The sequence below is a fragment of the Proteiniborus sp. genome (genome assembly GCF_040308045.1).
In the GTDB taxonomy this organism is placed as follows: domain Bacteria; phylum Bacillota; class Clostridia; order Tissierellales; family Proteiniboraceae; genus Proteiniborus.
Genome location: NZ_JAWRHZ010000030.1, coordinates 57,672 through 115,342, shown reverse-complemented (window position 1 = coordinate 115,342; position 57,671 = coordinate 57,672). Strand labels below are relative to the sequence as shown.

Sequence of the window (57,671 nt, the reverse complement as noted above, 5' to 3'; positions counted from 1 at the left end):
AGTCTAGATTTTCAGATATTTTATATTTTAGATAATTAACTGCAGGGACTATTGAATAATTAACATTCTCTGATAACTTAGAAATAACTTTATTAAAACAATTATCTTTTTTATCTATTTGAGAAGATAAGTAATAAATGTTCTCAAGGGCAGAAAGCTTAATATTTATATTATGGCTATCAGACATTTTTTGATTGAAGTTTAACACTTTATCAATCTGTAAATTATCGTACTCGATAAAAGGTATATGCTTTACAGTTTGCATTAAATAAAAAACAGCATCTTCATCAAAAGTATGTGCAATTTCATAATATCCAAAAAGAACATCTACATATTCTTTTCCTTGGCCCTTATTACAATGCTTGAATAATGAAGCTATCATATCTCCCAAACTAAATCCTATCCATTTCCTGTGAGCTTCAATTATTTTATGGCCTGGAAATAAAAACAAATCAATAAATTTATCAAGTATATCATAACTAGTTATATCTGGTAAATCTATAATTACATCATCAGGAACCTCCTTTCTGTAGACTTCATCAAATACAGATATAAAGTTACCTATTAACTGCGCACATTGTTTTCTAACATCCTCTTCTTTATGAGTTAAAAAATCATAAAGAAAATTTAAAGTTATAAGCTTTTGTTTTTGAGTCAAGAAGGTTGAATATTCTTCAAAAATATTTATATATCCCCGAAGGTTCTTCCAATCACTTTCGCTTGCAGTAATTTCAAGAATAGTATTTAAAGACGATTCATTTCTAAAGATATTCATGACATGAATGTTATGCTCAATGGCTTTGTACTTAATATTTTCTACTATTTCCTGTCCTTGCATTAGAGAAACATTTTTCTTCTCCTTAGTACTTACAGCAGCACTATCTAAGTTAACATTTATGCCAATATCCATCATATAGTCTTCGAAATCCTTAAGTTTAGAATATACTCGTTTATATCTTCTTTCCTTTTTTGAATCAACATTATCTAGCTTATTTAATATGATTTCAAAGGATTCCTTTAATGAAAAAATGTACATAGCTTTACTTCCATTGCTTAATTCTTTGTTTTTAATTCTAAAGTCACAATATATTAAGACTAGAGATTCTATAGGTAGATTTTCAAGTTCCAAATCCCATGTAGAATGATAGGTAGCAATATGACCAATATAAGGTATATCATGTTTCTTGAACCACTGATCAGTATAGTAATAATGTAAATAAGGGACTTTTTCATATTCACACCTGCTGCACCCATATTTACCTATGTCATGACCTGCTGCTGCACCAGAAACCTTTCCAAGGTCAATTGGAAGGCCATAGTTATGGAGTTGTCTTGCGATGAATAATGCTAAATAGTGAACTCCACAAATGTGATCAAGAGTATTGTGATTAGTCACCTCTTGATGCAGCTTCATCATTTCATAGACATAACTGTTATTAAATACTTTTTTGAATTTCCTATACTCAGCTATACTTGCAGAGCTTTTTTCGTCCTCTGAATTAAGGAAGCTTAAAGGATATTTGCTTTGGCATGAATTAGTATTTACCGTTTTTTCAAACTCAGATATTATCCTAAGTGTTTTTAGATAAAAGATTATGGCAGAATTATACTTTGGCTCAGTAATTATATCAACTGCATTGGGGAATGATTTGTCTAGAGTATATTGATAGGCATAGTATATCCAATTTTCCGGAAGATAAGAGCTACTAATTTGCTCCAATAATTGTTTACATAGAGAAAAAACCGCCTTGCAGCTAAAGTCTTTTTTTTCTACCATTTCATTTATTTTATTTGTAAAAGAGGTATCTAAAATATATTCACTTATTTGTTTTTTACTAAATGAAAATTCATCAATAAAGTCTTCACTCAACAAAGAATTGATTAATTTATTATGTATTTTTTGTGTTAATGAACTAGTCATAAAAACCTCCTATAGAGTTTAAAATTCATAGAATATTCCGTTTTTTTTAATTTTACCATTCATTAGTATTATAGTAAAGAAATCCTTGAACAAGACATTTCCATATTTTTTATACATATACATGTACAGATACAATTTTGTTCAGGGGAGGGAAATCATTTCTTATGTCACATCTTACCCTTAAAATCATTTTAGTAATACTTATCTTTAATTTTATTTTTAATTTTACTAATACAAATGAAAATAATAATGAGATAAAAGGAAAAGATAAGACTGTAAAAACAGCAGAAGAAATACAAAATAAGTACAAAGAAATTGAAAGTGAAATTACAGAAACAATTTCAAATGATGAGGAATATGAAACATACTATAATCCAGTTGCAGAAATAAAGGAAGAAGAAATAGATAGATCCTTATTGGAAAAGATTGAGTATCAAGCTTTTCTAAATGAGGATACCTCAGAAGAAATAAGCAACAGTGAATCCATTTCCATGAAGTTAGAAACCGATTATTCTGCATTAAAAGGTATAACTACCTTTAGAGGCAATACCTTCAGGGATTCTGCAAGCTATGGGTACGCAAGCGTCAATGAAAAGAAATTAGAGATAGTATGGGAACTATTAACTGGTAGCATAGATGGTTGGACTGGTGTTGGATGGAACGGTCAACCTTCTATAGTTGAATGGGATGAAGAAATTAGAAAGCTAATGAATATTAGTGAAGGAAAAAAAGAAAAAACAGGCTTGAGAGAAGTTATTTACGGAACACTAGATGGAAATATATACTTTATTGATTTAGATGATGGAGAATACACACGAGAGCCTATTAAAGTACCTGCTTCTATAAAAGGAAGTATTACAGTAGATCCAAGGGGATTTCCACTATTATATGCTGGACAGGGTTTAAATAAAGTAGGTGGGAGAACAGTAGAGACAGGCTATAGAATATTTAGTTTATTAAATCAAGAAAGATTATATTTCATAAATGGAGTAGATAAGTTTGCATATAGAGGATGGCCAGCCTTTGACTCTACTGCTCTAATTGACAAGGAAACAGATTATATGTTTATATGCGGAGAAAATGGCTTGTTCTATAAGGTAAAATTAAATACCGAATTCAACTTAAAAGAAAATAAAATCATCATAGCTCCTCAGATTCATAAGTATAGATATAAAATCGATGGGAACCAGTATCAAGGTATTGAAAATTCAGTAGCAATGTATAAAAACCTAGCTTATTTTGCTGATAACGGCGGTTGGCTACAATGTATTGATGTAAATGAGCTAAAGCCAGTTTGGATAAGAGATATAACAGATGATACTGACAGTACCATAGTATTAGAAGAAAATGAAGAAGGAGTTTTTCTCTATACCGGATGTGAAGTAGACAAACAAGGTGAAAAGGGCAAAAGCTATATAAGAAAAATAGATGCACTTTCTGGCAATCTAATATGGGAGCAATCCTATATCTGTGACTCTATATTAGGAAAACGGCCAAATAATGGGGGATTGTTAGCAACTCCAGTAGTGGGAAAGCATAATTTAAACAACATCGTGATTTTTAATATTGCAAGGTGTGAAGGATTTAGTAGTGGCTTAATTGTAGCTCTGGATAAAAAAACAGGGGAAGAATTCTGGAAACTAAACTTAACTAATTATAGCTGGAGTTCACCAGTAGCCATATATACAGAAGATGGCGTTGGATACATAGTATTATGTGATTCAGCAGGAAATATGTTTTTAATAGAAGGGGCTACAGGTAATGCTTTATACAAGATAAATCTTGGAGCAAATGTAGAAGGTTCTCCTGCTGTCTTTGAAAATATGATAGTAGTAGGTACTAGGGGACAGAAAATGTATGGAGTTAGGATAAAATAAGAACTAAAATTAAGAAAAATAATAGAAATACTAAACGAAACCGAGAACATGTATTTCTATTATTTTTCCATCAATTCTTGTTCTATTCAACTTTCAAATCGAAATTTCCTACTCCCATATCGACATCTATACTTGCCTTTGATGAAGAAGCTTCATAATTTGGAGATACGTACCAACCATTTACAAGGTTCCAGTTTAAACTTTTAAGATTACTATGCTTTAACCCACCATCTAGTTTAACTCTTACTCCCAAATCCTTTGGTACTACCACATTAATATCAGTAGCTCCAGCATCTATATCTACATTCAAAAAGTCAGCACTATTTCCTAGAAGAAGATTTATATCTCCAGCTCCAAAATCTAGATTAATATTATTTACTTTAAGACTTCTTAAATCCATATCACCACTTACAGCACCAATATCTCCATCAATGTCCCAAGTTATTTTATCCGAAAGGTAGAAGTTGCTAGTATAACCTTTATTGCCCGTAAGATTAATTCTTCTAGTTTTTTCTCTAAAAGCAATTTCTGCTCTTTCTCCACCATGCAGATAGTTTATTTTTTTATCGACATTGGGATTTCCTATATAGCCGTCTAATAAAGCGGTGTTTGATGATGTGTTAATTTTAAGATCAACACCAGTTAAGTCAAGTTCTAATAAAGCTGTTTTTACATTGTTTTCAAGTTCATAAGATACATCTGGATTAGTATTTGCTGGCAATTGATAATTGCTATATTGCAAATAAAATCCATAAGCAATAATTATTGCGAAGAAACCTATCCAAACTAAAGTTTTAACAGTTTTCTTATCATTAAAGACTATTGATGCACCTACTGCAATTAATATTAATGGCCATAAGTCAAATGCTACTTCAATTATAGACCATCTAATTAGGTCAAGGTTATTAAGCAATAAAAACAAACCGAAAAACACCAGAATTACTCCAAAAATAATATTATTTCTTTTCATTGCTTTTTCCCCTCCCATTGACTATTATATATGCACCGATAAGAACAAGTATAATTCCACCAAGGTTTACAAAGTCGAACCAATAAAATAGTTTTTTAGCAAAGATAAATATTCCTAAACCAATTAAAGCAACTCCGAGTATCATTTTATTTCTTTCGTCTTTGTTTTCTGGATAGCTATTTTTATAGGTGTATTGTTGATTAGATTCTTCATTAGAGCTTTCATTATAGCCCTCATTATTAATACTTGAATCATTAGTATTTTCATCATATGGGTTATTATACTTTTGCTTATGATCAAAAGGTGCTTCTGGTATGATAATCATGCATACAATATATGCAATGAACCCAACGCCATTTGTGAAAAATAATAACACACATATTAGTCTTACAATTACAGGATCAATATCAAAATATTCAGCAAAACCACCACATACCCCGCTTATTACTTTATTTTCCCTTGAGCGATATAATTGTTTACTCATATGGATTCTCCTTTCCTATTTTAATTGTTATTCATAAGCTAATAATATGATATTATTCCAATATTATTTTAATATTGTTATACATGTAAGACGTAGTTTTTTTATACTATACTTCATTATATTAAGAATAAATTTTTAGATGCTGATAATAGGCAGGTTATAAAGGGTATTTAAGGTAATAATCATAATTACATAACTTAAAGTCATATTTGTTATAAAATAATAGTATTATAACAAAATTAGGGAATTTAATCAGCATTTTCAATTAAGTATTTTAAATAATTAAAGTTTGTGATAGATTATTAACATAGGTTGAATATGATAATTTTGGTGGTGGTTTAGTGTTTAATGTACTTTCAATGATGTTTAGATATATCTTTATATTGCTAATTTATCTTTTTATGATAGGTATAATTAGAATGATATACTTAGATATTAAGAGTATGGGTGGTTCAATTAGTGACGGGACATCGTATTTGAAGCTGCTAAATAGAAAAGATACTTTACCTTTTAAAATAAAGGAAGTATATGTACTAGAAGATGAAGTCTCAATTGGAAGAGGAACTCAAAATGATATTGTCTTAAGGGATCCTTATATTTCCAAAAGTCATGCTAGAATTACTCTAGATGAAGAAGAATACTTTCTAGAGGACCTAGAAAGCGCTAATGGAACTCTTGTAAATGATACAAGAGTCTTAGATGTTGTAAAGCTTAAGGATGGTGACAGAATAAAATTTGGACAGGTAGAGTTCCTTTTTATACAAGGAGATTAAGGAGTGTATATAATGGCAAAAAAACTGCTTAGTGTTAAATCACCGCAGAATCTTTTAATGCTTATTAATATTTTAGCTTTGTTATTATTAATAACATTTAATACTGAGCTTGAAAAAAATATTATATATTCAGCAATCATATTGATTGTTACTATTTATTTATCTAGCTTCGTATTATATAAGATTTCAAGTGGAGATAACTACATTTTTTTAATTGTGACTATGCTTATAAGTATAGGTATTATAATGATTTATAGAATAAATCCAGCACTTGGTTTTAAACAAGTTATATGGTTTGGAATTGGAATAATAGTATTTTTTATGTCTTACTTTATCGTTAAAAATATAAAACATTGGGATAAATTGCTTTATTTTTATTTAGGACTATCTCTAATATTGTTCTTGGCAACTTTAATCTTTGGAACTAAGAATAAAGGAGCTACAAACTGGATTATAATCTTTGGTTCTAGCTTCCAACCAGCAGAAATGATTAAAATATTATTTATCTTTTCTCTTGCCTCTTATTATGTAAATAAAGAAAAATACAATAACAAACTGATATACTTAGCTGTAGTTTATGCTCATATTGGATTTTTGTTTATTCAAAAGGATTTAGGAACTGCAATGCTATTTTTTCTTCTCTTCATTTCAATCCTATATGTCTATGAGGAAGATAGAAAGTTGATACTATATAACATGGCTGGAGCAATGGTCTTAGGAATATTGAGCTATTTTATATTTAATCATGTTAGAGTAAGAGTAGAGACATGGATAAATCCTTGGGCTGATATTGATGGCAAAGGATATCAAATAACACAGTCATTGTTTGCTATTGCGTCAGGAGGCTTTTTTGGAACAGGAATTGGTCTTGGACATCCAGAATTCATTCCAGAGGTTCATAATGATTTCATATTTTCTGCAATATGTGAGGAAATGGGAGTATTCACTGGTATAGCAATAATATTTCTGTTCCTAATTATTGTATATAGAGGTGTTAAAATAGCTTTGCAGCAGCAAAATCTATTTTTTAGAATTATTGCCTTAGGTATTACTTTAATGTTTGGTTATCAAGCTTTTATTATTTTAGGAGGAGTTACTAAGATGATTCCTTTAACTGGTATTACTTTGCCTTTTGTAAGCTATGGTGGTAGTTCGTTAGTATCTAGCTTCGCTGCTCTTGGAATCTTACAAGTAGCTTCAGAAGAACTTGATTTAGAACAGGAGGAAGAAGATGAACACAGAATCCAAGAGGATAATTAAAATACTCATTTCTTTATGCGCTTTATTTATTATCCTTATTTTATATATAAGCTATTTTCAAATATTTACAGCAGATAAAATTGTGACTAGTAGCTATAACAAGAGACAATGGATAAATGAAGAAAATATTTTAAGAGGAGAAATTACCGATAGAAGAGGTACTATATTAGTCAATAGCGTAAAAACAGAGAAAGCTCAGACTAGAAATTACAAATACGGTAAAATATACAGCCACATAATTGGATACAGCTCTAGAGAATATGGAAAGTCAGGCATAGAAGCAATTTATAACAAAGAGTTATTAAATTTAAATGATTCAAATCCTATAGGAGAATTAAAAAATATACTAAATGATGGAGAATCGGTAGGAAATAATGTAGTTCTTGCAATTGACCATGAAATTCAAAATTATGCATACAAATTATTAGGCAATAGGAAGGGCTCCATTGTATTGATGAATCCTAAGACAGGAGAAATATACTCAATGATAAGCAGTCCTTCATTTAATCCATCTACTTTGAAAGAAAATTGGGATGAAATTGTAGCAAATGAAGACAGCCCACTATTAAACAGAGCAACTATGGGGCTGTATACTCCAGGTTCAATATTTAAAGTGGTAACTGCAACTGCAGCCCTAGAAAACAAAAATACTGATGAAACTTACAACTGTGAAGGTTCAATTAATATTGATGGATATGTGCTTAAAGATTACAAAGGAAAAGCTCATGGGGAAGTAGACTTAAAAGAAGCGTTAGTAGATTCGTGCAATATAGCTTTTAGTCAAATTGGGCTTGAAGTAGGTGACGATAAGCTTAGAAGAACAGCAGAAAATTATATGCTTAATGCCAATATTCCTTTTGATTTGCGAACAGCAAAATCAAGCTTTCCAGAAAAAATCGGGTCTAAACCAGAGCTAGGAGCTTCGGCTATAGGACAGGGGAAAATCCTTGTTACACCGTTAAACATGGCGATGGTAGCTTCTGCAGTAGCAAATCAAGGAGATATGGTGAAGCCTATTTTGGTAAAGGAAATAATAAACAACAAGGGTAGAGTCTTAAAGAAAAACAAAACTGAACTCTTATCAAAGACCACTAGCCCAGAGATAGCAGAGCAATTGAAATCTATGATGATTGATGTTGTGGATAAGGGCACTGGAAGAAATGCAAGGATTAAGAATATTAAAGTAGCAGGAAAAACTGGAACCGCAGAAAATGAAACTGGTAAAGAGCATGCTTGGTTTATTGGATTTGCACCAGCAGATAATCCTATAGTTGCAATAGCTGTTATAGTTGAGAACAGTGGAAAAACTGGAGGAACTGAGGCAGCACCAATAGCTAGAGATATAATGAAAAAAGCAATACAGATTATAAACAAGTAGGGGAAGAGAATTCCCCTTTTTTTTGAGCTTTTCCACTCTTTTATTTTCTTCGTTTTGTAGCAAATGTATATCAATTTAAATATATTAATAGTAGCAAAAGACAAGGGAGGGATGACATAATGGCTTATTCCAATCGAGAGTTATTTGCTAGAGTCATAAAGTGCGAAGCTGGTGGCGAAGGCGAAACTGGAATGAAGGCTGTAGCTACTGTAATAATGAATCGAGTAAATGTAGCAAATGGAGAGTATAGAAGAGTAGCTCAAGGTGATTTAAGAAAAGTAATAAATCAACAAGGTCAATTTGACTGCATGAGAAGCGTAATTGGAGGTAGAACTAATCCCCAGACTATTTGGGCTAATCCTCCAGAAGAAATACACTATCAAATAGCGGACTGGGCTTTATCTGGCAATAAATTATGGAATATTGGTAGGTGTTTATGGTATATGAATCCTTTTGTGCCTACTTGTCCTCCTGCATTCCCATATAATGGCTCAGGTGCTTTAAATTCAAGAATAGGTCAGCACTGTTTCTATGATCCGACACAGCTTTATAGTAGCACTTAAAAATAAGGAGGGATTTTATGAAAAAGCAGCAAAATGATGATAGTAGATATAGAGTTCCAGCTACGCCAATGATGCCCCCATGTATATATTCTCCTGGAACTGTCTATAATCCAATAGCTGTACCACCTTGGGCTGGTATGCAACCAGGTTTTCCACCAACAGGAGGGCAACCAGTTACACAACCACCTGCAATACTTCCCCCTACAACACGACAGCCTGTGGACTTTGCACCTGAACCAGGTCCACCAGTTATGAGGGGTAATGACTATATCCAAGGACAATTAAAAGACTTTATAGGAAGGCCTGTTAAGGTTGAATTTATACTTGGCACCAATATGCTAATAGATAAAGAAGGTACACTTTTAGACGTGGGAATAGACCATATTGTACTGAGAGAAACTAGAACAGACGACATACTTCTTGCAGATTTATATTCAATAAAATTTGTGACTATACTTTTATAATAATTTATCGAAAAAAACTATTTTTAAAGAAGATTAATAATAAAATTAATCTTCTTTTTTCGTTTTTTGGGCATTATAAAGGTAGAGTAAATTTATGCTATGAGGTAGATAATATGAAAACTATAGAACTATATTACGGCAAGGCTTTTAGAAGTATTCTAAAGGCTATTAATCCATTTAAAAAAACAATTATAAAAACAGAGGCAAAAGTTCATCAGTTTATTAATAACTATGCTCTTAATGTCCTTGGTGATAACGGATACCATATTGAGGTCAATCAATATGAAAAATACATTGACATTATTAACAAAGGTGTAGTTTGGGCAGACCAAGATTTTAAGAGTATCAATCATTTCTATAATCCCACAAAGAAAAAAGGTTTATATGGACATGGTAACGCTTTAAAGCTGACTAAAAAATACTATGAAATAGCTGTTGATAGCTTTAAAAAAAATGATATTGAAGAATCAATGCTTTATTTAGGAGCTAGCGTTCACATAATTCAAGACCTGACAATTCCTCAACATGTAAACATAAGACTTTTAGATAATCATAGGCAATATGAGAATTTTGTTAAGATTGCATACAACAAAGTCAAGGAGTTTAAAACATCAGACAAACCAATAATATTTGATGACATTGAAGATTTTGTAAGATTTAATACAAAAGTAGCACTAAGAATTCATAAACAGTTCAAAAAAATCAAAGATGACAGCCTCAGGTTTTATAAAGTAACCCGTTGCTCGCTTCCCCTTGCACAAAGAACAACAGCAGGTTGCTTAATCATGTTTTTAAAAAAAGTTAATAGTATTGATGTTAAAGTAGAACATTAAATTGAAAATATGAGATTCATCAGTTCTTTTAGATCTAATCTTAACTATTAACATTAAATTAAAAGCTAAACCTAATGTGGAAAAAAATTCTGAAAAAGTGTAGAATGTTATATATAACATGGGGAGGGATAATTGTGGAGAATAATTTTAAAAAACCAAAAGAAAGAAAAGATATTGATTCTAAGTACAAGTGGGATTTAGCCACATTGTATGCAAGCGATGAGTCGTGGGAGGAAGATTTTAAAAAGGCAAAAGAGCTATCAAAGGAAATAAAGAAATACAAAGAACAGATTGGCAATAGCAGCAAGACTTTATTAGAAGTATTAACTCTCAATGATAAGTTATCTAGAATCACTAGCAATATATATACATATGCTAAGATGAAACAAGATGAAGACACTAGAAATAGTACATATCAAGCCTTAACTGATAGAGCTACTGGATTAATGGTAGAAGTTGAAGAAAGTCAATCATTTATAGTACCGGAACTTCTTATGCTAGATGAAGAGAAAATTAAAAATTATTTAGAAGAAACTAAAGAATTAAAAGTTTATTATCATTTTTTAAATAATATTTTGAGGAAGAAAAAGCATACTCTAACTCCAAGAGAGGAAGCAATATTAGCACAAACAGGAGATATATCAACTACATCAGAACATACCTTTGGAATGTTAAATAATGCCGACTTAAGATTCCCTACAATTAAAGATGAATATGGTAATGATGTTGAAATAACACATGGAAGCTATATACCTTTAATGGAGAATAAAGACAGAAGAGTAAGACATGACACTTTTAAAGCTTTATATGATACTTATTACAATTACAAAAATACTTTTGCATCAACTTTAAGCGGAAATGTAAAGAAAAATATATTTTATTCAAAGCTTAGGAATTATAATAGTTCATTAGAAGCTTCATTAAATGAAAATAATATACCAACAGAGGTATATCATAATTTAATAAAAACCGTTGGAGATAATCTAAGCTCACTACATAAATATGTAAGTTTAAGAAAGAAAGCATTAGGCTTAGATGAACTACATATGTATGACTTATATACACCAATAGTAAAAGATGTAGATATGAAAGTGCCTTTTGAAGAGGGAAAAGACATAGTATTAAAAGGATTGCAAAAACTTGGCGAAGAGTATGTAAGCATAGTAGAAGAAGGCTTGGATGATAGATGGGTAGATGTTTATGAAAATAGAGGTAAAAGAAGTGGAGCATATTCGTGGGGAACTTACGATTCAAATCCATTTATTCTTTTAAATTATCAAGATACTTTAGATAATGTATTTACATTAGCTCATGAGTTAGGCCATTCACTTCATAGCTATTATTCTAAAAAGAACCAACCTTATATATATGGGGGGTACAGCATATTTTTAGCTGAAGTTGCCTCAACTACTAATGAAGCTTTGTTAATGGATTATATGCTTAAAAATGTTAAGACAAAAGAAGAGGAGTTATATCTTCTTAATCATTACTTAGAACAATTTAAAGGGACTATTTATCGTCAAACTATGTTTGCTGAGTTTGAACTTACAATACATGAACATGTAGAAAAGGGAGAATCTTTAACTGCAGATTGGTTATGTGAAACATATAAAGCTCTAAATGTAAAATATTATGGTTCAGATATTATAGTAGATGATGAGATAGCTATAGAATGGGCTAGAATTCCTCATTTTTATTATAATTACTATGTTTTCCAATATGCAACTGGTTTTTCTGCAGCTACAGCATTATCTCAGAAGATACTAGATGAAGGCGAAAGTGCTACCAAAAAATATATTGGATTTTTAAAGAGTGGAAGTTCTGACTATTCTATAAATGTACTTAAAGAAGCTGGTGTTGATATGACTACACCTGAACCTGTTGAAAAAGCACTCAAGCTTTTTGGAGAGCTTGTAGACAAAATGGAAAAACTTATTTAGTAATAAAGGCTTTCTCAATCATATGAGGAAGCCTTTACTATTGATTTAATATTGTTTTAATAATAAAATAGTGTACATAGGAGAGTAATATAGGGATGAAGTTAGACAGAATTATAGTTTATATAATATTTACTATATTAATATTAGGAGCTTTATTTCCAGTAGGTTCATATTTATTAATTGGGATACTAATAGCAATGATAATTGTTTTTGGACAAGAGAAAGCTATTTGGGATCATTTAATTCAAAATAAAGTTCTATTATTGATGGCTATTTCAACACTTCTATCATCCTTATTTTCAGAATTATGGTATGTAAGTATTTTCTTTTCAATTTTATATATAATTAAAATATTGTTTTGCTCGATAGTAAGCTGTTATCTAGACGAAAGTCATGTTGAAAAGATTATTTTACTGTTAATGTATTTAGGCGTCTTGGTCTCAATTATTGGCATTTTTCAATTTTTTTATTTTAATGGTGATATGCCTAATAGTTGGGTTGATACCAATGTGTATAACATTGACTTTAGAGCATATTCGACCTTTTATAATCCAAATATTCTAGCCGTGTTTTTAAATCTTAGCCTTTTGACTGGATTAGTACAGTTTGAAACAAATAAAACTCATAAAAATAAAACATTAGCTACTTCTTGTTTTATATTATCATTGATATGCTTATTGTTAACCTATTCACGAAATGGTTGGTTTTCTCTTTGCATATCATTTATAGTGCTATCTTTTATTAACACTAAATATATAAAATATGCAGTACTATTTCCAATAATATTTTTTTCGTTTGATTTTTTAGGTGATATAGGCAGACTACTTCCTAAAAACATGATAGCTGATTCAAGTATTGAGTATAGAATTAAAATCTGGATAGCAGCAATAAAAATCATAAAGGATAACTTAATATTGGGAATAGGACCAGGCACAATATGGGAGGAAATTCCTTTATACTCAAATGATTTAAAAGCCTATATATCTCATGTACATAATATATATCTACAGAAGCTAGCAGATACGGGTATAATCGGTTTATTTTTTTTCATCTTCTTTATAAAATATCTTTGGAATGAAATCAAGGAAGATGTTTTTAGCAATAAAGAGATTAGTGTTATTTCATTTGGCTTTTGTATTACATTATTAGTAAATGGTTTATTTGATGCAGTTTGCTTTCAGTCACAGATATCAATTTTTGTATGGTTGTTTATAGGAATAGGGCTTAAGAAAGCAAAATCTAGAGATGTAGTTATACATACTAATGAAAAAGTATATTAAAGAATAAGCAGGAAAGGTGAGAGCATGAGAAATACAATTAAAATAGTAAAAAGACTTGTAAGTGAAATGGAATCATATATTTATTGCAATAATTACGACAAAGTGAACCAGCTAGCAGATGAATTGCTTAATTTGACTAAGATGATTAAAGAACAAAGTACTAATATTGATAAATATGGAAATAATAGAATCAATAAGGCTTCTAATGATTATCCAGGATTTACACTAATAAGTACACTACCTTTCTTATATAAACCTATAGAAGTTAAAAATTATTACGATGGTGACTACTTAGAAAAATTTGGAGAAAGAAGGACGGATGACCTAAAAAGTGCAAAGGTGTTAGAATTACATAATAAATTTTGGATGTCAAATAACGTAGAGGGTGGCAATATTTTTGGTTCAATACCCTTAGAGCTAATAAAGAAAGACTCTGCAAATAAATTGCTTTCTTATGGTTGGAAGGAAACAGATGTATCAATTTATGAAATAGAAGAAATAAACTTGAAAGAACTAGATAGATTTTGTTCAAGAACTTTTAGGCATTATATTATTGCAACAGAAATGAGAAACAATACTAAGCTCGTACTAAAATTTGATATATAAAAATCCATTACACTGTCATACTGAACGAAGTGAAGAGTTTAGAAACCCTTCGACTGCGTTCAGATGACATGCTAATGTTAAGCTTAATGAATCCTTGAATATTATATGAATCTGTCTCTAACCTTAGACCAAAAGTCTTGACTATCTAGGGTGAGCCTTCTTAAGGTCATATCAGAAAGCTTAAAAATAACTTCTACTACATTATCATATTTAAATTGTTTACCATCTACAACTATAAGGACAGTATTTTCATCTCTATATTCAGGATTTACTTTTATAGTCATTCCATCAGGTATTATTGCACTATTTTGTAAAGATCTATAGGCCTTTGAGTTTATTGGACATAGAGGTGTTAGCTGTAAAGTTTTAAGGGCTGGATATACGATACTTCCACCAGCTGAAAGATTGTAGGCAGTGCTTCCACTAGGAGTAGATACAATTAGTCCATCACCACTAAAGCATTCTAAATGATTATCAGCTATTGAAACATTTAGATGTATGACTTTTGACTCTATGCCTTTTATAACAATTTCATTAACTCCTACAAGCTCCATGCAACTAGTCCTTGTACATACTATAGCTTCAACAAGATATATGTCTTCCAGTTTATATTTTCCTTTGGTGTAATTTTCAACAAATGTATTAATTTTTTCAGGGGTAATTTCATGGAAGAAGCCTAGATGTCCAGTATTAACTCCTATAAAAGGTATGTATGGAAAACCATGCTTATGCACAGCTCTTAAGAAAGCACCATCTCCACCTATACATATACTTAATTCTGCATTATAGTTGAATTCATCAGAAATAGTATAACCATATTTCTTTAGTTGGGCCTCCAAAAGCATGGAAGTTTCTTTAGAGCGAATATCATTATTATTTATTATATTAATTATTTTTTTTTCTTTTGATACATTAACCAAACTAGCTCCCTCCAAATCCTATTTGCAAAAATAGCAAGAATAAAATAATATATGTTTATTATACACTAATTGTGTTAAATATAAAACGGAGGAAGAATATGAAAGAAAGTGAAAGCCTAATTATTTTTGATATAAATACAACTGGACTTACAATAGAAGAAGTATTAAAACAAAACTATGGGATATCAGGTAGGTTGTTTAGAAGACTTCAAAAAAACAAACAATTATATCTAAATGGGAAAATAGCGAAAAGTAGCGTTCAAGTAAAAAAGGGTGACAAAATTGCAATGTTTATGGAAGATGAAATAGAGAACACTATACCAATAGATATTCCTATAGATATTATTTATGAAGACCACGATTTTTTGATTTTAAACAAACAATCTAATATAGTAGTTCACCCTACTAAAAGTCATCAAGATGATACAATTGCCAATGGTGTAGCCTATTATTTTAAAGAAAATAACATAAATAAAAAAGTTAGATTTATAAATAGATTAGACATGGGTACATCAGGAGTGCTAGTAATTGCGAAAAATTCTTTTACACATCAGCAAATGTCAAAACAAATGGAAGAAGGCACTATAGATAAAAAATATTTGGCTATAGTTAAGGGAGTTGTAGAAAAAGACCAAGATGTCATAGACTTACCTATTGGAAAAGAAGAAGATGAGCCTATGATAAGAACTGTAATGGATAGTGGGCAAAATGCCATAACAAAATATAAGGTAGTAGAAAGACTAGGTACAGCTACTTTGCTCGAGGTGAAAATTGAAACAGGTAGGACCCACCAAATAAGAGTACATATGAAGCATATTGGCCACCCTATAATAGGCGATGAGCTATATGACGAACCAAGTCCTATAATAAACAGGCAGGCTTTACATGCTTTTAGATTTAGATTTGTACAACCTAGAACAGGTGAAGAAAAGGATATAGAGGCTAGTTTACCTAATGACATGGAGAATTTACTTGTATATTTAAGAAATTAAATACAAATTGCGGTGAAATTATATAATTTTCACCGCAATCTGTATTTTTGTATTCATTTAATTTGTTAACGGCAGAATCCGCAGCCTCCACCCCAAAATCCGCAGAAGATTATTACTAGGAGAAGGAAGAAGAACAATAAGGAATCACCATTACCAATTCCTCCAAAGCAATTATTTCTATCAGCCATTAGAAAACCCCCTTGAATTAATTGTGACCAAATCATTGGTTAATATAATATATTAATCATTTGACTTTTTTGTTACACTAGAAAGAAAAATGGACCTTGCTTACGGGGGCAGTGGAGAAAAATAAGCAAAGTCCATATTTATTAATACTCATTATAATTTTTACCAAAAAAATAAAGTTTAAACATATTTTTTATGATTTTTATTAATATTTGTGTAAAAAGAGTTATCTTTAGGGAATAATAAACTCTGAGGTGATTCTATGTTAAATAGTATTAGAGAAACAAGAATAAGAGACGAAAAGGGAATATATACCCTATCTTTAGAAATACCAGAAAAAGAGTTTTTTCTAGTCTATAATGATGTAGATAAACAATCAGCAAATGACTTATTAAAGCAATATCTTATTTTTAGACAAGACGATGCAAGACTTGCAAGTGTAAACATTGAGCATGACAAAAATAATCATATAGTTAATGTAGTAAGTGAACTAAATTATTTAGGCAATGATCATACAGATTATCCCTAGAAATTTCTAAGAACACTGACTTGTACATCAGATTTAGCTAATTAAAATTAGGACGTTATCCTTATAACATTTAGGGAACGGTTTTCACCGTTCCTCTTGTGGTTTATTATCTCCTTTTGGACTTAAAACATTCAACAATTCAATCATTTTCAACATATCTCCTACTTTTTCAGAGGAGATATTTTCGTTATTACCTAGCATTGGTTTTATTGCATTTATCATATTTTCCATTTGATTTGTTTTATTGTCCTTTTTTTCTAGCATTGGCTTTATAGCATTTACCATGTTATTTAACTGATTTACCTTTTTATCATCATTGCCAAGCAAAGGCTTCATAACATTTACTATATCTTCTATTTGATTTACTTTATTTTCCCTAGGTTGTATAGGTATCTCGGCTTTAGGCGGAGTACTTGCTATTGTATCTATTTTATTATTCATATTTCCTAAACTTGACACCATATTAACTAATGCTTTATATTTATCAAAATTCAAAGCTACATCAATAATGGGTTTAATATTATTAAGCCTTTCGTCAGCTACTTCATCATTTATAGTTGATAATATCCCATTTACCCTATCTCTATTAGTTAAATTTTCTAGAGCTACAATTGGTGTATAAGACTTATTTGTTGATATAATCTCTACAAGTCCTATGACTTTAGTTGCCTTTTCAACCAAGAAAACAATTGAGTTTATAGGATCTACGACAGTCTCAGGTAGATAAGGTCCTATTTTTTTTATAATATCTACTTTTTCATTTAAGCTTTTAAAATCGATGGAGGCCATTAAGTCACTACTAAGACCTAATAAATTCTTGTCTTTTTTTGTAAATATTTGCGAAGAATTGCTAATCAAAAGCACTAAAGGTAATAGAAAAATCAATCTATTAATATGTAAATTTGATTTTTCAGTAATATTTTGATTTGAAGGGATTGGTACTAATTCATTCAATTCCATGCCTCCCTAGAATAAATTTATAAATAATATCTATAGTTATAATATGTAATGAAAATTTTTCTGTTACAAATTTTTTTATATATTTTCTTCTTGTAATATGACATGCTCTTATTTACATAGACTTATATATAATTTAAATAGGAGGAATGTAAATGGAAAATGAAAATAAAAACATTGAAGAAGTAATTGAGCAAATAAAAGAAAAAATAGAGCCTACAGAAGAACAACTTGAGACTGTAAAAAAATTTGCAGAGCAGTACTCAAATAAATCAGGAGATGAAATTTTCTTTGAGATTATTAAACTCAATAAAAAGTTAACTGATGATATGGGGAAAGAAGAATTTATGACTAAGCTTAATCAATTAGAAGCTCTTCGCCCCTTATTAACAAAAGAGCAAAACGAAAACTTAGATAGGCTACTAAAAATATTAAAATCAAATGGATAAAAACTAAATAATAAAGATAAGATATGGAAGGAATATCCCCTTCCATATTTTGCGTTATGTAAACTTAGTTGCTTTTAAATAGACATAAAAGAAGCGTTGTGTTATAATTATTATATATTATGTAAACTAGGAAGGGGACAAATATGAAGCTGTTAAAGAACAAAAGAAACCTAATTATACTAATTGCTGTCATAGCTATAGTAATAGTATCTGCATTTGTTTTTTCAAGCAGCAGAAGAGAAGTTAAAGAAATATCATATATAGATTTCAATAAGAAATTAGAAAATGGGAGTATAAAATCTGTCAACTTAACAGGTGAAGCAGAAATAACAGGGGTATTTAAAGATGGAAAGTTGTTTAAAACAGATAATCCTAGGACCGAAGATTTTAAAGAAAAGCTTCTTAGTTCTGGTGTTGATGTAAAGGAAACAAACGGCAGTAATACTATTAAAGATTTGTTAACGATGATTGTTGTACTATTAGCCTTTAGTGGTCTCTTTTATTTTGTAAGTAAAAACTCTAACAGAATGGCACAAAAAGAGATAACTCAAATGTCTGATATTGATGGAGATGGTAAGCCTTCTTCTAATACAACCTTTGACGATGTAGCAGGAAACGATGAAGTAAAAGAAAGTTTAAGAGAAATGGTTGACTTTATTAGAGAACCAGAAAAATATGAAAGATATGGCGCAAGAATGCCTAGAGGGGTATTACTTTATGGGCCTCCAGGAACAGGTAAAACATTACTTGCAAAAGCTTTAGCAGGTGAAGCAAATGTACCCTTCTTTGCAGTGACAGGCTCTGACTTTATACAAGTTTATGCTGGATTAGGTGCGAGCAGGATAAGAAGTCTATTTAAAAAAGCTAGAGCAGCAGGAAAGTGTGTAATATTTATTGACGAAATAGATGCTTTAGGTAAAAAAAGAAAGGGTGGAGCCTCAAATGGTTCTTCGGATGAGAGTGACAGAACACTTAATGCACTATTAACAGAAATGTCAGGATTTAAAGAAAATCAAGGAATTATAGTCATCGCTGCAACTAATAGAGTTGATACATTAGATGAAGCTCTATTGAGACCAGGAAGGTTCGATAGACAGCTTGAGGTAGGCCTACCTGATATTAACGCTAGATATAAAATACTAGAACTTCATAGCAAAAACAAACCAATAAGCAAGCAAGTTGATTTAAAGAAAATTGCTTATCAAACAGTTTACTTTAGCGGTGCTAAGCTAGAAAGCTTAATGAATGAATCAGCTATGTTAGCAGCCAGATTCAATGACAGTAGTATAAACATGAGCCATATAGATAAAGCTTTTTATACTGTAATAGCGGGAGAAGAAAAGAAGGATAGAAGCTATATATCAATTAATGAGAAAAAAGTCACTGCATATCATGAAGCGGGACATGCATTAGTTACAAAACTTACCTCTCCCTTGAATAGAGTGACGAAAATTAGTATAATACCAAGTACAAAGGGAGCTGGAGGATTTAGTATGAACATACCTCCTGATAAACTATATCAATCTAAAGAAGATATATTAAATCACATCATGGTCGCATTAGGTGGAAGAGCGGCAGAAGAAATTATTTTTGGTAAAGACAAAATAACTACAGGTGCATTAAATGACTTACAAAAGGCAACTGATATGATTGTTTCCATGATTGGAAGATATGGTATGGATGATGTTGCTGGATTATTAAACTACGAGGTTTTATTAGGAGATAATATTGGTAGCAACTCATACATTGTTGACAGAGCAAAAAAACTAATTTCAGAGCTATACACAAAAACCTTAAGCCTAATTTATGAAAATATAAACAAACTAGAAAGTATAGTTGAAAGATTACTGATAAATGAAACCATGGATGAAGAAGAGCTAAATACCATTATTAATGAAGCAGCTTAGTTTGTCTCAGCAAGTAGCTTCAAATGCATTGAAAAATAGTTACTAAAAAAGTATGAAGTATTGAGAAAAAATAATAATAATTTAAATAAATATAGGTTATAGTAAATATAGAAGGATTTTCTATTATATTTTGATTTGAAATTTTGGTGATATATAGTATAATTAAAATATAAAGAGTTTCCTGAGATGTTCGATAGTCTATGGTAATTCAACCGACATATGATATACGGGAGTCTAAGTTCATTAATTAATGATATGCCTGTTTACCTGGACATCAGCGATTAATGGCAGGACACCCACCTGCAGAAGTGCGGGTGTGAATTAGCTAGACAGCCGGCATCATGGGAATATAAAATCCCTAAGCATTTTGCTTAGGGATTTTATATTTTAAAACATATTGACAATTATCTATATATTGGCATATAATACATATAGATAATTATCTATGTATTTAAATATTTCACATTTTGGAGGGAAATAAAAATGAACGAAGATTATGGGCAATACGCCTTATACATGAAAGCGCTAGCGGATGAAACAAGAGTTAAAATATTTTATATGCTTTCTGAGGGAGAACTTTGCGCCTGCAATATACTTGAAGAATTTAATATCACTCAACCAACTCTTTCATATCATATGAAAATTCTAAGCGAAAGTGGTCTTGTTGATAGTAGACGAGATGGAATATGGATGAAATATAGGATAAACAATAACTGCTTAAATTTGTTAGTAGAGTTATTTGATGATATCAAATCAAGAAATAGTAGAAGTGACAAACCAAATAATAAATGCTAGGAGATGGTTTTATGATACTATTCAAGTGGCTAAATGCTCAGCTACTTAAAATGGAATGGCTTTTTAATTTAGTAAAATTGTTTGTTGAAAATGTATTTGGCCTAAGTATAGAAAGTAGATTAGGCGGGAGTATTCACTTTTTTATCTATGATGTAATCAAAATATTTATTTTACTTTCTGTTTTAATATTTGGAATTTCATATATACAAAGTTTCTTTCCTCCAGAAAGAACTAGAAAAATACTGGGTAGATTTAATGGAATAACAGCCAATATTTTATCTGCATTACTTGGTACTGTAACACCATTCTGCTCATGTTCATCTATACCGTTGTTTATCGGATTTACAAGTGCAGGACTACCAATAGGTACTACATTTTCATTTTTAATATCTTCTCCATTAGTAGATTTAGCATCAGTTATTTTGCTTGCAAGTATATTTAACTGGAAAGTAGCAATAGCATATGTGATTGTTGGACTGATTCTAGCAGTTATAGGTGGGACTGTTATTAGTAAATTAAATCTTGAAAAATACGTAGAATCATTTGTATTTGGCAATAAGGTTCTTGATATAGAACAAAATGAATTGACTACAAGTGATAGGGTCAATTTTGCGAAAGACCAAGTCCTGGATATAATAAAAAGAGTGTGGTTATACATTCTTTTAGGAGTAGGCATAGGAGCTGCTATCCACAACTATATCCCAGAATCCATTATATCTGCAGTATTAGGGCAAGATAAATGGTACTCAGTACTCATAGCTACTTTTGTAGGAATACCAATGTATGCTGATATATTTGGTACACTACCTATTGCAGAAGCATTAATTGCAAAAGGAGTAGGACTTGGGACAGCACTAGCCTTTATGATGGGAGTAACAGCATTATCTCTACCATCTATGATTATGTTAAAGAAAGTTGTTAAGACAAAGCTTTTAGGCATTTTTATAGGTATTGTGACAGCAGGAATTATAATAATTGGTTATACATTTAATGCCTTTGGATATCTATTTATATAGGGAGTGATATTATGCTAATCAAAATTTTAGGTTCAGGCTGTAGAAACTGTGTTGCATTAAAGGAAAACACCGAGGCAGCACTTAAAGAAGTAGGAGTGAAAGCAGAGATACAAAAAGTAACAGACTTTAAGGAAATCATGGCTCATGGAGTAATGACTACACCAGCATTAGTTATAGACGAAAAAGTTGTTTCATTTGGAAAGGTATTAAAACCAAAAGAAATCGTTAAAATTTTAGAAAAATAGAAATGGTTTTAGGAAATATAATCAAACAAGCCTTAATCTATTTAAGTTCTAAAATGGAACTTACTAGCGAAAAACATCAATATTATACAAAAGGTGGAACAGAGATGGCGAAAGAAAAATTACAATCAGGAATTAGCTTTTTTGAAAAATATCTTACAATTTGGGTAGCAATATGTATGGGAATAGGAGTACTTATAGGAGTTTATCTCCCAAGTATACCTAAATTTTTGAGTAAATTTGAATACAATAGTGTATCAGTACCAGTAGCAATCTTAATATGGTTAATGATATATCCTATGATGTTAAAGGTTGACTTCAATAGCATAAAAAAAGTTGGAGAAAATCCAAAAGGTCTTATAGTTACATGGGTAACAAACTGGTTGATTAAACCTTTTACAATGTATGCAATAGCTTCATTCTTTTTTTATGTAGTATTTAAAGACTTAATCCCTATAAATCTTGCAAAAGAGTATCTTGCGGGGGCAGTATTGTTAGGAGCAGCACCTTGTACAGCGATGGTATTTGTTTGGAGCCATTTAACAAAAGGGAATCCAGCATATACCCTTGTTCAAGTTGCAACAAATGATTTAATAATTTTAGTAGCGTTTGTACCTATAGTAGCATTTTTACTTGGTATGAGCGATATATCAATACCTTCGTCAACACTGTTTTTATCAGTGGTACTATTCGTAGTTATTCCACTAGTAGCTGGTTGGATTTCAAGAGTAGTAATTACTAAGAAAAGAGGAATAGAGTATTTTGAAAAGACTTTTATTCCTAAGTTTAGCAATATTACTATAATAGGGCTATTATTAACTTTAATAATCATATTTTCATTCCAAGGTCAAATAATAGTTGATAATCCTCTTAACATAGTTCTTATAGCTGTGCCACTGATTATTCAAACATTCCTGATATTTTTTATTTCGTATATTTGGGCAAAAGCATGGAAGCTACCTCACGATATAGCAGCACCTGCTGGAATGATTGGAGCATCTAATTTCTTTGAGCTTGCTGTAGCAGTTGCTATTTCTTTATTCAGTTTAAACTCTGGAGCAGCCATTGCTACAGTTGTAGGTGTACTTGTTGAAGTCCCAGTGATGCTTACTTTAGTTAGGATTGCAAATAAAACTAGAACGTGGTTTGACACAACTAAGTAATATATATTTGAGGTGAATGCAAAATGAAAAAGAAAGTCGCTTTTGTATGTGTTCATAATTCATGTCGCTCTCAAATGGCAGAAGGTTGGGCAAAAAAATTGGGTAGCGATGTATTAGAGGTATATTCGGCAGGAACAGAAAATTATCCAGAAGTGAAACCTTTAGCTGTTCAGGTAATGGAAGAAGCAGGAGTAGACATGAGCAATCATTATCCTAAGCTTCTAAGTGATATACCAGAAGAAGTAGATTATTTAATTACAATGGGATGCAATGTAGTGTGTCCATATGTGCTATGTAGTCACAGTGAAGATTGGGGCTTAACAGACCCGTCGGGTGGGCCTCTAGAAGACTATAGAAAAACCAGAGATATTATAAAAGAAAAGGTAGAAGATTTAATTAATAGAGTAAAAAATAATGCATAGATTATGGAAGAAACCTGAGCTCTAATATTAACATAGGGCTCAGGTTATTTTAGTGCTCTTCTAAGTTAGTTATAGATACTTCATCTATTTTATTTGACCCATCAAGGAAGCGAATTTTAGCTATATAGTTATCTTCATTTACATCCTCAATATAAACTGGAATACCATTGAATGTTACTTTAATCATATTTGGAGAATCCACAATTTCTTTTGCACGTTTGTTATGCATATAACTACCTCCTTAGAATATAAGCAATTATATTATGTACATGGAAATCGTGATTTATTCTTTTTTGAGGAATAATTGGTGACAAAATAAGTACAATAATAAAGAATAAACATTTAAATTATAAACTAGGAGTATTTCATGAAAAATAAAAAATTATCGCCTTTAATTCTTTTTATAATCGGCTCACTTATGCACTTCCTCTATGATTTAAGTGGCAAAAATACCATAGTTGGATTAATTGCTCCAGTAAATGAAAGTGTTTGGGAGCATACAAAAATGGTACTTTTACCAGTAATCTGTTGGTGGACTTTTTATTATATTATAAAGAGAAAACAATATAAAATTAATAAAAACAAGTGGTTTACTGGTGCTCTAGTAGCATTGCTAACATCAATAATATCAATACCAGTTCTGCATTACTTTTATACTCAATCCTTTGGAGTAGAACTGTTAGTTGTAGACATTATAATATTATTTTTAGCGTTACTATTTGGACAGTTACTAGGACTACATTTCACTAAACATTCTAAAGGTATAAACTCCAATATTGTAATACTGATTTTTGTGGCAATAATTATAACTTACATTATATTTACACTATATCCTCCTAGAATACCTCTTTTTCGAGATAGTATGACAGGTAAATATGGGATATAGTAGATTCTAAAAAAGAGCCTACAGATGTTAAAATGTAGGTTTTTTTATGCGATAAAATAATAATACATTATGATATTATTTTAAGCAAAAAATTGACTAAGACAATAAAGGAGGATTAGGGGGATGGATGCTTGATAGGATTAGAGTATATCTTAAGTATATATAACATGCAACATGTAGAACTAGCAGAAAAACTAGGAATCAAAAAACAAAATATAAATATGTGGATTAAAGGTAAACAGAACATCCCACAAAAATATCTACCTGTTTTTGAAGATCTTTTTGGAATAGAAAAAGCTCAACATGAGGTTATATTTCATAAAACCATAGAAGCCTTATCCCATTATTATGAGGTACTACCAGATTGGGTGGCCAGTGAACAAGAACAGGAAGAATTCGAAGAAGATATCTTTGAGGTATTCGACTATCATAACTTTTAGGATTGAAAAATAAAAACGAACCTGTCATTTTGAACGTAGTAGAGAATCTTGCACTTGTCATTCTGAGCCTTAGCGAAGAATCTCGAACTTTATTTTGCAAAAACACCATTAACTTAGAGGAATGTATTGTCAACAGCAAACATTAGATTTAAAGAAACATTATGGAAAACAGCAGATAAATTAAGAGGCAGTATGGATTCTAGCGAATACAAGCATGTGGTATTAGGACTTATATTTTTAAATACATATCAGACAAAATAGTAGTTAAAAAATCTTGGGATCTTGAGATGTATAATGTTGGTGACAGGATAATTCTATCAACAGATAATGGAGAATATAAAGAATATGCTATAATGGCAGTTGTAGAAAACTTACCATTATATATTTATAGCGGTAAGTTTATTGGAGGTGCGACCAATATATATATACCAACTGAAGAATATAGGAAATACACGGATAGTATGTCAATAATGACAGCTTTATTTAATGTAGAAGATGAATATATTCCAAGTATAGAAAATTACATTCAAAATAAAATAAATGAAATTCCAACTTTAGATTATCGTTCCAAAGCAATTTATGAACAAGAATACAATGAAATGGTAAATACTTATACTACAATAGGATTACCAATTACCTATTTAGGAGTCAATTCTTTTGCAGGACAAATGTCATTTTTTAGTTACCATTTCACTATACTTCCAATAATTATTTGTATACCTATACTAATTGTTATTGCAGTATTAATACCTGTTTTAGGCTTTATTAGTATTAAAAATAAAAGTGTAGTTGAGAGACTAAGAGAAGTAGAATAAAGCAGAACATGAAATGGGCTAAAAATAGCCCATTTTATGTTATAATATAGCCAATAAAATTAAAGGATTTGATTAAATGATTACTGTATTAATAATAGAGGATGACAAGTTATTAAATGAGGGAATAGCATTTGCTTTAAAAAATGAAGGCTATAATATATTATCAGCATATAATGGTGAACAGGCTATAAAACTATTGGATAACAGTATAGGTCTTATAATACTAGATATAAATCTTCCAGATAAGAGCGGCATAGATATTTGCAAATACATTAGAAAAGGTATGAATACACCTATTATTTTTTTAACTGCTAAAGATACAGAAGAAGATATTGTAAAGGGTTTTAAAGTAGGTGGAGATGATTATATATCAAAACCTTTTTCTCTTCCGATACTTAAGGAAAGGATAAAAGCAGTACTTAAGCGAGAGATGGCTCAAAGTAATACATATAGTTTTAAAGGACTTAAATTTGATTTCCATAAATTATGCCTTACTAAAAACGATGTAGAAATTCCTATTACTAAAATAGAAGTGAAGTTATTAGAGCTATTTATTAAAAATAAAGGGAAGGTACTAACAAGAGATAAAATTCTGGATAAAATTTGGGATATAGACGGAGGTTTTATAGATGAAAATACTGTTAATGTAAATATTCGCAGACTTAGAACTAAGATTGAGGATGATCCTTCAAATCCTGCTTTTATTAAAACTGTATTTGGTATAGGATATATATGGAGTGATAATAATTGAAAAGTTCTATAAAAAAATAAGTTATTACGGCCATCTTGTTACTAATTATATCTTCTATATCTTTTGCTGGGATAATGTCATATCTTCTTTCTAATTTTGATATAAGGATACTAGGAATAGTATCAGTTTTTTCTATTGCTATAATGGCGATTTGTATTATATTTATTATATTGGTGTCTAGGAACGTAGGTAATACACTTGAGGCATTAAGTCAAACCATTGAATCAATAATAGCTGACAATCCTGTAGATACTTTTTCTACAATTGAAGATACAATGCTTTCTAAACTACAAAGCCAGATACTAAAATTATCAGATATTTTAAAATCACATAGCATAAAACAGAAAAAAGAAAAGGATGATATAACAGCATTGATTTCAGATATTTCTCACCAATTGAAGACACCCCTTGTAAACTTAAATATATATAATTCCTTATTGCTTGATGAAAATCTTGACCATAGTAAAAGGATAGAATTTACTAAAAACATGGAAAATCAACTTGAAAAGCTAAATTGGCTTTTAGAATCTTTAATAAAGATGTCAAGACTTGAGGCAGGAATTATAAAATTAAATACAGAAAATCAATCAATATCACAAACAGTTTTACAAGCCATATCCATGCTATCTAATAGAGCAGAAGAAAAAGGGATAAATATTATATTTGATATTGAAGATATAAGTCTTGTCCATGATAGTAAGTGGACACAAGAAGCTATTTTCAACATATTGGATAATTCAGTAAAATATAGTGCTAAAAATATAGAAATAAATGTATCTATAATGAAACATGAACTATTTTGCTGCATAGATATTAAGGACGAAGGTGATGGTATAATTGAGTCAGATATTAATAAAATATTTACAAGATTTTATAGGGGAGAGGACACTAAAAATATTGAGGGAGTTGGAATAGGATTATTTTTATCTAGAAAAATTATTTCTGCACAAGGTGGATATATAAAAGTAAAGTCAATATTGGGAAAGGGTTCTGTTTTTTCTGTATTTTTGCCAATAGAATCTGAATAAGACTCCTCGTGTCAAGGTAATGACACAAATATCTTCAAATAATAAGAATAAAACAGAAACATAATAAAACGGTGTAGACAACATAATCAGAGAGGATTAAATAGCAATCCAATCCTCTCTAAATTTATGCCTAAAATCATAAAAATAGCCCCAAAGGCTCAATAAAACCCCTAATTTCCTTCTGACTCCGCTTGTGGGGAACGTACTATAATAATGACACGAGCATGAAGTATAGGTAAGCCAAGGGTTTGAAGTTCTATCCTAAGAAATAGTAGAAAAATATACCTTGACTAGTCCCTAAGGGGATAGCTTATAGTTAATTTATGAGGTGGTTACTGTGAAAATAAATGAAGTATGTAATGTTACTGGATTAACAAAAAAAGCTATTGATTACTATCAAGAAAAAGAAATTATTAATCCTAAGTTTGATGAAAGTGGTTATCGAGAATTCAATAAATCTGAGATTGAAAGATTAAAATAAGTAAGTGTATTTAGGTCATTAGGCTTAGCAGTGTTTGAGATTAAAAAGGTTTTAGATTCTAAATTTTCTAAAGAAGAGTTGAGGAAATGTGTTATTAGAAAACAATTTTATAATGAATTGTCTGAGAACCAAACCAAATTACTAGAGAAACTTTCAGATGGTAAATACATTGAAAAAATCAATGCAGAAATTATAGAATTAAATAAAAAGAAATCTATAAAAGAAAGACTTTTAGAAGTATTTCCAGGATTTTATGGTAGGTTTTTTGTAAGTCATTTGAGGAGTATTACCAGAATCTATTAAAGGCCAATGAGGTGTTTTTAGAAAGATTTCCAGATTTCAAGTGAAATTTTTATTGAAGTTTAATTGATTAAGGTTATTTAAATAAAAGGAAATGGCAAAATTTTTTTATTAGTTAAGAGTCTAATATTAAAAACATGTGATAAAAGTGTAATTTTGTTGTTTTTTGATGCCATAAAACTGTTGCATTTAAAGTAATATTATGATAATATGCACTTAAAAGACCGCTTATAAAAACAAAGGCGGACATTGAGGTGTAAGGATGAATAAAATTGATAAGATAAAGAATCATTTTAGTGAATATGGTGGAGTTCTTAAGACATCAGAGCTTAATGACTTAGGCTTTTCCAGCCGTCAAATAAAGAAACTTATGGAGGAAGGTATAATTACTAAGATAAAACATGGATTTTATGAATTAACAGATTATATTCCAAGAGAAGAAGTAATTATAGCAAGATTGTTTCCAGAATCCGTAATCTTTTTGGAAAGTTCACTTTTTTATTATGAATATACAGATAGAATCCCTTCATCCTGGCAAATAGCAGTGAATAAAAATAGCAGTAAGCATCAATACAATATTGATTATCCCTTAATAAAACCCTATTATCTAGAACCAAAGTTTATAGAGATTGGCATTGATATAATAGAGATAGAAGGAGTAGAAATTAGAATATATGATAGGGATCGCACTATATGTGATGTGCTACGATATGAAACAAAGCTTGAAGTAGAGGTATTCACCAATGCAATAAAGAATTATATCAAGGATCCAAAGAAAAATGCAAGAAATCTATTTGAATATGCTGAAATATTTAATATTAAAAACAAAGTACAAACATATATAGGAGTGTGGTTGTAATGGCTGATATGGCAGCTTCTATTTTAGCAAAATTGAAAAACAAAGCTAAAGGTGAAGGAATCCCATTACAACAATTATTAAATCTATTTTGCCAAGAGGAATTTATTAGGAGACTTTCTGAATCAAAATATAAAGAAAATCTTATTCTTAAGGGTGGATTTTTACTATATTCCATTAGTGGATTTACCACAAGGCCAACAGTTGATGCAGATTATCTTTTAAAGAACTACTCGAATGATTTAGATACTATAGAGATACTGGTTGAAGAGATTATTTCCTTGACTAGTAAAAATGATTTTATAAAGTTTGAAATTAAAGGACTAGAGCTAATTAGTGAGATTAGAGAATATCATGGTATTAGAGTAAATCTTATTGGCATTATTGGAAGGACAAAAACACCTTTTAATATAGACTTTGGAGTGGGGGATATTATTGTGCCTTCACCGGTGGAAAGAATCCTTCCTGTACTTCTACCAGAATTTGAAAAGCCTAAAGTTTTAACCTATTCGCTAGAATCTACAGTGGCAGAAAAATTAGATGCAATTATATCTTTAATGGAAGCTACAGGACGTATGAAAGACTTTTATGATATATATTATTTAGCAACAAACTTTGACTTTGATGGGAGGAAGCTTCAAGAAGCAATTTATGAAACTCTATCTAATAGGGGAACACCATATGAAAAAGATTCTATAACTATTATTACAAGGTTAACTAAAGATGTCGAAATGCAAAAGAGATGGAATAATTTTTGCAAGAAAATATTAAGGTATGAACTTAATTTTGATCATGTAGTTAACACAATTATTGAATTTACGTCGCAACCTTATAACGCAATGATTAAGGAAGATGAATTTTTTAAAGAGTGGAGCAGTAAATATAGAAAGTATGTTTAATAAAAAAAAGTAAATAAAGAAGAAACCCTTGTGTCAAAGTAATGACATGAATAAATCTTGGCAACTCAAAAAACAATAAGTGCCATTAAATATAGTAAACAACAACCTTAGAGAGAATTAATCAACAAACTAGTTCTCTCTAAAATTATATCTAAAAACATGAAAACAGACCAAAATCATAAGAAAATCTTCAAATTCTATCTGACCCTGAATGAGGCTCAGTTGGTATGTTTGTACAATCAGAAAAATTAGTTGAAGAACATCAAGGAAGAGTGGAGAATTTGTCTATTTATGGTCAAGAGCTAAATTCTACAACTTGGAAACTTTGTAAGATGAATCTTGCAATGAGAGGACTAGATGATAACCTAGGTCCACATCATGACGATACATTCCATAATGATTTGCATAAAACATTAAAAGCTGACTATATCTTAGTATATCCTCTATTTAACGTCAGTGATTGGGGTGGAGGAAGGCTTGTATAGGTATTTATATAACAACCAAGGCTGAAAAAATTATACATACAGACTTAAAAAGATTTTGAAAAACTATTCTCTACCGATAATTTAATATAGTGGAAATTTAGATTTTACTAACAAAAAATCAGTAGCAATAATAGGTTCTAGGGATGTTGATAATAAAGGTGCTTTGTTTATAAGAAAAATTGCGAGTAAATGTGAAAAAGAAGGATATGTTATTGTTTCGGGTGGAGCAAAAGGAGTTGACACTATTGCTGAAAACACTCCCATTCTAAGCAATTTAGCTGGCTATGAGGGACAAATCATAGACTACAACAGTGTTTTTCTTAGAATATTAGGAAGTTACTATGATATAAGGTATGCATATAAGTGTGATAACCCAATTAAAGAAAAAATAATTTCTGAACTTAAAAGAATAGAACAAGAAGAGCAAATAAAAATATTATTCGCTGTAGAATCTGGAAGTAGAGCATGGGGATTTCCTTCAAAAGATAGTGATTATGACGCTAGATTTGTATATATATACACCCTACGAATGGTACTTATCAATTGATGAAAAAAGAGATGTAATAGAATATCATATTAGTGATTTACTTGATATTAGTGGTAGAATTTGATAGATTATTAGAAACACAAGTTACGGATTTTAAATTATATAGTGCAATAAAAAAATTACTTGATAGAAAAGAATCAGGTGAAGAACTTGATATAGAACCTCGTATAGAAGTAATAAGTAATTTCCTTGAAGAACAGATGGAATATTATAAGGAATATGTAAAGCATGTTGATGACAAAAAATCTGCAGATACTTCAGAGTTGAATGATTTTTTAGGGATAATCTGAAAGAAGTTTGGGGTAGTTAAACCATAGAAAGGAAGTTTACAGTAAATGAATTTCAATGAAGCGATACTAAATTATCAACCAATTAACAAACAAGAAAAAAGTGATAAAGAAATCATTTTAGACTATATTGACCATTTTTATGATAACATCTTGACTAGAGAAAACCAAATAGCCCATATGACAAGTTCTGGACTAATTTTAAATGATTCTCTAGATAAGATACTTATGATTTATCATAACATATACAATACTTGGACATGGACTGGTGGTCACGCAGATGAAAAAGAAAAGCTGGTTATCAATGAAGAGGAAACTAGTGGAGTTAATTGGATTGAAGTTAATAGATTGACTGAATACTCCAATGAACCATATTTAATTGAAATTTATAAGAAAATCATAGACAAGGCTAGAAGCTAGGAGAATCCACTATGAAAATGAAGTTTAAATATGAAGCTCAAATAATAGAATTCACAGTAGAATACAGAAAAAGAAAAACTCTAGAAATAAGAATCGAGCCTCCAGATAATATTTCTGTAATTGCACCAAAAAGAGCAAGCGAAAAAGACATACTAAGAATGGTAGAAACAAAGGCTAATTGGATAGTCAAGAAGCTCTCAGAATTAAAAGAAATAGAAAAATTGAAAAAGAATAAGGAATATGTTAATGGTGAGTCTTTTATGTATTTAGGGAGATACTACTCACTTGAGATTATCATAGATGAGACTGTTAGCAAACCTATCACAAAGCTTTATCAAGGAAAGTTTTATATAACTACTAATACAAGGGATCAGGACAATCTGAAAGAATCCATGAAAAAATGGTACTATGATAAGTCATTGGAGAAGATACTAGAACGAGTTGAACACTTCCAATCCTATTTTTCAGTAAAGCCTAATTCTATAAAAGTAAAGGAGCAGAAAAAAAGATGGGGAAGTTGTACATCTAGAAGGGATATTCTTATTAATTGGAGAATTTCCATGGCTCCGGCTGATGTATTAGATTATTTAGTTGTTCATGAGATGTGCCATATGGTACAGATGAATCATTCTTCTGATTTTTGGAAACTTGTTGAGAGAATAATGCCAGATTATAAAAGGCGGAGGGATTGGCTTAGAAAATATGGTATCATGCTAAATCTATAGTTTCTATTTTTGCAGAATTATAGTATAATGATTAGAGTTTCTTTAGAGACCCTAATTATTTTTTTGAAAATATTTACACATATATATTTATATGATAAAATCATTCATATTGCTTTTAAAATGGAGGTTAGAGATGAGGACTAGTTTCAGAAACAAAGACTTTTTTAAAGTCATGATAGCCATTGCTTTGCCTATAACATTACAAAATTTAATAGCTTCTTCTGTGAATATGTTAGACACTCTTATGATTACTAGTTTAGGTCAAGAGAGTTTAGCTGCTGTAGGCCTTGCAAATCAGGTATTTTTCTTTTATGCAGTGACTATATTTGGTGTGGCTACTGGTTCATCAATATTTATAGCTCAGTTTTGGGGAAAGAAAGACACAAAGAATATAAGAAGAATATTAGGTCTTTCTCTTGCTATAGTCAGTGTTTTAGGTGTGATATTTACATTAGCTGCACTATTTGTACCAGAACATATAATGAGAATTTTTAGTAATGATATGAAAGTTATTAAATTAGGTGTCGATTATTTAAGAATAGTTTCTTTTAGCTATATTATTACTGGTATTAGTTTCGCTTACTCAGTTGCTTCAAGGAGTATTGGCCAGGCGAAAATGCCAATGATAGTAAGTATAGTTTCATTTGTGACTAATGCAGTATTTAATTATTTGCTTATATTTGGAAAGCTTGGATTGCCTCAACTTGGAATAAAAGGAGCTGCCTATGGTACTTTAATAGCTAGGATTGTAGAAATAGTTCTTATACTATATTTCATATATTCAAATAACAAGAATCCATTAGCAGGAAGTATTAAAGATATGACTGATTGGACTAGCGATTTTGTTAAAAAATACTTTAAAACTGCTTATCCAGTTATTTTGAATGAAGCACTTTGGTCACTGGGAACTGTGTTATACTCTATAGCCTATGCCAAAATAGGTACTGAAGCAGCGGCAGCAGTTCAGATTTTAAATACTGTTCAAAATATTTTCATGGTAATGACTAGAGGTTTAGCTAATGCATGTACTGTAATGGTAGGAAATAAAATTGGAGCTGAAGAAGAGGAAGTTGCTATTGAATATGCTAATAGCTTTATGATTATATCTATTGTATTAGGAATGGTTCTAGGTATAATGTTATTTTTGACATCGGATACAATCCTTACGTTTTTCAAGAATCTAACACCAGAATTATATGCTACATCAAAGAAACTATTAATAGTTTTAGCTATCTTTTTCTTTGTAAAAGCTTTCAATGGGACTATGATAGTAGGAGTATTAAGAGGTGGTGGAGATACAAGATTCTCTATGCTTTTAGAAATGGTAGCTGTTTGGATAGTAGGTGTGCCTTTAGCTTTTTTAGGAGCACTAGTATTTAAGCTTCCTGTATACTATGTTACATCACTAGTTTATATTGAAGAAGTAGTTAAAGCAGTTGTCGGTATACCTAGAATAATATCAAAGAAATGGGTAACAAACGTGATTACAGATATGTAAATATGATAATATCTTTTCCTAATGCAATGTTTGTGGGTTGAACTTTTCCCAAATATGTTTTATACTATGTATAGTATATAATTTATATACTATTTAAAATTTGATGTTTTAAATGGCAGAGTAGGTAGTTTGCGTAAAGTGTTGGAGGATGGGACGTTGCCTCTGAACGAAGAGCTAATATTTAGTTCGCGTTAAACTACTGCGTTCGCTGACACATCTTAAATAGGCTTGCTTTCTTGATGTGGCGGTTCTGTCATATCATATTATGAAAGGAGGCTTTTTGTATGCAAAAAATATCCACGAGAAACATTGCTTATTTTGGCCTATTAATTGCACTAAATATTGTTCTAACAAGAATAGGTAGCATTAGAGTAGGCGGTGGAGGAGTAGAAATCGTTAGAATAGGTTTTGGTGGTTATCCTGTAATTTTTGCTGGGATAGTATTTGGACCATTAGCTGGTGGTATTGTTGGTGCAATTGGAGATGTTATTGGCCATTTTATGAGTCCAATGGGACCATATATGCCACATTTTACAATCTCAGCAGCATTAACTGGAATCCTACCAGGACTAGTAATGATGTCATTCAAGGATAAAAAATCCAAAGGTTCTTTTTGGAAGTTAACTTTAGCAATAGCAGTAGGTCAAATCACTACTTCTATATTTATGGTACCTTATTTTATGCAAACACTATTTAGTGTACCAATGATAACTACTGTACCTGGAAGGATAATTGGTCAAGCAGTCCATATACCACTGTATGCATATGTAACAAGGATTTTAGTAAATAGACTGAGCTTTGCATTTGGGACTAATTAAAACAAAAAACCATTACCTAATAAAAAGGTAATGGTTTTTTTACTGTTATATGGTTGACATTAGTTTGAAATTTAAAGTATTATAGCCATATTACTAAGATAATAGAGATATCTGGGTTAGGTTAGATATTTAAGCTATACTAAGGAGGAGCAGAATGGAATTTCGAAAAGCTATTGAAGAAGATGTTAAAAGCATAGTGAATATTATTAAGCAAGCACAAACTTGGTTTAAAGAGCAAGGGATAGACCAATGGCAGGATAATTATCCTAACCTTGAAACAGTGTTATATGATATTAACAAGAACTACGGATATGTCTTGTTAAAAAATAATGTTGTTGTTGGAACTGCAGCAGTTATTTTTGATGGTGAAAAAACTTATGATACTATCTATAATGGTAAATGGATAAGCAATGATGAATATGCAGTTATACATAGAATGGCTATTGACCCTAATTATAAAGGATTAGGATTAGCAACCTTATTTTTTAACTGCATAGAAAAAACCTGTCTAAATAAAGGTATACACAGCATTAAAGTGGATACCCATGAGGAAAACATACCTATGCAGAAATCTTTTTATAAAAATGGATTTCAGTATTGTGGAATAATATATTTAGAAGATAAAAGTAAAAGATTAGCTTTTGAAAAAATACTGACAAAAGGTACTTAAAGCTAAAACTTGAGATATAGGAATGTTCCATTATATTATTTATATGACTATTTATTTGATCTATCTATTATACACTTTAAAATCAAAGAGCCTTTTTGTAAGAGAAGGTGGTAGAGCTTTTGTTATAAGTAGAGTAATTAGATAAACAATGCCTCCAATACATAGGCATAAAATTAAATTTATATAGTTTTTGGCACTTAAATTTATTAGAAAATTATAGGCAAACATTATAGATGTAATTGATAGCAATGATGCAAACATTGGTTTAAGCAAGTAATCTTTTAGGTTTATATCTATGCTTATCACCCTATTTAATGTAATAAAATCGAGGGTTGAGATAATAAAGCTTGAAGCAATAAAGCCTATAAAGAACCCATTAATTCCATAAGAAGGATTACCAACTAAAAAATAAGTAGATAATAACTGAAAGCACATGCCTATTAAGTTATTAATTGTAGCTGGCACCTGTTTTCCAATTCCATTAAGTATTCCAGACAATGTACTTTGAAGAGATAAAAATACAGTACTAAAGCCTAGTATGCTCATATATCTTCCTACATCACTGTCATTGTAGAGCACCATGGCAATAGGCTTTGAAAACATGACAAAAACTACAGTGATAGGAATAGATATAAGTAAAACGATTCTAATACATAAGGCTATATTACTTTTAATGTGACTAAATCTTTTCTGCTCAATTCCCTCTGCTAGATTAGGTATTATGTTTACTACTAAGGCTGATGTAACTATAAAGGGTAAAAACAACATAGGCATTGACATTCCCATAACTTTGCCAAATATAGAAATTGCTTCTTTTGAAGTATATCCAGCCTCTGCAAGCTTTTGTGGTATAAGTACAGCATTTGATAATTGCATGACTATACCTATTAATCTTGAAATAGTAATAGGCGATGCGATATAAAATATTTTAGATATGAATGAAATGTAGCTTTGACTTTTCATGGGAAGATATACTTGAAATCTGGAATGGAGTCTATAGTGAAACATTAGCCATAGAAGACCAAATATCTCTCCTACACTTATTCCTACAACTGCAATTAAAGCACCTAGCCGAGGGGTTATTGGCTGAAGATAGCGTACGGTAGCTAAAACAAAGAATATTCTAGTAAGCTGTTCAAGTATTTGTGCAATACCTGGGGGGCTTACTTTTTTTAATCCATAAAAATAACCTCTAATAACTGATGATAAAGATATTATCATTATTGCTGGAGCCAACATTAATATTAAGTAATATACATCGTTATTCTTTAAGATATTGCGACAGATAAATTGTCCGAATATAATTAATATAAAAATAAATACTGATGATATAGAAAAGGCAAGTAAAATCGCACTTCTTAAGACTTTTTTACATCCCAAATCATTTCTTAATGCTTTTTGTGCTGCAACTAATTTAGATACTGCTACAGGAATCCCAGCAGTAGTAAATGTTATAAAAAACATTAGTACAGGTGAAGCAATCTGAAATAGTCCTATTCCTTCAGGACCAATTTCTCTAGATAATATAATCTTATATGCAAATCCTATAAACCTGACTATAAAGTTGACTATTGCAAGTATTATAGCACCATATATAAAGCTAGATTTATTCAAAATATCACCCCAAAACACATGCATTGACCTATAATAATATATATTCCTTGGGGATTATAATATTACGAATTGAATTGCCTAACTATATGAGCATAAAATAATTTATCTAAATACAAGAAAGGCTTATGGAAGGGAGAAGGTATTATCTTCTGTATATATTATATCATAAAGAAAAGTCTATTTATAGACTTACAATAATTAACTCTTGAGTATATAATAGAATTCACCTATTGAGAGGAGTGGTGATACAACCTATGGAAAATTACGAAAGTGAGTTTATTATTGAAAGTGATTATTTGCAGCAGACTATTGATTTGATAAAACGTCAATTGTTTGCTGCTCAGGAAAGAAAACAGAAGGATAAAAATACTCTTATTTCTTCAAGCAGAGATATGTGGGAAAATGCTTCTCATTCTGCAGATGATTTTGATAGGGTAGTGGAGTTAAGCCAATATTTTCAGCCATTAGCGGGCCACATTTCCTCATATGAATCAGGTACCCATAAAATACAATCTTTAAAAAGAATGCTTCATACTCCTTATTTTGCACGTATTGATTTCAAAATGGATGATGAGGAAGTATTTGAAAAGATATATATCGGACGTTCCACACTAATGGACGAAAGGACAGACGATATATATGTTTATGACTGGAGGTCACCAATAGCAAGCCTATTTTACCGCTTTGAAACAGGGAAAGTTTATTATCAAGCCCCAGTTGGTACAATAAAAGGGGAAGTAAATTTAAAACGACAATATGAAATAAAAAACGGCATATTAGAGTATTTATTTGATGCAGATGTACAAATCGTTGATGAATTTTTAAGAAAAATGTTATCAAAGAACACTTCTGCCAAAATGAAAACAATAGTGGAAACAATACAGAAAGACCAAGATATTGTTATTCGAGATACAAGTAACGATTTGCTAATGGTACAGGGGGTTGCAGGAAGTGGAAAGACTTCTATTGCTTTGCATAGAGTTGCCTATTTAATGTATCAAGGGCTATCTTCAAAACTTTCTCCAAGTAACATTATAATTTTATCTCCTAACACTCTATTTGAGCAATATATTTCAAATGTTTTGCCTGAGCTTGGAGAGGAAAATGTAGTCACAGTTGTATTTGAAGATTTTTGTAAAGCAGTTTTAAAAGATGTCCAAATTCATTTTCAAACGAGGAACGAGTTTTTAGAGAAATTAATTATATGTAATGATTTATTGCAGAAATCTATTATGAAAAGTAGTATGCAATTTAAGTCATCTAGGCAGTTTATAGAAATATTAAATCGCTACTTCAAAGATTTGGAACATAGGAAAATTGACTTTACAGATGTATATTATAATGGTCAGTGTATTGCTAATGGGAATTTATTAAAGGCTAAGGTGCTGAATGGTAATAAGAATATTCCCCTAGCTTTACGTATGAAACAGCTAGAGAGTACAATTTTAGAAACAGTGCATAAATTACGAAAAAGTCGACTCATTAATCTAGAGGACTTTGTTGGTAGATTTACAGAACATCTATTTGAGACAAAAGAGTTGGCCCGTATGCTTTCCATATATGAGAGTACAGTATTAATAAAGAACATACGCAAATTTACTGAAATTGATTATTTAAAATTTTACAAACAGCTGTTGTCTGATAGAGCCTATTTTTATGGCTTAGCAAAGGGTATAGAGCTACCGGAAAATATTGAGGAGATATTGGACTATACAAATGCAAATTTGCAATCTGATTATTTACAATATGAAGATGCACTCGCTCTTACATACTTCATATTGAAACTTAATGGGTATAGTGAATACAAAGACATTAGGCAACTTGTTGTAGATGAAGCACAGGATTATTACCCTATTCATTTTGAAATATTGAAAATTATGTTTGCTAAAGCCAGATATACTGTTTTAGGTGATATAAACCAAACTATAGAAAAAAAGGAAAGCCTAACCTTATATGATGAGCTTCAGGATATACTACAAAAAGAAAAATCAACACTTATTACCATGTCTAAGAGTTTTAGATGCACTGATGCAATTATTAAGTATAGTTCAAAATTTGTCCAGCCACATATAGATATTAAGAGTTTTAGCCGAAATGGAGATTATCCAAAAGTGCATTATGCTGAAAATTTTACTCAGCTTGACGAATTACTAATAAATGAAGTTGTACTTTGCAAGGAGAAAGGCTATCAATCTATTGGATTGATATGTAAAAGCCAAAAAGATGCTAATGCTCTTTATTGCCGTTTAAGTGAAAAGCTAGATATTCAGTTGATTAACAGTGATAGTATGACTGATATTAAGGGAATATTTATCATTCCAGTTTACTTAGCAAAAGGATTGGAGTTTGATGCTGTCTTGATCTGTGATGCTGATAATGAGCATTATGTAACTGAAGACGATAAAAAATTATTTTATATTGCCTGTACCAGAGCACTACATCGTTTAAATTTGTTCTATACAGTTGAGATTAGTCCGTTGTTGTAATTAAGGAGGTAAGTCATATGGTTTTTGAGAAATTAGCTAGAATACTGGCTGAAAATATTGGAGCTGATGAGGAAGATATAACCCTAGAAACAGAACTAAAGCCTGAATATGGAATTGAACCAGTTGATATTGCTAAAATGATAATTGAATGTGAAAAGGAATTCAATATAACAATTCATGATGAGGATGTTCATACTTTTAAAAAATTAGAAGATGTTGTAGTATATGTAAATAAAATAATTTCTGATATATAAGGGTATATTTAATTGCCCTTTTTCTATTCATAAAGATAAACCTGTTTAAGATATTATCTCAAAATATGTTTTGACATATAATAATTATACATTATTTGTAGCTTAAAATATTTCGTCATAAAATCAATAAAAATGATTTTATAGCTTTTTTAGGCCACAATTCCAATAGTAAAAGTTAAAATTCATATTTTTTTATATAATTATGACAAAAATTTAACATACTTTTTTGTTTTTTCTGAGTAATTATAAGAATTTACTAAAAGATGCAGGGGGATTAGACAATAACTGCACTTTCCTCTTGCTGAATAAAATGGGAACATACTTCCAAAAGCCATTGAAAATATAAAAACTAGAATTTATATGGCCTAGGATCCAGTGAAGATAAAGCGTAGAGAAGTTTACAGAAAAACATTTGGTGTTATTTAAAAAGCAACCATGCCAATTTCAAAAATGGACCAATCAATTTAAGAATTATTGTTTATGTTACTTGCAAAACATAGCAAATGCTCTTTCCAATATGGAACTGTATAAAATCCTCTATTATTAAGAAATAGAGTAAACTAGAGAAAACAATAACAAAAAAGATAGATAATGATATAAATAGAACTATCAATGAAATGCAAATATAATAAGCATATTATATCTAAATAATACACTCGACCTATTTTTAAAAGCGTGTTACCATGAAGGGGCATTGGATTGGTCCAATAGGCCAATGTGTTAGGGAGGTGATTGTGGGATAATGAAAATTGAAAGAGATAGTGGAGTGCCTATTTATATACAAGTTAGAAATTGTATTATGGATGACATAAAAAACGGAAGATTAAAAATTGGAGAAAAGCTACCTACAGAAAGAGACCTTGCTTTAAAACTAAAAGTAAGTAGGAATACTATTTCCTCGGCCTATAATGCTTTGGAGCAAGAGGGAGTCCTTATTTCTTTCCAAGGTAAAGGGACATTTGTTGCAGAAGAAGGGAATACATGGAAGCAAGAAACCGTAAAGGATAAAATAAATAAAATTATTGACCTAGGACTCGAAGAAGCAATTGAAAATGGGTTTAATACTAAAGAGTTTATGGCCATTGTACAGGAAAGGGTAAAGGAAAAAGAAATCTTATTTAAAAACTTAAACGCTATATTTGTTGAATGTAATATGGAGCAGGCCAGATTTTTTGCAGAAGAGTTAAACAGAACTACTAATCTTAATGTGATACCAATGACAATAAATCAACTTAGTGATGAAGAACAAGATATTAAGAAAGCTATTAGTGAAATCAGGATTATTATTACATCATTTAATCATGTAAATGAAGTAAAAAGCTTCGTGAAAGATCAAAAGAAAGAAGTTTTTGGTGTTGCTACTATTCCAAGCCTTGAAACTATAGTAAAAATTGCTCAATATCCTAAAGGGACAAGAATAGGGCAAATAACTCTTTCTAAAGAGTTTTATTATAAAATTAAATATGCATTAAGTTCTGCTGGTCTTGAGAAAGCAGATATAAATGGAACAACTAGCAGAGAACAATCAGAAGTCATGAAGATAATTGATGCATCTGATGTAATCATTGTTTCACACGGAAGAGAAGAGGAGGTTAGCAAGCTAGCAGGAGGTAAAAAGGAGATTGTAAGGTTTGATTATATCCTTGATCAAAGTTCAGTTCAAGCAATTTTGTCTAAAATAATGGAGATAAAAAGTAGCTTATAAAGGGAGAGAAATCATTATGAAAAAAAATATAGTACTTGGTGTTATAGGAGCAGATTGTCATGCAGTGGGAAATAAAATTCTTGACTATGCATTTACAGAAGCTGGTTTTGAAGTAACAAATATTGGTGTACTAAGTTCACAGGAAGATTTCATAAATGCAGCTATCGAAACTAGTGCAAGTGCCATTTTAGTATCATCTCTTTATGGTCATGGTGAAATTGACTGTAGAGGATTAAGAGAAAAGTGTGAAGAAGCAGGTTTAAAGGACATTTTATTATATGCAGGTGGAAATCTTGTAGTAGGGAAGCAGGACTGGAAATCAGTAGAAAAGAGATTTAAAGACATGGGTTTTAACCGTGTATATGCTCCAGGGACAAAACCTGAAGAGGGAATAAGAGATTTAAAAGAAGATTTAAAAATAGCATAAAAAAATACATAATATATAAAGGTGATAATAATGAATGCACTCTTATTAATTGATTTTGGTAGCACTTATACAAAACTTACGGCTGTTGATATGGATAATGAAGAAATCATTGCAAATTCAAAAGCTTTAACAACAGTAGATACAGATATTATGATTGGATTTAAAAATGCGTATAAGATTATTAAAGAGAAATGCAAAGGGAAGGATATTCAACTTAATGAAAAGCTTGCATGTAGTAGTGCAGCAGGAGGATTAAAAATGGTAGCTATTGGGCTTGTGCCGGAGCTTACAGCAGAGGCTGCTAAAAGAGCCGCTTTAGGTGCTGGCTCAAGAATTCTTCAAGTGTACAGTCATCAATTAACTCTAAGGGAAGCAAGAGATATATTGCAGAGAAAACCAGACATTATCTTGCTAGCAGGAGGAACAGATGGAGGAGATAAAGACTGTATTATACACAATGCAAAGATGATTGCCATGAATATAAAAGACGTACCTGTGGTAGTTGCAGGGAATAAAAATGCCAGTGACGATATAGAAGAGATATTTGAAGGACAAGGTGTTTATTATCGTATAGTAGATAATGTGATGCCTAAGCTAAATGTAATAAATGTTGATCCAGCAAGGGAAGCCATAAGAGAAATATTTATGAAAAAAATAGTTGAAGCAAAGGGAATGAGTAAAGCAGAAGAATATATAAATGGTATTTTAATGCCAACTCCAGCAGCAGTGCTAAATGCGGCTAAAATCTTAGCTGATGGAACAGATAAAGAAGAAGGCATAGGAGATTTAATAGTTGTAGATGTAGGAGGAGCTACAACTGATATACATTCAATAGCCGAAGGAGAGCCTACAAGAACAGGAGTTATGCTAACAGGATTACAGGAACCTTATGTGAAAAGGACTGTTGAAGGAGATCTTGGTATGCGAGTAAGTGCAGAGTCTCTTTGGCAAGCTGTAGCAACAAGGAAGATAAAAAAATATGCTCCTGACTTAAAATATAATGTAGAAGAAAGATGTCATTATCTTGCCCAAAATGTCAGTGAAGTTCCACAAACCTATGACGAAATAGAATTTGATGAAGCACTGAGCATGGTAGCAACAGAGGTGGCAATGGAGCGACACGTAGGACAAATAGAAGATGTTTATACTCCTATGGGAAAGATATATGCACAGAAGGGAAAAGATTTATTAAAAGTTAAATATTTAATAGGTACAGGTGGAGTCCTTGTTCATAGTAATAATCCAGAAAAAATATTGAGAGCTGGTTTATATAGTGAGGACAACCCTAAATACTTAAAACCTATGAACCCTGAGTTTTTAATTGATAGGAGCTATATTCTTTCTGTAATGGGGTTGATGGCAATGAAATATCCTGACAAAGCAATTAGAATGATGAAGAAATATCTTATTAACATATAATAGGAGGGAAAAAATGGAGCTAAAAAACAAAAAATGGAGTGAAGCAGAGTTTTACAAGGTAAGAGAAGAAGTACTAAACCAATGGCCAACGGGTAAAGATGTAGATTTGCAAGAGGCAGTGGACTTTTTAAAAAATATTCCTGAACATAAAAACTTTGCAGTAAAGCTTAGAAAGGCAAAACAAGAAGGAATAACCCTTGCACAGCCAAGAGCTGGTGTTGCGTTAGTAGATGAACATATTAAGCTTTTACAATACCTTCAAAATGAAGGAGAGGCTGATCTTTTACCAAGTACAATTGATAGCTACACTAGACAAAACAGATATAATGAGTGCCAAGTAGGAATCGATGAAAGTATTAGAGAAAATCGTTCCATGTTAAATGGATTTCCAGCAGTAAACCATGGAGTAAGCAATTGTAGAAAGGTATTGGCAGCAGTAGATACCCCAGTACAAGCAAGACATGGCACACCTGATTCAAGGCTATTGGCAGAAATTATTCATGCAGGTGGATGGACATCTAATGAAGGTGGTGGAATCTCATATAATATTCCTTATGCTAAAAGCGTAAGTGTTGAAAAATCATTACTTGACTGGCAATATTGTGATAGACTTGCAGGATTATATGGAGAAATGGGAATTGAAATTAATAGAGAGCCATTTGGTCCTTTAACAGGAACCCTTGTACCTCCAAGTATGTCAAATGCAGCTGCAATTATTGAAGGATTACTTGCAGCAGAACAAGGCGTAAAAAGTCTTACACTAGGATATGGTCAGTGTGGGAACTTAATACAAGACGTGGCTGCAATCAGAGCACTAGTTGAGCAATCAGAAGAGTATTTTAAGACTTATGGATATAATGTAGATTTAACAACAGTATTCCACCAATGGATGGGTGGCTTTCCAGCTGATGAGGCAAAGGCCTTTGGTGTAATTTCCTGGGGAACAGCAACTGGGGCTTTAGCAGGTGTAACAAAGGTAATCGTAAAGACACCACATGAAGCTGTAGGTATACCAACTATGGAAGCTAATGCTCAAGGAATAAAGGCAACAAAACAAACTCTAAACCTATTAAAAGGTCAGAGATTACAAATGTCAAAAAAACTTGAGTTAGAAATAAATATAATAAAAGCTGAAACGAAATGCATCTTAGACAAAGTATTTGAGTTAGGTAAGGGAGATTTAGCCGTAGGTACTGTAAAGGCTTTTGAAATAGGAGTTATAGATATTCCATTTGCGCCAAGTAAATATAATTTAGGAAAGATGCTTCCAGCAAGGGACAACAACGGAGCGGTAAGATATTTAGAATTTGGAAATATTCCTATGACACAGGAATTAAAAGATTTCAACAAACAGTTATTAGAGGAAAGAGCAAAATCTGAAGGCAGAAAAGTTAGCTTCCAGATGGTTATTGACGATATATATGCAGTAGGAAAAGGAACACTTGTAGGTAAACCTGAATAAAAACAATAAATTTATAATATGTCTGGAGGAGTAATAATGAAAATAATAGATGTTGTATGCTCATCAGGAAGAACTGGATTTTATTTTGATGATCAAAGAGCCATTAAAAGAGGTGCAAAAAGTGATGGATTTACATATGTAGGCGATCCTGTCACAGAAGGTTTCACAAAGATTCGACAAGCTGGAGAGTCAATATCTGTAATGGTTGTTTTAGAGGATGGGCAAATAGCCTATGGAGATTGTGCAGCAGTGCAATACTCAGGAGCAGGGGGAAGAGATCCATTATTCCTTGCAGAAGAATTTATTCCAATTATAGAAAAACGTATTGCACCAAAGCTAATTGGAAGAGAAATAAAAAGTTTTAGAGAGCTTGCTGAGGAAGTTGATCATATGACTTTAGAAGGTAAAAGACTTCATACAGCTATAAGATATGGTATAACTCAAGCTATTCTGGATGCTGCTTCTAAAGTAAAAAAGGTTACAATGGCAGAAGTAATTAGGGAAGAATACAATACTAACGTAGAATTTAAAAGAATCCCTATTTTTACTCAATCTGGTGATGACAGATATAACAATGTAGATAAAATGATTATAAAAGGCGCAGATGTACTACCTCATGCATTATTCAACAATGTTGAAACCAAATTAGGAAAAAACGGAGAAAAGCTTAAAGAATATGTTAGCTGGCTAAAAAATAGGATTGAAACTTTAAAAGCTAGAGAAGAAGATACATTTGTTCTTCATATAGATGTTTATGGTACTGTTGGTCTTGCATTTAATAATGATACAGAAAAAATGGCTGACTATCTTTGTGAATTAGGAAAAATTGCATCTCCTTTTAAACTTCGAATAGAAGGTCCAATGGACGTTGAAGATAGAGAAAAACAAGTACAAGCCCTTAAGGATTTAAGAATTGCTCTTAAGGAAAGAGGAAGCAAGGTTGAACTTGTTGCAGATGAATGGTGCAATACATTTGAAGACATTAAACTATTCGTAGATGAAGGTGCAGCAGACATGGTTCAAATAAAAACACCAGACCTTGGAGGAATAAACAATACTGCAGAAGCTATTTTATATTGCAAGAAAAAAGGTGTAGGAGCTTATTGTGGTGGAACATGTAATGAAACCGATAGATCTGCTCAAGTATGTGTAAATGTAGCTATTGCATGTGGTGCTGACCAATGCCTTGCAAAACCAGGAATGGGTGTAGATGAAGGCTATATGATTGTCCATAACGAAATGAATAGAGTTCTTGCATTAGCAAATAGGAGAAATAAATAAAAAACAAAACAACAGGAGCATTATAAAAACAAGGGTAGGTGATAGCATGGATATTAAGATTCCTGCAAAAGCAGGTACTATGGAATCCAGTGATATTTATATTATGGTTCAACCAAATGACGAAGGTGGAATCATAATTGACCTTGAAAGTATTGTTATGAAGCAATTTGGAAAACAGATTGAGAAAGTAATCTTAAATACATTGGAAAAGTTAAATATTAAAAATATCCACCTTATTGCCAAAGATAGAGGGGCTTTGGACTATACTATAAGAGCAAGAGTGGAAACTGCAATAAAAAGAGCAATGTAGGAGGTGATTTTATGGATAGACCTAGAAGAACCATGCTTTTCATTCCAGGTAACAATCCTAATATGTTACAAAATGCAGGGATTCTTGGAGCAGATAGTATTATATTAGATCTTGAGGATGCTGTAAGTATTACAGAAAAGGATGCAGCAAGAATATTGGTAAAAAGCGCCGTTAATAATTTAGACTTTTATGGTACAGAAATAGTTGTGAGAATTAATCCTCTTTCATCTACCTTCGGTATTGATGATATTGAAGAAATAGCTCCAGTACAACCTGACGCACTAATGATAGCTAAAGCAACTGAAGAGGACGTACACAAAGCAAGTAAAATGCTTACTCAAATTGAAGAGAGAGAAGGCTTTGAACATAAGAGCATTAAGCTTTTTCCATTGATTGAAACAGCATATGGTCTTGAAAATGTATACAATATAGTAAGGTCCTCTGACAGAGTAGTAGGAGTATTGTTGGGAGCTGAAGATTTAACAGCAGATCTTGGGATTAAAAGAACCGCAGAAGGACAAGAAATTTTTTATGCAAGGTGCAAGATAGCTACTACATGTAAGGCTTGTGGTATCGATGCCATAGATACACCTTTTGCTGATATGAATAATTTGGAAGGCTTTATAAAAGATATTAAAACAGCTAAATCTTTAGGTATGACAGGAAAAGCTGCAATAAATCCAAGACAGATAGATACAATCCATGAAATCTTTGCACCTTCTGATGATGAAATAATGCATGCTCAGGCTGTAATTAAGGCAATGGAGGAAGCTAAAAAACAGGGTAAGGGTGTATTTTCACTAAATGGGAAAATGGTTGATGCACCTATTATAACTAGAGCACAAAATGTAGTTAAAAAAGCAAAGCTTGCAGGCTTGCTATAAGGGGTGATAGATATATGAAGAATATACTTGGAAGAGAAATCCCTGAATGCATCCAAGGGTACGGAGAAGTTAAGCCATTTAAAGGAGCTTTTGAATCATTAGGAGAAGTCAGAAAAAGAGCTGTAAAATTTGAAAGTTCTTTTCCAGAAAAACAGAAGGTGTTATGCTCTATTAAAGATACTCTTGAGAAATGTGGTATTAAAGATGGCATGACAATTTCTTTTCACCATCATCTAAGAAACGGTGATTATGTACTGAACATGGTTTTAGAGGAAATATCAAAGATGGGTGTAAAAGATATTAAGGTAGCTGCCAGTTCTATTTTCCCAATACATGAGCCACTTGTTGAATATATGAAAAAGGGCATAGTTACTGGAATATATGCAAACTATATTTCAGGACCTGTAGCAGAAGCAATATCAGGGGGTCAATTAAAAAATCCAGCAATCATGCATACCCATGGAGGAAGAGCAAGAGCTATTGAGTCTGGAGATCTTACAATTGATATAGCTTTTATCGCTGCTCCAACATGTGATACCTATGGCAATATCAATGCTGTATTGGGGAAATCTGCCTGTGGCTCTTTAGGTTATGCAATACCAGATGCTCAATATGCTGAAAAAACAGTGGCCATAACAGATAATTTAGTATCTTATCCTGCATGTCCAATTGAAATTAGTCAAGAGTATATAGACTATGTTGTTCAGGTAGAAAGCATTGGAGATGCAAAGGGAATTGTATCTGGTACTACAAAAATTACTAAGGATCCTGTAGGACTTAAAATAGCTAAAATGACTTCTAAGGTCATAGAAGCATCAGGTCTTTTAAAGGATGGATTTTCATTCCAAACAGGAGCAGGAGGAACATCTTTAGCAGTAGCTGCCTATGTGAAGGAATTGATGCAAAAGAATAAAATTAAGGGAAGCTTTGCAGCTGGTGGGATTACAGGGTATATGGTTGAAATGTTTGAGGAAGGATTATTTGATGCAATCTTTGATGTACAGTGCTTTGATTTAAAGGCAGTTGAGTCTTACAGAGATAATAAAAAGCATCAAGGAATGTCAGCATCTATGTACGGAAATCCTCATAACAAAGGTGCAGTTGTAAATAATCTTGATGTTATGATTTTGGGGGCAACTGAGATAGATGTAGATTTCAATGTTAATGTTACAACAGGCTCTAGCGGTATGATTATGGGAGGTTCAGGAGGACATAGTGATACAGCTGCTGGAGCAAAGCTAGCTATTGTGGTTACACAGCTTATAAAAGGAAGACTTCCTATAGTTGTTGACCGTGTCACTACTGTTACAACTCCAGGTGAGACTATAGATGTGTTAGTCACAGAAAGAGGAATCGCTGTAAATCCTTTAAGAAAAGATCTAATGGAAAAACTGGGAAAAACTAATCTACCAATTATGTCAATAGAAACATTAAAGGAAATAGCTGAGAATATGACTGGTGTGCCAGAAAAGATAGAGCTAGTTGACGAAGTAGTAGCTGTTGTTGAATATCGAGATGGTACTGTCATAGATGTTGTAAGAAAGATAAGGGATTGATTTTATGTATGATATACAGATTGAAAATGCTGATCTTAGTACTGATGATAGATTAAAAGTTGAGAGTTTCCTTTCAACTTTTAATCTGCTTTTAGATAAAGATGTAAAACATACTATTGTAGCAAAATTAGGAAATGAAATCATAGGAACCTGCTCTCAAGCAGGGAAGGTATTAAAATGCTTTGCAGTAAAAAAAGAGTTTCGAGAGCAGGGCTTGGCTTCTAAGCTTATTACCCATATTACTAATGATCTTTTTGACAGGGGAATTTACGAAACCTTTATATTTACTGAACCTAAAAATGTTTCCTTATTTACAGGACTTAATTATCGTGAAGTACAAAGAGTAGAGGAAGTTGTTTTATTAGAGAGCGGAATGTCTAATATTAAAAAATATGTAGAAAAGATGTTCAAAAATAGTGGCTTAGGTAAAAGAAAAAAAGCAGCTCTTGTGATGAATTGCAATCCTTTTACTTTAGGACATAGATATTTAATTGAAAAAGCATCCAGGGAGAATGATGAAGTAATTGTTTTTATTGTTGAAGAGGAACGTTCTCTTTTTCCCTTTGAAGTTAGAAAAAATTTAGTTAAGATAGGAACAGAGGATTTAATAAATGTTCATGTTTTGTCAGGTGGGAATTATATTATTTCTACAGCTACATTTCCATCATATTTCTTAAGACAAGAGGACATAAGAATGAATGCTTATGCTAAATTAGACGCAGAAATATTTAGTCAATATATTGGACCAGTTTTTAATATAGAAAAAAGGTATTTAGGAACAGAACCTTACTGTAGCATTACAAATATGTATAATAAAGCATTATTCAACATATTACCAAAACATGGTATGGAGGTAATAGAAACAAGTAGATTAAATGCAGAAAATAAACCAATTAGCGCTTCAGAAGTAAGAAAACTCATTAAAACAGAAAACTATGATATAATAAAAAAATTAGTCCCTAAAGTAACCTATGAATTCTTAATGTCTGCTGAAGCTAATTCTATTATAGAAAAAATAAAAAGAGGTCCTTATTGATGAATAATATTTTACGAGACAGAGAGAAAAGATATGATGATGTACTATCTATAATAAATAAATATGGGTTGCCTGTGATTTGTGGAAAGATAAATTATCCTGGTAATGATAAAAACACATTGGAAGCCCAAAGAGCGTTTCAAATTCTACAGGTATTATTAACTGAAAGGTTTGCTGAAAATAGCATACACACACAAATACTAGCTGGTGATGATGGAAGTAGTATATTAATAGTAACTAGCATAGACCCAATGGAGGCTAAAAAAATATCAGTATCTATAGAAACAAATCATCCAATAGGAAGAATATTTGATATAGATGTTTATGTAATAGAAGGAAATTCTATAGGAAGAGAAAAGCTAAATATAGAAACTAGAAAATGTATTATCTGCAATGAGGATGCTAGAATATGTATGAGAACAGGGAAGCACAGCCTTCAGGAAGTTATAGATAGTGTGAATAAATTAATCCATGATTATGTGTGCAACAATAGTTCAGCGATGGTTTAACGATTGTTTAACAATTGTTCAACTACTGTTTTACTATTGTTATAAAAATGAGATTTTTCAGCTTTGCCTCAGAATTAAACAAAGTATTAAGATTATTTTTAAAGAGCTTTTGTGATTTTATGGAACTTATGGGGGGAATAAATTGAATATAAATTGTAGCTTTTGTGAGTATATCAGTCAAATAGCTATTAAATCCATGTTACTTGAAGTCTCTGCTACACCTAAGCCTGGTCTTGTAGATCGAAATAACCCAGGCGCCCACAAGGATATGGATTTTAATACATTTATTGAAAGTAGTGTATCTCAAGTATATACTTTTTACAATTGTGCATCAGAAGGGTTAAAATTTGAAGGAAAAGACAATAAGGAATTATTAAAAGTTATTCGTCCCATAGGTATTCAGGGAGAAAATAAAATGTTTAATGCAACTAAAGGTGTCAATACACATAAAGGATTAATCTTTTCATTTGGGATTATTGCAGCGGCTGCGGGGTTGCAGTATAAAAAAACAAATAAATTAAAGATGGATACAGATGGTATTTGCAATTTTGTGAAGGAGATAGCAGAAGGCATTGTCAGCAGGGAGTTAGAACATTTAAATAATCAAGAGGCTTTAACTTATGGTGAAGGATTGTTTAAAAAATATGGCATTAAAGGAATCAGGGGAGAAGTAGAGCTAGGTTTTCCAACTGTAAGGTGTTACTCTTTGCCCATATTTCGCGAACTTATGAAAGGGGCTGGCAATATTAATGACAATTTAGTACATGTTTTATTACACCTTATGACTATTACAGAAGACGTTAATATATTAGGAAGACATGGTATTGACGAACTAGAATACGTTAAATCAACAGCAAAAGAAATATTATCACTAGGTGGTATGTTTACAGAGAAAGGTAGACAAAAGATTCATGAAATAGATATAGAATTTATTCATAGAAATATTAGTCCTGGAGGCTCTGCAGATCTTTTAGCTGTAACACTGATGCTTTATTTTTTAGAAAATCCTTCTTAATGTTCTATTATAGAATTTAGAGTAATTATTGAAATGAGCTGCAAGAGTAAGCCGTATGCTAAATCATAATCGATTAAATAAGAAATTAGTTATTTATAGCAAAGAAGGGCATAATAATTAATAATAAAAAGGGAGAAGTGAATAGAATGGATTTAGTATGTCCTCTTTGTAACGGAATTAAAGATACTGTTATTAGATGTTCAATATGCTCTGCTAAAATGAAGGATAATGGTCCTATAGTGAATTTCTTAGATGATTATAGTCCTTATTTATCTAATGATATTACCCAGCTTGTAGATGGAGCACCACAAGACCAATGCGTTCATCTTTTTAGCTGTGAAAAATGCAAGTATGATAAACGAGTAAAAATAAATAGAGTAAGGATTTAGTTTCCTTACTCTATTTTTATAAAATGTTTTTTTCTGTTTTTATAGGTAGTAATATATTTAAAGTCAAGTTCTCTTAACAGTTCAACTGCATCATCATAATCGAACCCAATATTATCAGGGCTATGGGCATCAGAGCCAATAGTAACAATTTCTCCTCCTAGCTCTTTATAAAGGCTCAATAATTCTACAGTAGGATGAAAAGAATTTATTCCATAGCGTATACCAGAAGTATTTATTTCTATTCCTTTATCCTTTTCAATTATCTTTTTTAAGACTTTTTCGATTAGCTCTTTATATTCTTCAAGCTTAACAGTATTGTTATCCATATATTTTACATATCTATCTATCAAGTTTATATGCCCAACTATATCGAAGTTACTGAAGTTATCAAGTACTTCTAACATTTCATCATAGTAAAGAAAATAAGTGTCTATTAAATCTCTGTCTGCAAATAGTTCACCATGATGCATTTCTTTTCCCATAACAGTGTGGATTGACATAATAATAAAATCAAAGTTTTCCAGATTAATTTTTTCATTAATGTTTTTTACAAGATGTGGCTGCATTCCAAGTTCTATCCCACTTAAAACTTCTATTTGTCCTTTATAATTACTCTTGATTTTCTTTAATTCTTTAAAATAATCCTCAGTATCAAAAACAAAATCTAATTCGTCATTACCATAATCATAATCAACATGATCTGTAAAAGAAAGAATCTTTATATTTTTTTCTAAAGCACCTTTTACCATATCTTCCATAGAGTATTTACAATCACCAGAAAAGCTACTATGGACATGATAGTCGTACATTCATAACCACTCCTAAATTTTATATTAAAATCATGGTATCTATTCTACTAAATATTTGATAAAAAGTAAATAAACTAAAAGTTAAGATATAGTAAAATTATACTTTAAAAGCTTTCTTTTGCTTTAAAATCTTCCTTATACTGCAGCCTATAGAGTTCATAGTACATTCCACCTTTGTTTAATAATTCTTGGTGAGAGCCTATTTCTCTTATTTGTCCTTTGTGGAGGACAATTATCTTATCAGAACGTTGTATAGTTGATAATCTATGGGCTATAGCTATAGATGTTCTTCCTTTAACGATTTTATTTAGGGCATCCTGTATTAAAATTTCTGTTTCTGTATCTATATTTGATGTGGCCTCATCTAATACTAATATATCAGGCTTAAATGCCAATGCTCTTGCAAATGCAAGGAGCTGTCTTTGACCAGCCGAAAGAGTAGAACCTCTTTCCATAACAGGCTCTTCATATTTTTTAGGAAGTTTTTCAATAAAAGTATCCGCATTAACATATTTAGAGACCTCTTTGATTCCTTCATCAGTTATATTAGTATTATTTAATCTAATATTATCTTTAATAGTGCCTGTAAATAGGAAAACATCTTGGAGAACTATTCCAATCCTTTTCCTTAACTGGTATTTATCCATATCTCTTATATTTATTCCATCAATTAATATTTGGCCTTTTTGTATATCATAAAATCTATTTATTAAGCTTATAATTGAAGTTTTACCTGCGCCTGTAGCACCTACAAAGGCTACAGTCTCTCCTGGATTAATAGTGAAGCTTACGTCTTTAAGCACCCAGTTATCTTTTTCATATGCAAACCAGACATTTTTAAATTCTATTTTGCCTTTAATAGTCTTTAGTGGAGCAGCTAAATCTGGATTTTTAATGTCTTCTTCTGTGTCTAATATCATAAATATTCTTTCGGATGAAGCCATGGCAGACTGCAGAATATTATATTTTTCTGTTAAATCAAGTATTGGCTCGAAAAACATCTGAAGGTAGTTAATAAATGCATACAATACTCCAAATTCGATAGCACCATTGATTACATTATTTCCACCTAGCCATATTATTAAAGTTATTCCTAAGGAGCGAATTACTTCAATGATAGGCCTAAAAATTGCATACAACTGAATTTCTTTTTTAGTTGCATTTAGATAGTCTTCATTTATTTCATCAAATTCTTTAAATTTTTTATTTTCTTTACTAAATATATGGACTGTTTTCATACCGGTTATATTTTCGTTTAATGAGGAGTTTATACGAGCAAGTCTAACTCTTACTGCCCTATATACTTTTCTTATATTTATTCTAAATATAATCGAAGCAATTATGATGAAAGGCAATACAGTAAAAGAAAATAAAGCTAGCCGAGCATCCATATTGAACATTGTAATTATAATACCTGTCAAAAGAAACAAATCTTTAAATAGAGTTACTAATACACTGGAATACATTTCATTTAATGCTTCTGTATCATTTGTAACTCTAGTAACTAGCCTACCAACAGGATTTTTATCAAAATAAGAGAGAGACATTTTCTGCAAGTGAGAAAAGATTTCTTGTCTAATATTGAATATTATTTTTTGGCTAGTATAATTTAATATAAATACTTGAGCATAATTAAATACAAAGCTTAAGACAATTACTGCTAGAAAAATTATTCCTATAGTTTTAAGGTTTCTTATATCATTTTCTCTAAAAAGTTTATAATCATCATTTGAAAGTAAACTTGCTGTAAATCTGTTATTGCCTAATTTCAGAATGTAACTATCACCTTGTTTGTCTATAGCAAGATTATTATTATCTTTTTCAATAACTCCATCTACAAGATAATGAGAGCCATTAACTTTGACTATTGTCTTCTTCTCTACATTCTTAAGTGCTATTTTTTCAGAGCTTGATAAATCGTCTTCTCTGACATATATATTGTCCTTATACAATATACCTTTTGTTTCAGAATCCTTGTTAAGTACATACATTGGATTCAGATATCCTCTAATACTGTCATCTATTGCATACTTTAGTATGTATGGACGTGCTAAATCACCAGCAGTTACAGCCATAAGGAGGATTATACATATAAAGATATACATCCAGTATGGCTTTGTGTATGAAAGAAGCCTTTTCATCAACTTAGAATCATAGGCTTTACCTAAAGTTTCTTCTTCATGAAAATTATTCATTGGTCAATCCTCCTACTATAGATTTTGAATTCTTTCTTCTAAGAGCTGTTTTTCGTAAATATTCTTATAAATACCATTTTGTTCTGACAACTCATCATGAGTACCCCTTTGAGCAATTTCTCCATTATCTAAAACAATTATTTCATCTGCATTTTTTATTGTAGATATTCTATGAGAGATGATTATTGTTGTGCGAGATTTCATAATTTCTTTTAGATTATCTAAAATCTTTTCCTCAGTCTGGGTATCTACTGCGGATAAGCTGTCATCCAATATTAATATACCTGGGTTTTTAATTATTGCCCGAGCAATAGATGTCCTTTGTTTTTGACCTCCTGACAGTGTGACTCCTCTTTCTCCAAGTATGGTGTCAAATTTTTCGGGAAACTCTATAACATTAGTATAAAGCTCTGAAAGTTTTGCAGCTTTAAATACCTTTTCTTCTTCAACTTCTTCATCAAATGCAAACCCAATATTTTCTTTTATAGTTGTTGAGAAAAGAAAACTCTCCTGTGGAACATAGCCTATATTTTCTCTTAGGGATTTGAGGGTAATGTCTTTAACATTAACTCCATCTATCAATATATTTCCTTCTCTTATGTCGAAGAGTCTGATTAATAAGTTTACTAATGTAGTTTTACCGCTTCCTGTTCTACCAATAATGGCTAATGTATTTCCTTTTTTGACTTTAATATTTATATTTTTTAATGCATAGTTTCTAGTTCCAGGATATTTAAAGGATACGTTTTTGTATTCTATATCACCTTTTATTTCTGGAAGGATTAAAGGATTTTCCTTATCAACAATTTCAGGTTTTTCATTAAATATTGCATTTAATCTTTCCATTGAAGCAATTCCTCTTTGAAACATATTTATAACCCAACCAATAGCCATTATAGGCCATACGAGAAGACCTAGATAGCTATTAAATGCAATAAAAGCTCCTAATGAAATCTCATTATTTATGACTAATAATCCACCATACCATATTATTATCAAAAAGCTAATAGCAGATATAAATTGAATTAATGGTGAAAACATTCCCCAAACCTTAATTAAGTTCATATTCATTTTAAAATTATATTTATTTGAATCAGTGAATTTGTCTATTTCATTTTCTTCTTGAACAAAGGATTTTATTACTCTAACACCTGCAAAGTTTTCTTGAACCTTGTCAGTTAGCTTAGAAAACGCATCTTGAACATCCTTAAATCGTCCATGTATCATTTTACCAAACTTCATAACTAAGAAAGCTAAAAAAGGTAATGGTAATAGAGATATAAGTGTTAGTTTCAAATTTGCAGTTTTTATCATTGCATATATAGCTGATAATGTTATAAAGCAAGCATCTGTTATCATTACAATACCAGGGCCTAGAGCCATTCTCACTGCGTTGATATCGTTTGTAGCGTGAGCCATTAAATCTCCTGTTTTATGGTTGTTAAAATAATTTGTTGATAGTGTTTGAAGATGACGGAACAGTTTGTTTCTTATATAATACTCTAATTGCCTTGAAGTTCTATTGATGTATATTCTCCAGAAATATCTTCCCACACCTATGATAAGTCCTGTAATAATTATATATGCTGAATATTTTGCAAGTCTTTGACGAGTTAATAAACCGGCCTCAAGTGAATCTGTAATTATTCTAAAAATCTGAGGTACTAACAGCTGAACTAAGTCAACTATTATAAGCCACATGACACCTAGTACATACTTCCATCTGTACTTGATAAAAAACTCTTTTAATGTTTTGAAATTATGCATACTATGCCTCCTTGAGAGTATTTCCCATTTACAATTAGTCTTGTGATTACCAAACATATATTTATTTCGACACTCAAAATATTATACCTTCTTAGATTTCAAATTTTATATGCCTAGTTTATATCTTTTAAACAGGAATATTTTTTGATATATGTTAAAAACTAAAGTTGAAAATAGTTGTCTATATATATTTAGCAATTTGATTTCAGGAGGTGAAATAATATGCAAATGAATAATATGGATATATTAAAAAAGAAACTCCTTGATGCTCAAGAAATGGTAAGAGATTATGAAATGTTTTCAAAACAAACTAACGATGATGAAATTAAAAATACATTTAAGAAATTCGCAGAAGAATCTGGACATCAAGCAAGTAAACTGCAAGCTATTATAGACAAATATGAAGGATTAAAATAATACAAAAAGGACTTTCGAAAGTCCTTTTTTCGTGCTATAAATAACTATTTAAATAAAGGAAAAAATCCGTATGCATAGAATATACTTAATGGAGGAGGGAAATAAATTATTATGAAAAGACCATTAATTATTGCACACAGAGGTGCATCTGCATATGCGCCTGAAAATACTATGGCTTCTTTTTTGAAAGCAATAGACATGAAATCAGATGGAATTGAGTTAGATGTACACATGACTAAAGACAAAGCATTAGTTGTATGTCATGATGAGAGAGTAGATAGGACTACAAATGGGAAAGGATTT

Annotated in this window: 64 protein-coding genes, 1 other RNA gene, 2 pseudogenes and 1 riboswitch (2 of these 68 cut by a window edge); of the genes and pseudogenes, 56 read left to right on the top strand and 11 right to left on the bottom strand. The window is 31.1% G+C overall.

Annotation, left to right across the window (positions count from 1 at the left end):
• On the bottom strand, nucleotides 1–1,921 hold the 5' end (the start) of the coding sequence (locus ABV008_RS06040) for a cytidyltransferase (RefSeq protein WP_352418916.1). The gene continues 2,966 nt to the left of window position 1, outside the view; only the first 1,921 of its 4,887 coding nucleotides appear in the window; the start codon lies at nucleotides 1,919–1,921; its stop codon lies off the left edge, out of view.
• A 164-nt stretch (nucleotides 1,922–2,085) separates the two neighbouring features.
• Here ABV008_RS06040 and ABV008_RS06035 point away from each other — a divergent pair, with 164 nt between their 5' ends.
• Nucleotides 2,086–3,798, top strand: coding sequence for an outer membrane protein assembly factor BamB family protein (locus ABV008_RS06035; protein ID WP_352418915.1), 1,713 nt, complete (start codon nucleotides 2,086–2,088; stop codon nucleotides 3,796–3,798).
• Nucleotides 3,799–3,880: 82 nt separating this feature from the next.
• On the opposite strand, the gene ABV008_RS06030 is transcribed toward ABV008_RS06035, so the two are convergent.
• Together ABV008_RS06030 and ABV008_RS06025 are read right to left on the bottom strand one after the other, a co-directional pair.
• On the bottom strand, nucleotides 3,881–4,768 hold the full coding sequence (locus ABV008_RS06030) for a toast rack family protein (protein WP_352418914.1): 888 nt from the start codon (nucleotides 4,766–4,768) through the stop codon (nucleotides 3,881–3,883).
• Entirely contained in the window at nucleotides 4,755–5,252 is a 498-nt protein-coding gene (locus ABV008_RS06025) for a PspC domain-containing protein (RefSeq protein WP_352418913.1), read from the bottom strand. The genes ABV008_RS06030 and ABV008_RS06025 overlap by 14 nt, the downstream gene beginning before the upstream one ends.
• 341 nt (nucleotides 5,253–5,593) lie before the next feature.
• On the opposite strand from ABV008_RS06025, the gene ABV008_RS06020 reads away from it, so the two are divergent.
• The 9 genes from ABV008_RS06020 (at nucleotide 5,594) to ABV008_RS05980 (ending at nucleotide 14,349) form a co-directional block, all read left to right on the top strand.
• Nucleotides 5,594–6,025, top strand: a complete 432-nt coding sequence (locus ABV008_RS06020; RefSeq protein ID WP_352418912.1) for an FHA domain-containing protein — start codon at nucleotides 5,594–5,596, stop codon at nucleotides 6,023–6,025.
• A 12-nt stretch (nucleotides 6,026–6,037) separates the two neighbouring features.
• Nucleotides 6,038–7,285, top strand: a complete 1,248-nt coding sequence (locus tag ABV008_RS06015; protein WP_352418911.1) for an FtsW/RodA/SpoVE family cell cycle protein — start codon at nucleotides 6,038–6,040, stop codon at nucleotides 7,283–7,285.
• Entirely contained in the window at nucleotides 7,257–8,663 is a 1,407-nt protein-coding gene (locus ABV008_RS06010) for a peptidoglycan D,D-transpeptidase FtsI family protein (protein ID WP_352418910.1), read from the top strand. Before ABV008_RS06015 ends, ABV008_RS06010 begins: the two co-directional genes overlap by 29 nt.
• A 119-nt stretch (nucleotides 8,664–8,782) precedes the next feature.
• Nucleotides 8,783–9,226, top strand: coding sequence for a cell wall hydrolase (locus ABV008_RS06005; protein WP_352418909.1), 444 nt, complete (start codon nucleotides 8,783–8,785; stop codon nucleotides 9,224–9,226).
• A gap of 17 nt (nucleotides 9,227–9,243) precedes the next feature.
• The gene (locus tag ABV008_RS06000) at nucleotides 9,244–9,690 is read left to right on the top strand and encodes a hypothetical protein (RefSeq protein WP_352418908.1); all 447 of its coding nucleotides are present in this window, start codon (nucleotides 9,244–9,246) and stop codon (nucleotides 9,688–9,690) included.
• A 113-nt stretch (nucleotides 9,691–9,803) separates the two neighbouring features.
• Complete coding sequence (locus ABV008_RS05995) at nucleotides 9,804–10,523, top strand: zinc dependent phospholipase C family protein (RefSeq protein WP_352418907.1); 720 nt, start codon at nucleotides 9,804–9,806, stop codon at nucleotides 10,521–10,523.
• A 134-nt stretch (nucleotides 10,524–10,657) separates the two neighbouring features.
• Complete coding sequence (gene pepF / locus ABV008_RS05990; RefSeq protein WP_352418906.1) at nucleotides 10,658–12,463, top strand: oligoendopeptidase F; 1,806 nt, start codon at nucleotides 10,658–10,660, stop codon at nucleotides 12,461–12,463.
• A 95-nt stretch (nucleotides 12,464–12,558) separates the two neighbouring features.
• Nucleotides 12,559–13,743 carry an O-antigen ligase family protein gene (locus ABV008_RS05985; RefSeq protein WP_352418905.1) on the top strand — a complete coding sequence of 395 codons (1,185 nt, stop codon included), beginning with the start codon at nucleotides 12,559–12,561 and terminating at the stop codon, nucleotides 13,741–13,743.
• Between the two features lie 24 nt (nucleotides 13,744–13,767).
• Nucleotides 13,768–14,349 (top strand): hypothetical protein, encoded by a 582-nt coding sequence (locus tag ABV008_RS05980; RefSeq protein ID WP_352418904.1) that lies wholly within the window; start codon nucleotides 13,768–13,770, stop codon nucleotides 14,347–14,349.
• Between the two features lie 101 nt (nucleotides 14,350–14,450).
• On the opposite strand, the gene ABV008_RS05975 is transcribed toward ABV008_RS05980, so the two are convergent.
• Nucleotides 14,451–15,269 (bottom strand): NAD(+)/NADH kinase, encoded by an 819-nt coding sequence (locus ABV008_RS05975; protein WP_352418903.1) that lies wholly within the window; start codon nucleotides 15,267–15,269, stop codon nucleotides 14,451–14,453.
• Nucleotides 15,270–15,367: 98 nt separating this feature from the next.
• Between ABV008_RS05975 and ABV008_RS05970 the strand changes: the two genes are divergently transcribed.
• Nucleotides 15,368–16,261: an RluA family pseudouridine synthase gene (locus ABV008_RS05970; protein ID WP_352418902.1), complete on the top strand. Its 894-nt coding sequence runs from the start codon at nucleotides 15,368–15,370 to the stop codon at nucleotides 16,259–16,261.
• A 65-nt stretch (nucleotides 16,262–16,326) separates the two neighbouring features.
• Here ABV008_RS05970 and ABV008_RS05965 read toward each other — a convergent pair whose 3' ends face one another.
• The gene (locus ABV008_RS05965; protein WP_352418901.1) at nucleotides 16,327–16,449 is read right to left on the bottom strand and encodes a hypothetical protein; all 123 of its coding nucleotides are present in this window, start codon (nucleotides 16,447–16,449) and stop codon (nucleotides 16,327–16,329) included.
• A 260-nt stretch (nucleotides 16,450–16,709) separates the two neighbouring features.
• Here ABV008_RS05965 and ABV008_RS05960 point away from each other — a divergent pair, with 260 nt between their 5' ends.
• Complete coding sequence (locus ABV008_RS05960; protein ID WP_352418900.1) at nucleotides 16,710–16,976, top strand: hypothetical protein; 267 nt, start codon at nucleotides 16,710–16,712, stop codon at nucleotides 16,974–16,976.
• An 84-nt stretch (nucleotides 16,977–17,060) separates the two neighbouring features.
• Here ABV008_RS05960 and ABV008_RS05955 read toward each other — a convergent pair whose 3' ends face one another.
• Nucleotides 17,061–17,930 carry a hypothetical protein gene (locus ABV008_RS05955; RefSeq protein WP_352418899.1) on the bottom strand — a complete coding sequence of 290 codons (870 nt, stop codon included), beginning with the start codon at nucleotides 17,928–17,930 and terminating at the stop codon, nucleotides 17,061–17,063.
• A gap of 158 nt (nucleotides 17,931–18,088) precedes the next feature.
• Here ABV008_RS05955 and ABV008_RS05950 point away from each other — a divergent pair, with 158 nt between their 5' ends.
• From ABV008_RS05950 to ABV008_RS05915, 8 genes are all read left to right on the top strand, one after another.
• The gene (locus tag ABV008_RS05950; protein WP_352418898.1) at nucleotides 18,089–18,382 is read left to right on the top strand and encodes a hypothetical protein; all 294 of its coding nucleotides are present in this window, start codon (nucleotides 18,089–18,091) and stop codon (nucleotides 18,380–18,382) included.
• 143 nt (nucleotides 18,383–18,525) lie between these two features.
• Nucleotides 18,526–20,289 (top strand): ATP-dependent metallopeptidase FtsH/Yme1/Tma family protein, encoded by a 1,764-nt coding sequence (locus ABV008_RS05945; protein WP_352418897.1) that lies wholly within the window; start codon nucleotides 18,526–18,528, stop codon nucleotides 20,287–20,289.
• 175 nt (nucleotides 20,290–20,464) lie between these two features.
• Nucleotides 20,465–20,641: non-coding RNA, 6S RNA (ssrS, locus tag ABV008_RS05940), on the top strand.
• 131 nt (nucleotides 20,642–20,772) lie between these two features.
• Nucleotides 20,773–21,084, top strand: a complete 312-nt coding sequence (locus ABV008_RS05935) for an ArsR/SmtB family transcription factor (RefSeq protein WP_352418896.1) — start codon at nucleotides 20,773–20,775, stop codon at nucleotides 21,082–21,084.
• An 11-nt stretch (nucleotides 21,085–21,095) separates the two neighbouring features.
• A complete protein-coding gene (locus ABV008_RS05930) occupies nucleotides 21,096–22,100 on the top strand; it encodes a permease (protein ID WP_352418895.1) in 1,005 nt (334 codons plus the stop codon).
• A gap of 11 nt (nucleotides 22,101–22,111) precedes the next feature.
• Nucleotides 22,112–22,345 (top strand): thioredoxin family protein, encoded by a 234-nt coding sequence (locus tag ABV008_RS05925; RefSeq protein ID WP_352418894.1) that lies wholly within the window; start codon nucleotides 22,112–22,114, stop codon nucleotides 22,343–22,345.
• Between the two features lie 104 nt (nucleotides 22,346–22,449).
• Entirely contained in the window at nucleotides 22,450–23,505 is a 1,056-nt protein-coding gene (arsB, locus tag ABV008_RS05920; protein ID WP_352418967.1) for an ACR3 family arsenite efflux transporter, read from the top strand.
• 23 nt (nucleotides 23,506–23,528) lie between these two features.
• Nucleotides 23,529–23,927 (top strand): arsenate reductase ArsC, encoded by a 399-nt coding sequence (locus tag ABV008_RS05915; protein WP_352418893.1) that lies wholly within the window; start codon nucleotides 23,529–23,531, stop codon nucleotides 23,925–23,927.
• A 49-nt stretch (nucleotides 23,928–23,976) separates the two neighbouring features.
• On the opposite strand, the gene ABV008_RS05910 is transcribed toward ABV008_RS05915, so the two are convergent.
• A complete protein-coding gene (locus ABV008_RS05910; RefSeq protein WP_352418892.1) occupies nucleotides 23,977–24,156 on the bottom strand; it encodes an H-type small acid-soluble spore protein in 180 nt (59 codons plus the stop codon).
• Nucleotides 24,157–24,294: 138 nt separating this feature from the next.
• On the opposite strand from ABV008_RS05910, the gene ABV008_RS05905 reads away from it, so the two are divergent.
• From ABV008_RS05905 to ABV008_RS05810, 20 genes and pseudogenes are all read left to right on the top strand, one after another.
• Nucleotides 24,295–24,813, top strand: coding sequence for a DUF6512 family protein (locus ABV008_RS05905; protein ID WP_352418891.1), 519 nt, complete (start codon nucleotides 24,295–24,297; stop codon nucleotides 24,811–24,813).
• A 131-nt stretch (nucleotides 24,814–24,944) separates the two neighbouring features.
• Nucleotides 24,945–25,253: a helix-turn-helix domain-containing protein gene (locus ABV008_RS05900; protein WP_352418890.1), complete on the top strand. Its 309-nt coding sequence runs from the start codon at nucleotides 24,945–24,947 to the stop codon at nucleotides 25,251–25,253.
• Between the two features lie 126 nt (nucleotides 25,254–25,379).
• Complete coding sequence (locus tag ABV008_RS05895) at nucleotides 25,380–25,514, top strand: type I restriction-modification system subunit M N-terminal domain-containing protein (RefSeq protein WP_502929748.1); 135 nt, start codon at nucleotides 25,380–25,382, stop codon at nucleotides 25,512–25,514.
• A gap of 26 nt (nucleotides 25,515–25,540) precedes the next feature.
• Nucleotides 25,541–26,068, top strand: a complete 528-nt coding sequence (locus ABV008_RS05890) for a hypothetical protein (protein ID WP_352418968.1) — start codon at nucleotides 25,541–25,543, stop codon at nucleotides 26,066–26,068.
• 76 nt (nucleotides 26,069–26,144) lie between these two features.
• Nucleotides 26,145–26,819: a response regulator transcription factor gene (locus tag ABV008_RS05885; RefSeq protein ID WP_352418889.1), complete on the top strand. Its 675-nt coding sequence runs from the start codon at nucleotides 26,145–26,147 to the stop codon at nucleotides 26,817–26,819.
• Between the two features lie 35 nt (nucleotides 26,820–26,854).
• On the top strand, nucleotides 26,855–27,847 hold the full coding sequence (locus ABV008_RS05880; RefSeq protein ID WP_352418888.1) for a sensor histidine kinase: 993 nt from the start codon (nucleotides 26,855–26,857) through the stop codon (nucleotides 27,845–27,847).
• Between the two features lie 328 nt (nucleotides 27,848–28,175).
• Complete coding sequence (locus tag ABV008_RS05875) at nucleotides 28,176–28,328, top strand: MerR family transcriptional regulator (protein ID WP_352418887.1); 153 nt, start codon at nucleotides 28,176–28,178, stop codon at nucleotides 28,326–28,328.
• A 30-nt stretch (nucleotides 28,329–28,358) separates the two neighbouring features.
• On the top strand, nucleotides 28,359–28,631 hold the full coding sequence (locus ABV008_RS05870; RefSeq protein ID WP_352418886.1) for a hypothetical protein: 273 nt from the start codon (nucleotides 28,359–28,361) through the stop codon (nucleotides 28,629–28,631).
• A 259-nt stretch (nucleotides 28,632–28,890) separates the two neighbouring features.
• On the top strand, nucleotides 28,891–29,487 hold the full coding sequence (locus tag ABV008_RS05865) for a type IV toxin-antitoxin system AbiEi family antitoxin domain-containing protein (RefSeq protein WP_352418885.1): 597 nt from the start codon (nucleotides 28,891–28,893) through the stop codon (nucleotides 29,485–29,487).
• Entirely contained in the window at nucleotides 29,487–30,383 is an 897-nt protein-coding gene (locus ABV008_RS05860; protein ID WP_352418884.1) for a nucleotidyl transferase AbiEii/AbiGii toxin family protein, read from the top strand. The genes ABV008_RS05865 and ABV008_RS05860 overlap by 1 nt, the downstream gene beginning before the upstream one ends.
• 215 nt (nucleotides 30,384–30,598) lie before the next feature.
• Nucleotides 30,599–30,862, top strand: a pseudogene (locus ABV008_RS05855) (N-6 DNA methylase); the annotation flags it as partial.
• Between the two features lie 103 nt (nucleotides 30,863–30,965).
• Nucleotides 30,966–31,121: pseudogene (locus tag ABV008_RS05850) on the top strand (DNA-processing protein DprA); the annotation flags it as partial.
• Nucleotides 31,113–31,415, top strand: coding sequence for a DNA polymerase beta superfamily protein (locus ABV008_RS05845; protein WP_352418966.1), 303 nt, complete (start codon nucleotides 31,113–31,115; stop codon nucleotides 31,413–31,415). The pseudogene ABV008_RS05850 and the gene ABV008_RS05845, both read left to right, overlap by 9 nt.
• Nucleotides 31,363–31,479, top strand: a complete 117-nt coding sequence (locus ABV008_RS05840) for a DNA polymerase beta superfamily protein (RefSeq protein ID WP_352418883.1) — start codon at nucleotides 31,363–31,365, stop codon at nucleotides 31,477–31,479. Before ABV008_RS05845 ends, ABV008_RS05840 begins: the two co-directional genes overlap by 53 nt.
• A complete protein-coding gene (locus ABV008_RS05835; RefSeq protein ID WP_352418882.1) occupies nucleotides 31,448–31,705 on the top strand; it encodes a DNA polymerase beta superfamily protein in 258 nt (85 codons plus the stop codon). Before ABV008_RS05840 ends, ABV008_RS05835 begins: the two co-directional genes overlap by 32 nt.
• Before the next feature lie 45 nt (nucleotides 31,706–31,750).
• A complete protein-coding gene (locus ABV008_RS05830) occupies nucleotides 31,751–32,122 on the top strand; it encodes an NUDIX hydrolase (RefSeq protein ID WP_352418881.1) in 372 nt (123 codons plus the stop codon).
• Nucleotides 32,123–32,133: 11 nt separating this feature from the next.
• Nucleotides 32,134–32,847, top strand: coding sequence for a M48 family metallopeptidase (locus ABV008_RS05825; RefSeq protein ID WP_352418880.1), 714 nt, complete (start codon nucleotides 32,134–32,136; stop codon nucleotides 32,845–32,847).
• 133 nt (nucleotides 32,848–32,980) lie between these two features.
• Complete coding sequence (locus ABV008_RS05820; protein ID WP_352418879.1) at nucleotides 32,981–34,345, top strand: MATE family efflux transporter; 1,365 nt, start codon at nucleotides 32,981–32,983, stop codon at nucleotides 34,343–34,345.
• Between the two features lie 114 nt (nucleotides 34,346–34,459).
• A riboswitch (THF riboswitch) is annotated at nucleotides 34,460–34,558 on the top strand.
• 71 nt (nucleotides 34,559–34,629) lie between these two features.
• Nucleotides 34,630–35,163 carry a folate family ECF transporter S component gene (locus ABV008_RS05815; RefSeq protein WP_352418878.1) on the top strand — a complete coding sequence of 178 codons (534 nt, stop codon included), beginning with the start codon at nucleotides 34,630–34,632 and terminating at the stop codon, nucleotides 35,161–35,163.
• A 154-nt stretch (nucleotides 35,164–35,317) separates the two neighbouring features.
• Nucleotides 35,318–35,833, top strand: coding sequence for a GNAT family N-acetyltransferase (locus ABV008_RS05810; RefSeq protein WP_352418877.1), 516 nt, complete (start codon nucleotides 35,318–35,320; stop codon nucleotides 35,831–35,833).
• A gap of 60 nt (nucleotides 35,834–35,893) precedes the next feature.
• Here ABV008_RS05810 and ABV008_RS05805 read toward each other — a convergent pair whose 3' ends face one another.
• Nucleotides 35,894–37,447 (bottom strand): putative polysaccharide biosynthesis protein, encoded by a 1,554-nt coding sequence (locus tag ABV008_RS05805; RefSeq protein WP_352418876.1) that lies wholly within the window; start codon nucleotides 37,445–37,447, stop codon nucleotides 35,894–35,896.
• A 254-nt stretch (nucleotides 37,448–37,701) separates the two neighbouring features.
• Here ABV008_RS05805 and ABV008_RS05800 point away from each other — a divergent pair, with 254 nt between their 5' ends.
• The 14 genes from ABV008_RS05800 to ABV008_RS05735 all read left to right on the top strand — a co-directional run bounded on the left by ABV008_RS05800 (nucleotide 37,702) and on the right by ABV008_RS05735 (nucleotide 52,180).
• Nucleotides 37,702–39,933, top strand: a complete 2,232-nt coding sequence (locus tag ABV008_RS05800; RefSeq protein WP_352418875.1) for a HelD family protein — start codon at nucleotides 37,702–37,704, stop codon at nucleotides 39,931–39,933.
• A gap of 17 nt (nucleotides 39,934–39,950) precedes the next feature.
• On the top strand, nucleotides 39,951–40,187 hold the full coding sequence (locus tag ABV008_RS05795; RefSeq protein WP_352418874.1) for an acyl carrier protein: 237 nt from the start codon (nucleotides 39,951–39,953) through the stop codon (nucleotides 40,185–40,187).
• A 742-nt stretch (nucleotides 40,188–40,929) separates the two neighbouring features.
• Nucleotides 40,930–41,892, top strand: coding sequence for a GntR family transcriptional regulator (locus ABV008_RS05790; RefSeq protein ID WP_352418873.1), 963 nt, complete (start codon nucleotides 40,930–40,932; stop codon nucleotides 41,890–41,892).
• A gap of 16 nt (nucleotides 41,893–41,908) precedes the next feature.
• Nucleotides 41,909–42,319, top strand: a complete 411-nt coding sequence (gene glmS, locus ABV008_RS05785) for a methylaspartate mutase subunit S (protein WP_502929746.1) — start codon at nucleotides 41,909–41,911, stop codon at nucleotides 42,317–42,319.
• 30 nt (nucleotides 42,320–42,349) lie between these two features.
• Nucleotides 42,350–43,738 carry a methylaspartate mutase accessory protein GlmL gene (glmL, locus tag ABV008_RS05780; RefSeq protein WP_352418872.1) on the top strand — a complete coding sequence of 463 codons (1,389 nt, stop codon included), beginning with the start codon at nucleotides 42,350–42,352 and terminating at the stop codon, nucleotides 43,736–43,738.
• A 13-nt stretch (nucleotides 43,739–43,751) separates the two neighbouring features.
• Nucleotides 43,752–45,200 carry a methylaspartate mutase subunit E gene (locus ABV008_RS05775; RefSeq protein ID WP_352418871.1) on the top strand — a complete coding sequence of 483 codons (1,449 nt, stop codon included), beginning with the start codon at nucleotides 43,752–43,754 and terminating at the stop codon, nucleotides 45,198–45,200.
• Between the two features lie 36 nt (nucleotides 45,201–45,236).
• Nucleotides 45,237–46,481 carry a methylaspartate ammonia-lyase gene (locus ABV008_RS05770; RefSeq protein WP_352418870.1) on the top strand — a complete coding sequence of 415 codons (1,245 nt, stop codon included), beginning with the start codon at nucleotides 45,237–45,239 and terminating at the stop codon, nucleotides 46,479–46,481.
• Nucleotides 46,482–46,527: 46 nt separating this feature from the next.
• Complete coding sequence (gene citD, locus ABV008_RS05765) at nucleotides 46,528–46,791, top strand: citrate lyase acyl carrier protein (protein ID WP_352418869.1); 264 nt, start codon at nucleotides 46,528–46,530, stop codon at nucleotides 46,789–46,791.
• 11 nt (nucleotides 46,792–46,802) lie between these two features.
• Nucleotides 46,803–47,675, top strand: a complete 873-nt coding sequence (locus ABV008_RS05760) for an HpcH/HpaI aldolase/citrate lyase family protein (protein ID WP_352418868.1) — start codon at nucleotides 46,803–46,805, stop codon at nucleotides 47,673–47,675.
• A 14-nt stretch (nucleotides 47,676–47,689) separates the two neighbouring features.
• Nucleotides 47,690–49,231 carry a citrate lyase subunit alpha gene (gene citF / locus ABV008_RS05755; protein ID WP_352418867.1) on the top strand — a complete coding sequence of 514 codons (1,542 nt, stop codon included), beginning with the start codon at nucleotides 47,690–47,692 and terminating at the stop codon, nucleotides 49,229–49,231.
• A 4-nt stretch (nucleotides 49,232–49,235) separates the two neighbouring features.
• Nucleotides 49,236–50,267, top strand: a complete 1,032-nt coding sequence (citC, locus tag ABV008_RS05750) for a [citrate (pro-3S)-lyase] ligase (protein ID WP_352418866.1) — start codon at nucleotides 49,236–49,238, stop codon at nucleotides 50,265–50,267.
• Entirely contained in the window at nucleotides 50,267–50,776 is a 510-nt protein-coding gene (gene citX, locus ABV008_RS05745) for a citrate lyase holo-[acyl-carrier protein] synthase (RefSeq protein WP_352418865.1), read from the top strand. The genes citC and citX overlap by 1 nt, the downstream gene beginning before the upstream one ends.
• Nucleotides 50,777–50,918: 142 nt before the next feature.
• The gene (citG, locus tag ABV008_RS05740; RefSeq protein WP_352418864.1) at nucleotides 50,919–51,791 is read left to right on the top strand and encodes a triphosphoribosyl-dephospho-CoA synthase CitG; all 873 of its coding nucleotides are present in this window, start codon (nucleotides 50,919–50,921) and stop codon (nucleotides 51,789–51,791) included.
• 146 nt (nucleotides 51,792–51,937) lie between these two features.
• Nucleotides 51,938–52,180, top strand: coding sequence for a hypothetical protein (locus ABV008_RS05735; RefSeq protein WP_352418863.1), 243 nt, complete (start codon nucleotides 51,938–51,940; stop codon nucleotides 52,178–52,180).
• Between the two features lie 5 nt (nucleotides 52,181–52,185).
• Here the strand turns inward: ABV008_RS05735 and ABV008_RS05730 are convergent, their stop codons facing one another.
• The 3 genes from ABV008_RS05730 to ABV008_RS05720 form a co-directional block, all read right to left on the bottom strand.
• Complete coding sequence (locus ABV008_RS05730) at nucleotides 52,186–52,989, bottom strand: histidinol-phosphatase HisJ family protein (protein WP_352418862.1); 804 nt, start codon at nucleotides 52,987–52,989, stop codon at nucleotides 52,186–52,188.
• A gap of 104 nt (nucleotides 52,990–53,093) precedes the next feature.
• Nucleotides 53,094–55,184 (bottom strand): ABC transporter ATP-binding protein, encoded by a 2,091-nt coding sequence (locus ABV008_RS05725; RefSeq protein WP_352418861.1) that lies wholly within the window; start codon nucleotides 55,182–55,184, stop codon nucleotides 53,094–53,096.
• Nucleotides 55,185–55,199: 15 nt separating this feature from the next.
• A complete protein-coding gene (locus tag ABV008_RS05720) occupies nucleotides 55,200–56,951 on the bottom strand; it encodes an ABC transporter ATP-binding protein (protein ID WP_352418860.1) in 1,752 nt (583 codons plus the stop codon).
• Between the two features lie 222 nt (nucleotides 56,952–57,173).
• On the opposite strand from ABV008_RS05720, the gene ABV008_RS05715 reads away from it, so the two are divergent.
• Complete coding sequence (locus ABV008_RS05715) at nucleotides 57,174–57,368, top strand: hypothetical protein (protein ID WP_352418859.1); 195 nt, start codon at nucleotides 57,174–57,176, stop codon at nucleotides 57,366–57,368.
• 111 nt (nucleotides 57,369–57,479) lie between these two features.
• On the top strand, nucleotides 57,480–57,671 hold the start of the coding sequence (locus ABV008_RS05710) for a glycerophosphodiester phosphodiesterase (RefSeq protein ID WP_352418858.1). It continues 552 nt past the right edge of the window; 192 of the gene's 744 nt are visible here — the first part of the coding sequence; the start codon lies at nucleotides 57,480–57,482; its stop codon lies off the right edge, out of view.

Coding starts and splice junctions, on each gene's coding strand:
- ABV008_RS05905 (WP_352418891.1), top strand. CDS start 24,295: ATGAAAAATAAAAAATTATCGCCTTTAATTCTTTTTATAATCGGCTCA.
- ABV008_RS05915 (WP_352418893.1), top strand. CDS start 23,529: ATGAAAAAGAAAGTCGCTTTTGTATGTGTTCATAATTCATGTCGCTCT.
- ABV008_RS05775 (WP_352418871.1), top strand. CDS start 43,752: ATGGAGCTAAAAAACAAAAAATGGAGTGAAGCAGAGTTTTACAAGGTA.
- ABV008_RS05840 (WP_352418883.1), top strand. CDS start 31,363: ATGACGCTAGATTTGTATATATATACACCCTACGAATGGTACTTATCA.
- ABV008_RS05885 (WP_352418889.1), top strand. CDS start 26,145: ATGATTACTGTATTAATAATAGAGGATGACAAGTTATTAAATGAGGGA.
- ABV008_RS05810 (WP_352418877.1), top strand. CDS start 35,318: ATGGAATTTCGAAAAGCTATTGAAGAAGATGTTAAAAGCATAGTGAAT.
- ABV008_RS06005 (WP_352418909.1), top strand. CDS start 8,783: ATGGCTTATTCCAATCGAGAGTTATTTGCTAGAGTCATAAAGTGCGAA.
- ABV008_RS06010 (WP_352418910.1), top strand. CDS start 7,257: ATGAACACAGAATCCAAGAGGATAATTAAAATACTCATTTCTTTATGC.
- ABV008_RS05820 (WP_352418879.1), top strand. CDS start 32,981: ATGAGGACTAGTTTCAGAAACAAAGACTTTTTTAAAGTCATGATAGCC.
- ABV008_RS05995 (WP_352418907.1), top strand. CDS start 9,804: ATGAAAACTATAGAACTATATTACGGCAAGGCTTTTAGAAGTATTCTA.
- ABV008_RS06015 (WP_352418911.1), top strand. CDS start 6,038: ATGGCAAAAAAACTGCTTAGTGTTAAATCACCGCAGAATCTTTTAATG.
- ABV008_RS05735 (WP_352418863.1), top strand. CDS start 51,938: ATGGATTTAGTATGTCCTCTTTGTAACGGAATTAAAGATACTGTTATT.
- ABV008_RS05960 (WP_352418900.1), top strand. CDS start 16,710: ATGTTAAATAGTATTAGAGAAACAAGAATAAGAGACGAAAAGGGAATA.
- ABV008_RS05830 (WP_352418881.1), top strand. CDS start 31,751: ATGAATTTCAATGAAGCGATACTAAATTATCAACCAATTAACAAACAA.
- ABV008_RS05965 (WP_352418901.1), bottom strand. CDS start 16,449: ATGGCTGATAGAAATAATTGCTTTGGAGGAATTGGTAATGGTGATTCC.
- ABV008_RS06000 (WP_352418908.1), top strand. CDS start 9,244: ATGAAAAAGCAGCAAAATGATGATAGTAGATATAGAGTTCCAGCTACG.
- ABV008_RS05950 (WP_352418898.1), top strand. CDS start 18,089: ATGGAAAATGAAAATAAAAACATTGAAGAAGTAATTGAGCAAATAAAA.
- ABV008_RS05865 (WP_352418885.1), top strand. CDS start 28,891: ATGAATAAAATTGATAAGATAAAGAATCATTTTAGTGAATATGGTGGA.
- ABV008_RS06030 (WP_352418914.1), bottom strand. CDS start 4,768: ATGAAAAGAAATAATATTATTTTTGGAGTAATTCTGGTGTTTTTCGGT.
- ABV008_RS05760 (WP_352418868.1), top strand. CDS start 46,803: ATGGATAGACCTAGAAGAACCATGCTTTTCATTCCAGGTAACAATCCT.
- ABV008_RS05935 (WP_352418896.1), top strand. CDS start 20,773: ATGAACGAAGATTATGGGCAATACGCCTTATACATGAAAGCGCTAGCG.
- arsB (WP_352418967.1), top strand. CDS start 22,450: ATGGCGAAAGAAAAATTACAATCAGGAATTAGCTTTTTTGAAAAATAT.
- ABV008_RS05945 (WP_352418897.1), top strand. CDS start 18,526: ATGAAGCTGTTAAAGAACAAAAGAAACCTAATTATACTAATTGCTGTC.
- glmS (WP_502929746.1), top strand. CDS start 41,909: ATGAAAAAAAATATAGTACTTGGTGTTATAGGAGCAGATTGTCATGCA.
- ABV008_RS06035 (WP_352418915.1), top strand. CDS start 2,086: ATGTCACATCTTACCCTTAAAATCATTTTAGTAATACTTATCTTTAAT.
- ABV008_RS05910 (WP_352418892.1), bottom strand. CDS start 24,156: ATGCATAACAAACGTGCAAAAGAAATTGTGGATTCTCCAAATATGATT.
- ABV008_RS05725 (WP_352418861.1), bottom strand. CDS start 55,184: ATGAATAATTTTCATGAAGAAGAAACTTTAGGTAAAGCCTATGATTCT.
- ABV008_RS05980 (WP_352418904.1), top strand. CDS start 13,768: ATGAGAAATACAATTAAAATAGTAAAAAGACTTGTAAGTGAAATGGAA.
- ABV008_RS05860 (WP_352418884.1), top strand. CDS start 29,487: ATGGCTGATATGGCAGCTTCTATTTTAGCAAAATTGAAAAACAAAGCT.
- ABV008_RS05800 (WP_352418875.1), top strand. CDS start 37,702: ATGGAAAATTACGAAAGTGAGTTTATTATTGAAAGTGATTATTTGCAG.
- ABV008_RS06025 (WP_352418913.1), bottom strand. CDS start 5,252: ATGAGTAAACAATTATATCGCTCAAGGGAAAATAAAGTAATAAGCGGG.
- ABV008_RS05715 (WP_352418859.1), top strand. CDS start 57,174: ATGCAAATGAATAATATGGATATATTAAAAAAGAAACTCCTTGATGCT.
- citF (WP_352418867.1), top strand. CDS start 47,690: ATGAAGAATATACTTGGAAGAGAAATCCCTGAATGCATCCAAGGGTAC.
- ABV008_RS05930 (WP_352418895.1), top strand. CDS start 21,096: ATGATACTATTCAAGTGGCTAAATGCTCAGCTACTTAAAATGGAATGG.
- glmL (WP_352418872.1), top strand. CDS start 42,350: ATGAATGCACTCTTATTAATTGATTTTGGTAGCACTTATACAAAACTT.
- ABV008_RS05925 (WP_352418894.1), top strand. CDS start 22,112: ATGCTAATCAAAATTTTAGGTTCAGGCTGTAGAAACTGTGTTGCATTA.
- citC (WP_352418866.1), top strand. CDS start 49,236: ATGTATGATATACAGATTGAAAATGCTGATCTTAGTACTGATGATAGA.
- ABV008_RS05790 (WP_352418873.1), top strand. CDS start 40,930: ATGAAAATTGAAAGAGATAGTGGAGTGCCTATTTATATACAAGTTAGA.
- ABV008_RS05815 (WP_352418878.1), top strand. CDS start 34,630: ATGCAAAAAATATCCACGAGAAACATTGCTTATTTTGGCCTATTAATT.
- ABV008_RS05970 (WP_352418902.1), top strand. CDS start 15,368: ATGAAAGAAAGTGAAAGCCTAATTATTTTTGATATAAATACAACTGGA.
- citD (WP_352418869.1), top strand. CDS start 46,528: ATGGATATTAAGATTCCTGCAAAAGCAGGTACTATGGAATCCAGTGAT.
- ABV008_RS05890 (WP_352418968.1), top strand. CDS start 25,541: ATGTATAATGTTGGTGACAGGATAATTCTATCAACAGATAATGGAGAA.
- citX (WP_352418865.1), top strand. CDS start 50,267: ATGAATAATATTTTACGAGACAGAGAGAAAAGATATGATGATGTACTA.
- ABV008_RS05730 (WP_352418862.1), bottom strand. CDS start 52,989: ATGTACGACTATCATGTCCATAGTAGCTTTTCTGGTGATTGTAAATAC.
- ABV008_RS05795 (WP_352418874.1), top strand. CDS start 39,951: ATGGTTTTTGAGAAATTAGCTAGAATACTGGCTGAAAATATTGGAGCT.
- ABV008_RS05720 (WP_352418860.1), bottom strand. CDS start 56,951: ATGCATAATTTCAAAACATTAAAAGAGTTTTTTATCAAGTACAGATGG.
- ABV008_RS05770 (WP_352418870.1), top strand. CDS start 45,237: ATGAAAATAATAGATGTTGTATGCTCATCAGGAAGAACTGGATTTTAT.
- ABV008_RS05825 (WP_352418880.1), top strand. CDS start 32,134: ATGAAAATGAAGTTTAAATATGAAGCTCAAATAATAGAATTCACAGTA.
- ABV008_RS05985 (WP_352418905.1), top strand. CDS start 12,559: ATGAAGTTAGACAGAATTATAGTTTATATAATATTTACTATATTAATA.